We start from the raw sequence: 57,671 nt of genomic DNA, 5'->3' as shown, positions 1-57,671 counted from the left end.
CCGGTTGTTTATATTATCCAGGCATTCCGTTTCCGAAGTGGAAGAGAAGCGGCTGTGATGTGTAAAGCTGTGATATATGCCCTCGTGATTGAACAGATCGTTTGCCGTGAACCGTTCCGGATGTAGTAATATGCGTAAGGCTGCCGCGATGGAGGCTGGATTATACAGTGTCCCGAACGGGTTTATATCGACATTGAACCGGTTATCGGCCAGCTTTGCCCCGATATTTTCCGCAAAGCAGGAGCCGAGCAGGAGTATTTGTTCCTGCCAGGAAAAGCGGAAAGGCGGCTTGGGTATTTGGATTGAGGTGTATAGCTCCATACTATTCCTCCGGACTCTCTGTCAACGTATCTTGTGCGGGCGGCACTATCGTATGCCGGACGTAGAACGCCCGTTTTCCGCACCAATTTTTTTGTATCTGGTTGTCTTCCAGCAGTTGTTCGAGGTCCGCCTTTGCCTTTTGACGGGTACATTGGTTCAGGCTGGCGGCAACACTTTGGTTGATCGACCCGTAGTTTTTGATGTACCACAGGATACGCTTCTGACGGATGTCGGAATTGTAGGATTTCTTGTTGCTTGTTCCTTCCCGCCGTTCGATGCGTGCGTTGCGTAAACGTTTCTTCAACTCCGGATCGGCTCTGAACTCCACGTTCTTAAACTCGATGGATGCCGAACGGATATCTTTTTTGTTTACCACCTGCTGTTTGCATTTCAGCGTGACGGAAAACGTGCCGATGCCTTCCAGATGTACGCTTTGGCTGTTGCTGAGGAAAAAGCACAGTCGTTCGCCGATAGCCTTGATGGCACCTTTGATGTCGGCAACCGTAAACGTACTCATGCCCTCGATCGTCTCTGCCAGCTTATCGGTGTTGACGGTCTGGATATTGATCGCCCTGGCATGTAATGTCGGTTTCTCTTCCCCTTCCCGGAGGGGGTTGGTAAATAGATCATATTCAATACTCATACACTTCCCTTTGTTTAAGGTTCAACGTCATGATAATTAAGAAATTTCCTGCTTTATTCTTTTTATGAAATAAATTTATTACATAAAAAGAAGGCTATGTATACAAAAAGGAAAAGTATACTTTTCTTTTTTGTAACGTATACTTTTCGTATATAAAAGTCCGCAATAAAGGTAATAATTCTCCTGATATAAAAAAGAGCTTCTCCGGGACTTTTTTCTTGATTTTGCAGGGTTGCTTGTGAGGTGCTGTAAAGTGTTGATAGAAAGTAAGTATGACTATATATAAATAGGTACGCGCGTACATTGATAATATATAATACGGATAAGGTATAAAAATGAGGTGTAATGTGTTGCGGGATAGGAAGATAGTTTGAAAAAGATTGTGACGAATTTAATCGTCCCTTTTTTCTCGTCAACAAAAGTAAGCATTTGTTCGATACAAACCAGCCTTTTTAAGATATTTTTTATTCGTCTATCTGCTTTCTTATCAGTTGAATAGTAAATCCTGTACGAAATAGCGGTTTTCACAAACGAAAACGAACAAAATGACGAAATTAAAGGGACGATTAAACTCGCCATAGTTTGTTTGGTTGAAGTGTCCCTGCTTATGGATTGAACTTATTACACTTTAGTATTAATATTAAATTTTAAATTATGAACAAAAAGTTTTCTACACTTTTGGCCAGTCTCCTGCTGGCCGGTGCTGTGGTTGTTCCTGCAGACTTGTTTGCGAAAGTGGGGTATGCGAATGGTAAGACGTATGCAACTGTAGCAGCAGTTACAGATCTTCCTTCTAGCGGTAATAAAGATTATATCTTTGTTGTGAACGACGGTAGTGATGATTATGTTGTTGTGGTGGGTAGCTCTAATAACTTAGAGTTGAAAAAGTTTGCAGATGTAAGTGCTGCTGATGTTATTGTTAATATAGCAGAATCTGCTAGTAACTATACGATTAAAACCGGTGGTAATACATTGGGTTTTAACGATACTAATACTGACTTCGGTGCTAATACAACTGATATGACTGACGTGGTTTTAACTTCCGGAGCTATAAAGTTTGCTACTGCAACGGCATCAGTTAAATTGGAAGGTAGCGCTTTCAAAGTAGAAGCTAGCAATACTAACACATTTGCTGCTAAAGCCATTGCCAAAGGCGATTTGGTTGACGAAGCTGTAATGCCTACAGCTCCCGTTGCTGGTCAGTTAGCTGGTTACACTGCAAATAGTCGTTTGGTTGCTTATACGGCTGCTGACGGTCAACCTGTTTCTAATTTCTTGAAAGGTGCATTGGGTGCTAATGCCAGCTTTGCAGCTTATGACGAAAATGCAGTAGACGCTTTCTATTGGACATTCAAAAACGGTCGCTTAATCAGTGCTGCTGGTAAGACTTTGGCAGCCGCAAGTTCTGGTGAGGAAGAATTTGTAATGGTTCCGGTTAAAGGTACTCCATACTTCCAGTTGAAAGTTGCAAAAGGCGATAACAAGGATCAGTTTGTTGGAGCTAATTTGGCTTTAGTGGCAGAAGCAGCAGACGCTCTTCTTTTCGCTTCTGTAGAACCGAATTTCGGCACAGCAACTTCTGCTGATGACATGAATGATGTCTTAGGCAATGGTTTCGACCTGACTATCGCAAAAGCTTTAGGTAGCACTGCAACTGTTGAAAAAACAGGCGCATTCTCTGGTGTTTTGGAAGCTGTAGCTGAGGAAGGTAGCGAAGGCAACGCAGATAAATACTATCGTTTGAAGAAAGGTGACAAGTATGTTGCTTTGAATCTGACTGCAAAAGAAGGTTTGACAACAGACAAAAATGCAGAAGGTACGTTCGAACTTATTGCTGCAGATAAACTTGAAGATGCAAACTATTATACTTTCTTCCATATTTTAAAAGCCGATAATGGAGAAGCAGGCGTTAAAGTTGTTGTAGCTGATGACGAGGATGGCACAAACGAGTTCCGTCTGTATATCTCTTCATTGTTGAACACAAATGTTTTGAGTGCAGCTAGTGAAGCTGGAGATGCTACAACTTGGGCTTACGTGACATTAGGTGGTGAAAGCTCTGTTGACCTGAAGACTCTGTTGAAAGGTCAGTTCATCAAAGTAAATTACGTAAAAACTGGTAAAGAAGCAACTGCTGATAAATACAAAGTCGATGGTATTCTGTCTGTAAGAAACGATGCAAATACAGCAACTGGAAATGCTGCTGATTATGTAGCAAAATCAAGCGTAATCGCTGAAGCTCCTGAAGCTCAGTGGGCTCTTACTTATGCTGATGACAAGTTGACTTTGACAAACCGCGAAAATACAACTGTAAAATTAGTTGTAACAGGTTTGCGTACAACTGACAATGCAAATGTTTATGAAGTTGCAGCAGCTGGAACTGCAATTGATGGTGACTTGATTACAATTACATTTGTAGAAAATCATACAAAAACAGACGGTTACAAGGTTGTAGCTGAAAATGTATTGCGTAACCAAACATTCTATCTGGGTCAGTCTCGTCAGACAGCTGATGGCGATATGAACGCTTACTGGGCAGAAAACCACGGTACTCACCAGATCGGTGCTACTGTAGATGAAAACTTGGCTACCAAGTGGAATTTGAACTTGGTTAAGAAATCGGAACTTTTGAATAGCGGTAAGAATGCAACAGAAATTGACTCAGTTCTTGTTGTAAGTACGATGAACGTATGGGACGCAACTAAAGAAGAATTGACTGAAAAGAAAGATACATTGGTTATTCTTCCGTATGCATTCCAGAACAGAGAAAACAGCGAGTTCGTTAAAATGAATGATGATACTAAGTTGAAATATTACATTTGTGATGAAAACAACTTAGATAACAAAAATCGTGTTGCACAACGTTTCGCTCTGAAGAAAAAACCGAATGATACATATAACTATGTAACTTTGGTAACAAATACTTATAATGTAGCTAATATTGAGGAAGCAACTTCCGTTGGTACAAACAAAGTATATCAGGCAAACAGTACTGATAAAGGTACTTGGGCTGATATGTGGGCTTATGCAGGTGATGCTAATGCTTTGATGGTTGTTAAAGAAATCGGTGATCCTGAATATCGTAAGATTGATGTAGTATGGGGTGATACTATCAGCATCTATCGTCAGGAAAATGAAGCTCAGAAATTGTATGAAAAGGGTGATGCTAAATCAGTTGTTAATAACGATACATTGAGTTTCCTGAATATCGATAATGAATATCAGTTTAAGATGAATCCGGCTATCTTTGCCGATACTGCTTACATCAACCGTGGTACAGGTGACGATACAAATACTTGCTATCAGTATCTATTGGCTGTAGAACCTAGCTTCGGTTATCATACAGATGGTTGTGGTGTACCGGGTCATCCGCAAGAAGTGGGTGCTATCGATACTGTATACGGTCGTTTCTTGGTTAACTTGATCGACACAGCTAATATCTATGGTGCAACTCACCTGCACAACAATCCGTATATCAACAAGAATGAAGCTGGCGAAAATTGTGCTAAGTTATCATTCGTAGAAGGTTACCACGTACTTGCAGATCAGAAGTTGTACATCCCGCGTGAAGGCAACACTGATTTAGTATTTGATCTGAACTCTCCGGCATTCAACGTAGTTAAGTTCGCATTCCGTTATGTAGATAACGAAGAAGGTACATTCAAGATCCAGACTCAGTGGAAGGAATATGCTCCTGCGAAAGCTGCAGATAAGATTGCTACAAGCCAAGAAGGTTACCTGAAATGGATCAACGGTACAGTTGTTGTTACAAGTGGTTATGCAAACGGTGACGTATTTAACATGAACGAAGGCGTTAAACTTGATCCGGTTGCTAATGAAACTATTGATACTGCTTCTGCAATCTCTGTAGTAGCTATTGACGGTGCCGTTATCATCAAGGGTGCTGAAGGTAAGAAAGTTTCTATCAGCAACGTTCTTGGTCAGACAATCGCTAACACAGTTGTTACTTCTTCTGAAGCTACAATCTCTGCTCCTGCTGGTGTAGTTGTAGTAGCTGTTGAAGGTGAAGCTGCTGTTAAAGCAATCGTAAAATAAGAGTAATTTATAATCAAAAATAAAATTCTAAAATTTCCACGCGGTGGTGTAGAGACGTTATAACTAACGTCTCTACTATCCATCAATTACCCTGCGACAGGCGAAAAAGTGGTTATTAATATTAAGTAATAAAATAAAGTTCTTACTGTAATTACTTCCGTGAGGAAGGAATACAGAAAAAAACAGCCTCTGCGGTCTCGTATCGTAGGGGCTTTGTTGGTTGTAGCATTTTGTATAAGTAAAATAGATTGGAAATAAAAAAATGTAACTAATTTAGCTGCCGGGAAAAGGTGTTAATACTTAAAATCAATATGGGAAAACTGGAAAAACAACAAGAAATCTTTATCCTGTCTGCTTTGAAGCAAGACAGCAAAGAGGCTTTCTCCATCTTGTTCCAGACCTATTATGCCGACCTCGTGTTGTTTTGTGGTAACTTTATAAGAGACAAGGATTCGTGTGAGGATATTGTCCAATCGATCTTCCTGAAGCTTTGGAGTGACCGGAAAAACATACAGATTGAAACCTCTTTAAAATCTTATTTGCTGAAAGCTGTCCGTAACAGTTGTTTGGATGAATTTCGTCATTTGGAAATCATACGTCAGCACGAAGCTGAATATGAGAGTATCACATTGGATTCATACGATACGGATAATTATATATTGCATTCGGATCTGTCCGATCATTTGTATCGTGCGCTTGAGAAAGTACCCGAACTATATCGGGAAGCTTTTATGTTGAATCGTTTTGAAGGATTGAAATACAGAGAGATTGCAGAGCAGCTGAATGTCTCTGAACGTACTGTGGAAGTCCGCGTCAGTAAGACGCTGGATCTATTGCGAAAATATTTGAAGGATTTCTTTCTATTTCTTATATCAATCGGTATTCCCTAAAAAAAGTTATAAACTATGTGGGAAATGATTTCCCAGACGTCTTAACACCATAAAAGAGAAGAAATGACAGACAAAGATCAAATACAACTTATTATATCAGCTTATCTATCCGGAAAAGCAACCGTGAAGGAATGCCGTGAACTGGAAGAATGGGTGAAGCAATCGCCTGATAATAACCGCTATTTCCAGGAAATGCGTAATATCTGGCAGGTGATGCATCCTGCTTTTAACCCCTCTGAGATTGACGTATCTGAAGCTGAAAAAAATATTCTGGCAAATATCGCAGCCACGAAGAGGAATATAGTCCGTACTATATTGGTCTATTGGCAGCGTGTAGCCGCTATCCTTCTTCTGCCTTTGTTGATTCTTTGTACTTATTTATACCTGAATAAAGAGAGTGACCTGTATGATACGATAGAATATCAGGAGGTGAAATCTCCTCATGGGACTTTTTCCGAGGTGCGTTTGCCCGATGGAACCAATGTTTGGCTGAATGGCGGAAGCTCTCTGAAATATCCTTTGGCTTTCCGGAAAGGTGAACGGGATGTCTTCTTAAACGGTGAAGGATATTTTGAAGTACATTCCGATAAAGAAAACCCTTTTATCGTCAAAACCGATCAGATAACCCTGCGAGCTACGGGTACGGCTTTTAATATAGAAGCCTATAACACCGATTCGATTACGGCTGTTACGATGGTCAATGGCAAGATCGACGTTGCTTTCGGAAACTCTTCTCCGGTCGCTATGGTTCCGGGAGAACGTGCTTCCTTTAATAGTCAGACCAAGCAATGCCTTATCGCAAAGACCGATCCGTATAAATGGTATGCCTGGAAAGATGGATTAATGATATTCCGGGATGATCCGTTGTCATATGTATTTAAACGCCTCGGACTTACCTTTAATGTCAATATAGATTTGAAAGATCCTTCTTTGGCAAATGCTCCGTATCGTGCAACGTTTGAATATGAATCATTGGATGAAATATTACGATTGCTGGAAATGAGTGCCCCTCTGCACTTCAAACAAAATAAGAGGGTGAAGGATAAGAACAATACTTATGAGAAGCAAACAATAGAAGTTTATAAAAGAAAAAGGTGACATAGATCACCTTTTTTTCTCTTTGTTTTGACGTAAAAAAGAAAATCCTGTTTTTATGAAAAAAAGTGACTTTTCGATTGTGGTAAAAAATAACTGAGCCGTCTTAGTAATATATGGGAGAAATTAGAATTAGTTGTTCACCATAAAATCTATGCCTATGAAGTAATATTATCAATTAAGATCAATGAAACGGCTTGAAATAAAAAGGAAAGGTGTGCGAGACCTTTCCTTTGGATCGTTTAGCTGTTTAAAAGTTTTTAGTCAACCTTATTTTTCTAACTAAACAAACAAATGTATGAATTCCATTTCGGATAAAAAAATCGAAAGGCAATGTTTTGCCATTAAAATTTTTCGAGTTATGAGATTATGCTTGTTATTTGTAGCTTTAAGTCTAACACAAGTATTTGCTTCGATATCTTATTCACAGTCAGTGTCTGTGAGCCTCCAAATGAAGAATGTATCGATAGAAGAGGTATTGAACGCAATAGAACAAAAGACGGAGTATCGCTTTTTGTATAATAAAGATGTTGTCAATGTCGGGCAAAAAGTGAATGTCTCTGCCAATGAGAGTGATATATCAGATTTATTGAATAGTATATTGAAAAATACTGATATACATTATACCATTAGTGATCGTCAGATCGTATTAAGTAAAAGTGGTTTGTTATCTCAGTCTTTAAATGCAGATGAACGAATTATAACGGGAGTCGTGACAGACGAAAATGGAGAACCTATCATTGGTGCCAACGTGATTGTCAAGAATAACCCGACACTGGGTGGAATTACCGATGTAGACGGTAAATTTAGTATTACGATACCTTCCAAAGCTACTTTGGTTGTTTCTTATATTGGATATGATTCTGAAGAGATGACCGTAACGAATCAAACAGTATTGAAAGTTGTTTTGAGGGAAAGCCACAGCCAGTTGGATGAAGTGATTGTAGTTGGTTATGGTTCAACATCTACTCGGAAAACAGTAAGTTCTGTTACCAGTGTGAAGACCGATAAAATCGATGAGTTGCCGTATACCAGCACATCTGCCGCCTTGCAGGGACGTGCTGCCGGTGTGATTGTTCAACAGACCGGAGGTGAACCGGGAGGTACAGTTCCTACGATCTCTATCCGTGGTGGAGGTACTCCGCTTTATATTATTGATGGTATTATACGCGAACCTCTTGATTTTAATGCCTTGACTTCTTCGGATATAGAGTCTATATCCGTTTTGAAGGATGCAAGTGCAACGGCTGTATATGGTGCTCAGGCAGGTAATGGTATTGTACTTGTAACAACCAAAAGAGGTAATAGTGAAAAGATCAATATTGATTATACGGCAGGTTTTGATTGGAGCAGACCGACTGTTATTCCGGATCGGGTAAATGCAATTGAATATGTTACTTCTGCTAATAAAGCAGCCGAATATGACGGACGTGGTGCTTATGCTATGTATTCGGAAGATGTGGTAAATAAAGTATTGAATCATTCTGATCCAGCTAACTACCCGGATAATGACTGGCTGAAAATGGCGATTAATAATTTTGCACCTCAAATGAGGCATAATCTATCTATGTCGGGTAAATCAAAAAACGGTGTGAAGTATTATACGTCTTTGGGCTATCTGAATCAGGAGTCTTTGTTTAAACAGTCTCATAATAATACGTTTAAACGTTATAACATCAGGAGTAATGTTTCTTCGAGTTTTGATAATATTGGTTTGGAAGTCGGTTTGAATCTGGATGCAATTCTGGAAAAAAGAAATCCGAATCCGTACGGACAATCATTGATTTGGAGAAACTTGCTGGCTTATAATAAACCAATTGATGTCGCTTATAATCCGGATGGAACCTATAGTGCTCTTTCTGTTCATCCTCTGGCTTGGTTAGATAAGGAATCGGGTTATGATCGGGTGTCGGATAATATATTGAATGCGCAATTATATGCTACCTGGGCATTGCCGTGGGATAAAGGTTTGAAATTTAAAATTTTAGCAAACTCCCGTTACTCAAACTATAATAGAAAGTATTTCCAATCCAGTGCTCCTCAATATTCTCCTGCAGGGGAATTGAAAGAGGCTTCACCTTCAGATATGTCATTGACAAACAGCTGGTGGCGTAATAATACATTGGAAGCGAGCGTGGAATATAGTAGGGCGATTGATCGTCATTTCTTTGAAGTACAAGGAGTGTATAGCTATTATAATACAACGAATGAAGAGTTCAGTGCGTCGAGAAATGGTTTTATTTCAAATGATTTCGACCAACTGTTCGCAGGAGATGCAACTACACAGCAAAATACAGGAACTGCACAGGAAGGTGCACGTATCGGTTATGTCGGACGTTTGCGATACAATTATGCTGATAAATATTTGGTAGAAGGAAACTTCCGCTATGATGGGTCTGATAATTTTGCAAGAGATCAGCGTTGGGGATTTTTCCCTTCAGGTGCTTTGGCGTGGGTTGTTTCTGAAGAAGGCTTTATGCGTAGTTTGAAAGACAAACAGATTATCGATTTCTTCAAGATCAGGGCTTCTTACGGACAGGTCGGTTTGGAAACCGGTGTTACTCGTTTCGGTTATATTCCTACATATTCTTATAATTCTCAGTCGGCAGTTGTCGGTGGTCAGTTCGTTGCCGGATTTACAGAAGGTAATTTGGTTTCAAATGCGTTGAGTTGGTATACAAAAGATGTTTTTGATATCGGTTTTGATATGGCTTTCCTGAACAATCATTTGAATTTTACTTTCGATTACTATTATTATAAGACAAAGGGTTATTTGATTTCTCCACAGAACCGTTATACGACTACGTTGGGTAAAGATTTGCCACAGGTGAAATCAAAGAGTGTTCATCGTCGGGCCGGCTATGAAGCTATGGTGAGATACAAGAACAAAGTGGGTGATTTGAATTATGATTTGGGCTTTAACTTTACCACTTATGATGAATTATGGGAAGTGAATGAGAGTGAATCGGAAGCCACTTTGAAGAATCCGAAGAAACGTTCGACTCATCAGAAGAATTATTTTGGAAATGCATATCATTCTGGCGGCATTTATCAGAATGTAGGGGATGTATTGGATAATCCTCGTTTCCTGAGTGCTACGGAATTGAAACCGGGTGACCTGTCTTATATCGATGTGAATGGAGATGGTAAAATCGATTCGGAAGATCAGGTGAGAATAGGAAAACCTTTCTTCCCTTCTTTCAACTATGGTTTTGATTTCAATTTGGAATATAAAGGCTTCTTCCTGTATGGCTTGTTCCAGGGAACGGGACCACGTTATGTAGAGTTGGGAGGTCTGATGAAAGGTGGAAATACAATGGAAATGAACTATAAGTATCAGTTGGATTTCTGGGCTCCGGATAATACGGATGCAGCCTATCCGCGTGCCTCTTCTTATCAGAATATCAATAGCTCCAATAATACACAATCATCGGATTTCTGGATTAAAAATGCCAGTTATTTCCGTATGAAGAGTTTACAGTTTGGCTATGACTTCAAGAATATCTTACTTAAAAATGTAAGTGCGATTAGTAAATTGAAACTGTCAGTGATGGGAACTAACCTCTTTACTATATCTGGAGTGAAAGATTATTTCGATCCGGAAGTTGTGGATGGTAGCGGACAGGGCTATCCGGTTCAGCAGACATTCTCAGTTGCATTAAATGTTGGATTTTAAAAAGAAACAGATATGAAATATATAGCAATTTTATCGACTTTTATTCTTTTGTTTGTCTCATGTGCAGACGATCTGGATAAATCTCCGCTGGATAAGTTCTCAGAAGATAAAGTCTGGAAGTCTGCAGAAGGTGCACAGACTTTTGTGAATGGGACTCTGTATGTAGCTAAATTATTGACGGAAAATGCTGATGACTGGAGCGATAATTCAGTTGTCAATACGGAAATGAGTGCTGCAGTAAGAACGGTTCGTGAATTGATGACGAATGCAAATGACTATGGATGGAATAAATTCGGGGAAATTCGCCGATGCAATCTGATTATTGAAAAGGTTACTGCTTCCGAAGATATTAAGGAGGCGGACAAAGTTCCTTTGATAGCCCAGGCTAAAATGCTTCGTGGCATTATTTATTACACCCGTGCCAGGTTATTCGGTCGGTTGATGATTGTCGATCGTGTGCTCACTCCTGATGACGATCTGATGTTTGCACGCTCTGCAACCATAAAAGATACTTATGATTTTATCATCAATGATTTGACTGATGCCGCTGAAGGGTTACCGGTGACAGCTTCTGCCGGAGCTCTGACAAAAGGTGCCGCTTACGCTTTAAAAGCTGCTGTTTGTCTGCAAGGTGCTGCCTATTTGACTGATACGAACGATAAAAAGGATTATTATCAGCAAGCCAGGAAAGCTTGCGAGGACTTGTTCTCTTTGGGTGTTTATTCCTTGGAGGGAGATTATGGAAAGCTGTTTAACGACTATACTACTGGTTTGAATTCGAAGGAAGTGATTCTGGCTACTTATTATTTGTCGGAAACAACAAGGATGTCCGGAACCTGGATGCAGTCGATCGTTCCTAATCAAGGTGCTGGTAAAATTCCGGATGAAGTGGCTGCTGTATGGCCGGTAGAAAATTTTGAGGGTTGGCATGATAAGTCTCCGTCTCAGGATTTGGTAAGTGCTTATGAGGTGGTTGATACGGATGGAAATGCTAAAATGTGGAATGAGACTTCCTATTATAAAAACTTTAAGCCGAATGTTGATTATGTAAGTAATGCGATTTATAAAAATCGTGATGCCCGTTTTTATTCAACGATTGCCTATGATTCTACCAAGTATTTTAATTCGATCATAACAATGCGTGTCGGAGGTAATCTTTATTATTTGAATAATAAGGAGAAGGATCGTCATATGACGAAAACCGGCTATCTGTATATTAAGAATCTGTATCAGGATAAGTCGGTTATTGCAGGTGTTCCGACGGACTGGCATTTGATACATTTGCGTTTAGGAAGAACCTATTTGGATTATGCGGAAGCCTTATTGAGATTAGGGGAAACAGCTACAGCAATTGAATACATCAACAAAACCAGAATGGCTCATGGGCAGTTGCCTGCTTTGTCAACGTCCCTTTCTAAAGAGGAAGCCTGGAAATGTTATAAGCAGGAGCGTCGTGTGGAGTTAGTTCAGGAAGAAGACAGATACTGGTCTTTGTTGCGTTGGGGAAAAGAAGATGGTGTTGATGAAATTGATGAGTTGAACACACCGCCGACAGCTATTGAGATTGCTGAAGACGGAAAGAGTTTTGAGATTATTCCGGTTCCGGTTGTCGGACCGTCCAACGACAGGAAGTTTACGTCCAGAAGATATTTTATGCCGATTCCGAAAAATGAGACTATTCTGAATGAGAAGCTGTCAAATGATCAGAATCCGGGCTGGGAATAAATAATAATATGTAATAATTGAATTTTATAGAATATGAAACGATTGATATTTATTAAGTACTTGTTGATGTCTTTACTGTGTACCTGTTTGTCATCGTGTTTAACTGCCGGGTTAGATGATGACCTGCCGGTTTATACTGAAGCAGAAGTAACTGCATTTAATTTTGAATATCGCTGGGCTATACAGGAAGGTATCAGTGAAAAGATGCAGGTAAAAACATTGACTACGAAAACTCTGATCAATAATGAAGAGGGGCTCATCGAATGCACCATTACAGTGCCTAAAGCTTCCGGAACATTTACGGACGAGGTTCGGAATCAGGTTTCTCTATCCAACATTGTTGGCTATGCTACAATTTCGACTGCTGCTTCCATCGCTCCGATAGGTTCCACTCCGGTATTGGGAAAGGTTGGTGATTTTTCCCAATCAGATCTGGTTTATGAAGTGACGGCAGCAGATAATAAGAATAAAAAGCAATGGAGATTGGTTATTACAGGATTGAGTAAGTAATAGTTACTATATGTAAAAAGCACTCTCAAAGAATAATCTTTAGGTTTTTCTCAGAGGGTGCTTTTTTGTATATCATTCCGTGTGAAAAGTAATATAAATTGATTTGAAAATGAAAAGATTAATATGTGTTTTGATATTACTGCTTCATTCTGTAGTGTTTTTTCATTGTTATGCGGAGACAGGAGAGCGGGTGGATGTGTCATCCTTTGGGGCTGTTCCAAATGACGGCCTGGACGATTCGGAGGCTATTCGTAAGGCTTGCGATTATTGCAGGCACCGTAAAGGAGCTGTTTTATTTTTCCCTCCCGGCTTATATAATTATAGGGATTCTTTAGCTCTAAAGATTGAGAGAGACGCAATTAGCGGTACATATGGAGAAAATGTTCAGGGCACTTTGTTTAAGCCGGATGCTCCTTATGTAAAGGCTTTGGATTTAGCTGGTGCAGAGGATCTTGTTATTGACGCAGGCGGTGCAACGTTGTTGTTGGATGGTTGGTATGAAGTTATATCAATAGTAGGGGCACGAAATGTAACGGTTAAAGGATTGAGTATTACTTACCGACGTCCTCCCAATACGGTAGGAAAGATAATGAAGCTCAATGAAAAAAGCTTCGATATGCAGATTGATCCTGAACGTTATTATTATTTGGATGAGGTAGTGACGGGAAGGATACATTATGTTGGTGCAGTGAAAAAAACATTGTATACGGGAGGAAGATGTTTCGGTAAAGAATTGTTGTCAAAAGATATGATCCGCATTTACACGGATTTTAAACCTTCTATAGGTGATTATTGTGTATTGCGTCATTCCGGGCATTATCGTCCGGCAATTATGATAAAAGAGTCGTCTGAAGTTTTTATTGAAGACGTTAAGATACATAGTCAGCCAGGTATGGGAATTGTCGGACATTTGTCGGAAAATATAACCATGAATAATCTTCAGGTAATCCCGGAGGCAGGTGCTGTTATTTCTACAAATACAGATGCAACTCATTTTACCAGTTGTAAAGGGCGAATTACGATAGAAAATTGTAAATTTGGAGGTCAGGGAGACGATTGTACGAATATTCATAATTATTATTATACGATTGTCCCTCAAACAAAACGGTCTGTTGAAATTAAAATACAAAATGCAGATCTTCATGCTTTATCTCTGGATTATCCGGATGTGGATGATACTTTGCTGGTTGTAAATAAGAGCAATTTGATAGAGAGAGAACGTTTTGTTGTTCAACAGGTTGATACTTCTGTTGCAGATTGGAAGGTTTGTGTAACATTGGATAAAGATTGGCTTATAGGTTCTCCCGATCTTTTTTATATGACTAATATTACACGTCGGCCATCTGTCCGGATCACGAATAATACGGTGAAGAGTCACCTGGCCAGAGCATTTCTGATAAAGAGCAAGAATGTTCTTATAAATAAAAATGTGATACAGAATAGTACCGGGACAGCTATTCAGTTAGGGGCAGAAGCTGGTTGGCGGGAAAGTGGTCCGGTGGAAAATGTGTTGATTGAAAATAATTGGATTTCTGGTTGTGGCTATGCGCAAGGAACTCAGGGGTCTTCATCCGGCATTAGTGTTGCTGTTTCTGGCGTAAAGGAGAAAACCGGATTATTGAATAAGAATATTCTTATTCGGAACAACGTCATTGAAGCTGTGAATGAACATGCCATAGCAATAGAAGATGCGGAAGATGTTCAAATTGTAAATAATGATATATCGGGATGTCTACAGCCTGTTTATATGAATAATACTCAATCTGTAGTTGTAAAGAATATTCGTTATTTGGAGTGATTGTGGTATTATAAGTGAGTAGTAACAATATGTGAGTAACCATTTTATATAATAGAATATCATGAAAAAGTTATTTTTATTTGTGTTTTTATGTTGGACCTTTGTTTGTAGTGGCTACCTTTCTGCTCAGAACCGCTGGTCCATCAATCCCAACGGGAGTATCTCATGGGAGGTGAAGGGGCACATTCCTCATTACGATCATATCGAAATGAGCGGTTTGAAAGTGTCTGCTGTTTTGCGTTACGGGGTGAATGCCGACGGTTCTTTTGAGTTGAATAAGAGTATGATTTGGCCGATGCTCCGGACGATACCGAATAATACACATGCCAGTTTGATGCGCCGGTTTGCTTGGAATGCGTCGGATATGGTATCGGTTAACGGACAATCGCTTTCCGGTGAAAAGGTAACTAAAATCACATTGGATGGAACAATGACGGTAGAAAGTATGGTCGCTTTGCCGCGTAAGGCACAAATAACCATGACCCGTGTTGTTTTCCCTTCTGTATCCAATCCTGCCGTATGTGAGAAATATATTCTCCGAAATACGGGAGAATCGGCTGTGAATGTGGAAATACCTGTTTCCCGTTCAGTTATAGACACCGATCCGGCTATTGGAGTGGATGGTAGTTATAAGCTGGTTTCCGAGATTATAGGATCGACAAGTAAGCAACTGCAACCGAAAGAAGAACTTGTCTTTTATGCTTCAATCAGCGGTTATAAGCAGGGCGAGACAGAACAAAAGATGGATATCGAAAAAGAACTGCAGGCTAGAAAGGACCTGATCGCAGGCTTTTGGAATAACCTGATACTGGAAACCCCCGATCCCGTTGTAAATACGATGTTTGCCTTTGCCAAGATACGTGGAGCAGAAAGTATCTATGACACGAAAGGAGGATTAATGCATGGTCCCGGCGGTGAGTCTTATTATGCCGCAATCTGGGCTAACGACCAGGCAGAATATATCAATCCCTTCTTCCCTTATCTGGGATACGAAGTCGGAAATGGTTCTGCTCTTAACTCATTCAAACATTTTGCCCGTTTCATGAACCCTGAATACGAAAAGATACCCAGTTCCATCATTGCAGAAGGACTGGACGTTTGGGGAGGAGCCGGTGACCGTGGTGATGCCGCAATGGTCGCTTACGGAGCCGCCCGTTATGCTTTGGCAAGAGGAGACAAAGGTGAAGCTGAAGAGTTATGGCCGCTTATCGAATGGTGCCTGGAATACTGTCGTCGAAACCTGAACGACAAAGGCGTTGTAGCCTCCGACTCCGACGAACTGGAAGGACGTTTTCCGGCAGGGAAAGCCAACCTTTGTACCTCTTCATTATATTACGATGCTTTACGTTCAGCCGTGTATTTAGGAAAAGATTTGAAGAAGCCTTTTTCGGAGTTGTCGGATTATGAGAGACAGGCTAAAGATCTTCGTAAAAGTATGGAAGACTATTTCGGGGCTAAAGTAGAAGGGGTCGATACTTATCAATATTATGAAGGAAACGACATCCTTCGTTCCTGGATTTGTATTCCGCTGACAGTCGGCATCTATGATCGTAAAGAAGGGACGATCAATGCCTTGTTCTCTCCCCGTTTGTGGACAGAAAACGGTTTGTTGACCCAGGCCGGAAGCGAGACTTTCTGGGATCGTTCCACCCTGTATGCTTTGAGAGGCGTATATGCCTGCGGAGCAACAGAAAAAGCAACCGAATACTTAAAATTCTATTCCAATCATCGCCTGTTGGGTGACCATGTCCCTTATGCCATTGAGGCATGGCCGGAAGGAAGCCAGCGCCATCTTTCTGCCGAGAGCGGATTATACTGCCGTATCATCACAGAAGGAATGTTCGGTCTTCGCCCTACCGGTTTGAAGTCTTTCACGTTTACTCCGCGTTTACCGGCTGAGTGGGATAAAATGAGTTTGCGTAAAATAAAGGCATTCGATTCCTCCTTCGACATTGAAGTGATCCGTGAAAACGGAAAACTGATTGTTACTGTCAAATCAGAAGGGAAAACGCTACTTCATAAAGCAATAAAAGAAGGAGAGGTAATCTCTATGAAGCTTGGCTGATTATTAGTTTATTACAGTTTCCTCGTAGTTCCATGCTTAGGAAACTGTAGTTCCCTCCTAGGGAAACTATAGTTTCCTGCCTGGGGAATTGTAATTTCCTCCCGAGGGAACTCCGGTTTCCTTAGGAGGAAATTGTATTTTATACCCCGTTCGACCCATTACGGATTTACACATCAGTTATACAACTATCCTTTCAGCGTAGTCTTTCGCCGAAGTAGCGAAGCCGGTGTAGCCTTGATTTTTTGTTTACTTTTCTATCAAGAGAAAAGTAAGACTCTCTACCTGTTGATAACTTTTTTGTACTTTTCTCTTATATTTCTTGGAAGGTAATTTGATAAATGCTTAATTTTACCCTCTAATAAAGTAACGTGCCTGTTTACAGCGAAGTAAGGTGCTTTTGTTTAAGGGAAAGTTTAACGTGTAAGACATAAAATGGAAGAGAAAAAGCAGAGTTATCATGTGCCGGTGATGCTTGATGAAAGCGTGAAAGGTCTGAATATTCAAGAAGGGGGCATCTACGTGGATGTGACTTTTGGAGGAGGAGGACATTCGCGTGAAATCCTGAAACGGATGGATAGCGACAGTGAACTTTACGGATTTGACCAGGATGCCGATGCCGAACATAATATCCCCGACGATCCCCGTTTTGTGTTTGTCCGCAGTAATTTCCGTTATTTGTATAATTTTATGCGCTATCATGGTGTGGACGGTGAAGTCGACGGACTGTTGGCGGATTTGGGGGTTTCTTCCCATCATTTCGATGATAAAGACCGCGGTTTCTCTTTCCGTTTCGACGGGGCATTGGATATGCGCATGAACACCCGTGCCGGTCAGACGGCTGCCGATATCGTCAATACCTATACGGAAGAGGAGCTGGCAGATATCTTTTACCTGTACGGCGAACTGAAAGTGGCTCGTAAGCTAGCGTCGTTGATCGTCCGGACACGTGAAAATAAGAAAATAGAAACGATCGGTGACTTCCTGGAGCTGGTTAAGCCTTTCACGGGAAAAGACAAAGAGAAAAAGTTTTTGGCACAGGCATTCCAGGCACTTCGCATCGAAGTGAACGACGAAATGCGTGCCCTGAAAGAAATGCTGCAACAAACCCTGCAGGTCTTAAAGCCCGGCGGACGTTTGGTTGTAATCACTTACCATTCGCTGGAAGACAGGTTGGTGAAAAACTTCCTGAAAACAGGAAACTTTGAAGGAAAAAGCGAGCAAGACTTTTTCGGAAATGTACAGACGCCATTTCGCATGGTAAACAATAAAGTGATTGTGCCTTCCGACGAGGAGATCGAAAGAAACCCCCGTTCGAGAAGTGCCAAATTGAGAATAGCAGAGAAGAAGTAGCGAGGTGCAGTTGCTGGTCGACTGCCAATTAACATAGGGGTTATGGAGGAAAAACAACAACGTAAAAAGTCGAAGAAAAAAGAGAAACGTCTTTCTCTTTTGTATGTGCTGGGCGGTGGTATCCTGAATGAGGATTTTATCGTTAAACACACACGGATGATCGTGCTTGTTGTGATAATGATATTCTTCTTTATCGGAAACCGCTACACCTGCATGCAAAAACTACGTGAGATCGACCGCCTGCAACAACGTTTGCGCGACATACGTTTTGAGGCATTGTCCATCTCATCGGAACTGACGGGGAACAGCCGCCAGTCGCAAGTAGAATTATTGATTGAAGAACAAGGTATAGAACTGGAAGGAGCCAAAACTCCGCCGTATGAATTATACAAATAAATATGGCTGAAGAGATCGAACCAATAGAAACCGCCCCGAAAAGTAACCGGATATTATTCTGTTACTTTATTGTCGTGCTGCTGTTGGGGCTTATAGCGGTTGGTATATTGCTACGCACGTTTGATACAGCTTTCGTGGAAAAGGAAAAATGGGAAAAAGTGGCAGAAAGCCAGAAACGCCCGAATCGTCTGATATTACCCGGACGTGGTAACATCTATTCTTCCGATGGAAAGCTGATGGCTACCAGTGTGCCCCGTTACTACACCTATATAGACTTCCGTGCCGATGGTTTTTCTGTCGATACGTTCCTGAGTTCAAAGGTGAACGGAGTCGATTCTTTGTCGGTCTATTTATCCCGGAAATTCAAGAACCGGACTCCTGCCGGATATAAGGCCCATCTGCTTCGGGGACTGAAAAGTAAAAGTCGTCAGTATCCCGTCTATGAGGGTCGTGCTTCTTATACCGACTTGAAAGAGATGAAGAAATATCCGTTCCTTCGTCTGAGCCGATACAAGAGCGGATTCTATACAAAGGAAATGGTACAGCGCCAGAAACCGTTCGGTACACTGGCTTCCCGTACGATCGGAGATATCTACGGTGAAATCGAAGCCGGAGGTATGACCAAAGGAAAGAACGGCCTGGAGTTGCAGTACGATTCGTTGCTTCGGGGAGAAGCCGGATTGAGTTCCGTACGTCGCGTAGGCGGCGGCTGGACAAATGTCGTCGAGGTGGAACCTGTGGACGGTATGGATATCCGTACGACGATAGATATCAATATCCAGGATATTACCGAGAAGTCGTTGGTCGATATGCTGAAGAAGATCGATGCCGAATCGGGAACAGCCGTTGTGATGGAAGTTGCTACGGGTGAGATAAAAGCAATAACGAACATGGGGCGTATCCGTGAAGGCGCTTATGCCGAAACGAAGAACCATGCTGTGGCGGATGAAATAGAACCGGGCTCTACCTTCAAGGTTGCTTCTATGATGGTGGCGTTGGAAGACGGCATTTGTCAGCCGGGTGATACGGTGGATGTCGGTAAAGGTATTTATATGTATAAAGGAGCCCGTATGACCGACCATAATATGAACAAAGGCGGTTACGGTCGTATCTCGGCAGAACAGGCGATTTGGTATTCGTCGAATATCGGCGTTGCCAAGATTATTCTGAAAGGATACGAAAAGAACCCGACCAAATATGTGGAAGGGCTGTATAAATTAGGTCTGACTATCCCGTTGAATCTGGAAATACCGGGAGCCGGACGTGCTAAGATACGTATGCCGAATGATACCACTTTATACTGGTCGAAGACTACGTTGCCCTGGATGTCCTTCGGATATGAAACGCAGATACCTCCGATCTATACGTTGACATTCTTCAATGCCATAGCGAACGGTGGTAAGATGGTCCGCCCGATGTTTACCAAGGAGATTATGCACAACGGTAAGACGGTGCAGAGTTTCTCGACGGAGGTTCTGAAATCGTCGATTTGTTCCGACAATACACTGGCTATTATCAAGGATATGTTGTTGGGTGTGGTTGAGAAAGGAACAGGTAAAGCCGTACATTCGGATATTATCCGTATTGCAGGAAAGACAGGTACGGCACAGATAGCAACAGGCGGTGTTTACCGTACGAGCGGTCACCAGGTCGCTTTTTGCGGATATTTCCCTGCCGACGAACCGAAGTATTCCTGTATCGTTGTGATCCGTCGTCCGCGTATCGGTTATCCTTCAGGGGGCACGATGTCCGGAGGCGTAGTGAAAGCCATTGCCGAGAAAGTTTATGCCAGTCATATGTCGTTCGACGTACGTGATATGGAACGCGATTCGTTGGCTGTTATGCTGCCGGCGGCAAAGAACGGTAATCTGGATGCATTGGAAAATGTATTGGGCAAATTCGATATTGATGTCGATACGGACAGTTTGGAAACAAAGTGGGTTGCTGCAGCTCGGAGAGACAGTAGTGAGGTGCTCCGTTTGCACGATCTGACAATCCGTGAAGGACTGGTTCCGAGTGTGATCGGCATGGGGGCGAAAGATGCTGTTTACTTGCTTGAAAGTGCAGGTTTACGAGTTGTATTGGATGGAATGGGGCGGGTTTCTGCTCAGTCGATGGGGCCGGGAACGCGGATTGCCAAAGGACAATCCATCCGCTTAACATTAAAATAAATAGAAGGGCAGGTTTTCTGACCTGTCTGCAAACAGATAAAATATGGAACTGAAGAAATTGATTCATACGTTGGATGTACTGGAAACAGTGGGTGCTGATGATGTAAAAATCGCAGGTATCCAGTCTGACTCCCGTAAGGTGGAAGATGGCTTTTTGTTCGTGGCGGTAAGAGGTACGGCAGTTGACGGACATGCTTATATCGACGGAGCTATTGCCCAAGGAGCCGTAGCGATCATCTGCGAGGAACTGCCGCTTCTTTCGGAAGAAAAGATAGCTTCTTTCGAAAGAAAACTATGTTTCATCCGGGTGAAAGATTCGGCGGACGCATTGGGTAAGGTTGTTTCGACCTGGTATGACAATCCTTCGGACAAGCTGACGCTGGTGGGCGTTACCGGGACGAACGGCAAGACCACCATCGCTACCTTATTGTATGAAATGTTCCGTAAGATGGGACATAAGGTAGGCTTGATCTCCACCGTATGCAATTATATCGACGGTGAAGCGATCCCGACAGAACATACAACTCCCGATCCGATCACCCTCCACAGTCTGATGGCCCGGATGGTGGAAGCCGGATGCGAATATGCCTTTATGGAAGTCAGTTCCCATTCAATCGATCAGAAACGTATCAGTGGTTTGTCGTTCAACGGTGGTATCTTTACCAACTTGACGCGCGACCATTTGGATTATCATAAAACGGTAGAGAACTACTTGAAAGCAAAGAAGAAATTCTTTGACGACCTGCCTGCGGATGCTTTTGCACTGACCAATGCCGACGATAAATCAGGCCTTGTCATGCTCCAGAATACAGCGGCAAAGAAGTTGACCTATTCACTCCGTACCCTGGCCGATTTCAAAGGTAAGATTTTGGAGTCGCATTTTGAAGGAACAGAAATGATTATTAACGGTCGTGAAGTTATCGTTCATTTTGTGGGACGTTTCAATGCTTACAACCTCCTGGCTGTTTACGGTGCGGCTGTTTCACTGGGAAAAGATCCGGAAGAGACGCTGATCGTATTGAGCACGCTGCACTCGGTATCCGGCCGTTTCGAAACGATACAATCTCCGCTCGGTTATACGGCGATTGTCGATTACGCCCATACGCCGGATGCTTTGACAAACGTACTGAACGGTATCCAGGAAGTGCTCGATGGAAGAGGCCGAATCATCACCGTTGTGGGTGCCGGCGGAAACCGCGATAAAGGGAAACGCCCGTTGATGGCGAAAGAGGCAGCGAAGTTGAGTGACCAGGTAATCCTGACTTCCGACAATCCCCGTTTTGAAGAACCGGACGAGATCATTCAGGATATGGTAGCCGGGCTGAGCAAGGCGGATATGGAACGTACACTTTGCATCACCGACCGTACACAGGCTATCAAAACGGCCACTATGCTGGCTAAGAAAGGCGATGTGATCCTTGTGGCTGGTAAAGGCCATGAAGATTACCAGGATGTGAAAGGCGTGAAACATCATTTTGACGACCGTGAGAAGTTACGGGAAATATTTGCAACACAACAACAATAAAACGACATGCTTTATTATCTTTTTAATTATCTGGATCAATTGGATTTACCTGGAGCGGGGATGTTTAAATACGTATCATTCCGTTCCGGATTGGCACTGATCCTTTCCTTGTTTATCTCGACAGCTATCGGCCGCCGTATTATCGATCGTTTGCAGATGTTGCAGATCGGCGAGACGGTACGTAACCTCGGACTGGAAGGGCAGATGAGTAAGAAAGGTACACCGACAATGGGAGGTATTATTATCATTATTGCCATCCTGATTCCGACTTTACTTTGTGCCAAGCTGAATAATATTTATGTGATCCTGATGATGGTCACCACCGTTTGGCTGGGCGCTCTTGGTTTTGCCGACGACTATATCAAAGTGTTCCGTAAGAATAAAGAAGGGATGCACGGTAAATTCAAGATCATCGGACAGGTCGGCCTGGGGCTGATTGTCGGTTTGGTGTTGTTTATGAGCCCGGATGTCGTGATTAAGGAGAATATGGAGGTACGGCATGATAATGTGATCGAAGAAGTCCACTATCATACGGTAGAAACGAAGTCTACCAAAACGACCATCCCTTTCATGAAGAATAACAATTTCGATTATGCCCAACTGGTTAGCTGGGCAGGCGATTATAAAGAAGAAGCGGCGTGGCTGGTCTTTGTTTTAATGACCATATTCGTGGTGACAGCCGTATCTAACGGGGCAAACCTGACGGACGGACTAGACGGTCTGGCTGCCGGAACCTCTGCAATCATAGGCGTTGCGTTAGGTATTTTGGCGTATATGTCCGCCCACTTCGAGTTCGCTTCCTTCCTGAATATCATGTTTATCCCCGGAGCGGAAGAGTTGGTGGTATTTGCCGCCGCTTTTATCGGGGCGACAGTCGGTTTCCTTTGGTATAACTCATACCCTGCGCAGGTATTTATGGGTGATACGGGAAGTCTGACACTGGGTGGTATAATCGCGGTATTTGCTATAATTATACGTAAAGAGTTGCTAATACCAATTCTTTGTGGTATTTTTCTCGCTGAAAGTATTTCGGTTATGGCGCAGGTTGCCTACTTCAAATATACAAAAAAGAAGTATGGCGAAGGTCGTCGTATATTTAAGATGACGCCATTGCACCATCATTTCCAGAAAGCGGGAAATGCAGGAATACAAGCATTGTTGCAAAAACCGTTCAACGTGGTGCCTGAATCGAAGATAGTGGTACGTTTTTGGTTGATCGGTATTATTTTGGCGGTTATAACGATCGTCACATTGAAGATGAGATAAAGATAATTGAAAATTGAAAATGGAAAATTGAAAATTAGTAATAGCAAGTAAGGCTAATTTTCAATTTTCAATTCTCCATTTTCAATTGTAAAAACAAAGTTTTTATGAACAACCGGATTGTTGTATTAGGGGGAGGAGAAAGCGGTGCAGGTGCAGCCGTGTTGGCGAAGGCAAAAGGATTTGACGTGTTCGTTTCCGACTTTTCGTCTATCAAACCCAAGTATAAGGATATGCTCGACGCCCACGGAATTCGTTGGGAAGAAGGACAGCATACCGAAGCCGACATTCTGAATGCCGACGAGATCATCAAAAGCCCCGGAATACCCGACAAGGCTCCGATGATCCAGAAACTGAAAGCGCAGGGGACGCATATCATCTCCGAAATAGAATTTGCCGGACGATACACCGACTCGAAAATGATCTGTATCACCGGAAGTAATGGTAAGACAACGACTACCATGCTTACGTACCATATCCTGAAAGAAGCCGGAGTGGATGTCGGCCTGGCAGGAAACGTAGGAAACAGCCTGGCATTGCAGGTTGCCGAAGACCCGCACGCGGTCTACGTGATCGAACTGAGCAGTTTTCAGTTGGACAACATGTACGACTTCAAAGCGGATATAGCTATCTTGTTGAATATAACACCCGATCATCTGGACCGTTATAACTACGAGATGCAGAATTATGTGAACGCCAAGTTCCGCATAATCCAGAACCAAACGTCGGAAGATGCGTTCATCTTCTGGAACGACGACCCGATCATTGCCCGTGAGATCGCTAAACGCCATCCTGCGGCAACTCTTTACCCATTCGCCGAAACGCATGAAGACGGCGTGAAGGGATATACGGATAATAAGCAAATAGTAATTGAAACCTCAAACGGAACATTTACAATGGATCAGGACTTATTAGCATTAACGGGTACACATAACCTGTACAATTCGCTGGCATCGGGCATCGCATCCAAGGTGGTCGATATCCACGATGAAAATATACGGGCTTCACTGAGTGACTTTACCGGGGTGGAACACCGCCTGGAGAAAGTGGCCCGTGTACGCGGAGTAGACTATATCAACGACTCGAAAGCGACGAATGTAAACTCTTGCTGGTATGCCTTGCAAAGTATGACGACCAAACTGGTACTGATACTGGGCGGAACAGACAAGGGTAACGACTATTCCGAGATTGAAGAACTTGTAAAACAAAAAGTACGTGCCTTGATTTTCCTGGGTGTCGACAATAACAAACTGCATACTTTCTTCGACGGAAAGGTGTCGCAGATTGAAGATGCCCGCTCGATGGAAGAAGCGGTAAGCAAGGCTTATAAACTGGCAGAAAAGGGAGACACCGTTTTGTTATCACCCTGCTGCGCCAGCTTCGATCTCTTCAAGAGTTACGAAGACCGCGGCGACCAGTTCAAGGCTTGTGTACGTAACTTGTAAAATGAATTAGAATGGATCTGGCAAGTAAATTATTTAAGGGCGACCGGGTGATATGGATCATCTTTATGTTCCTGTGCTTGATTTCGGTGATTGAGGTGTTCAGTGCTACGAGCACGATTGCCTATAAGAACGCGAATCATTGGGCACCGATCGTCCGGCATGCCACTTTCCTGCTGGGGGGATTTGTGCTTGTCTTGTTGCTGCACAATGTCCCGTGCCGGTTCTTTCCGGCGTTTATTCTGTTGCTTCCTGTGTCGGTGCTGATGTTGATCGTCACGCCTTTTGTGGGAATCAATGCCAATGATGCGCACCGCTGGCTGGAGATATTCGGGATACAGTTCCAGCCCTCCGAGTTTGCGAAGCTCGCATCCATTGTGTTCATCGCTTTCCTGCTCAGTAAGCGGAGTAAATTTACGGACGACCAGATATTCAAGTATATATTGATCGGGGTGGGGACGACATGTGTCCTAATCCTTCCCGAGAACTTCTCGACTGCTTTTATGTTGTTTGGCGTTTGCTTCCTGATGATGTTTATCGGGCAGTTGCCGCTGATGAAACTGGGAAAACTGGCGGGTGTCCTGATATTGGCACTTATCCTGTTTATCGTGTTGTTGCGGTTTACGCCGGCAGGAGTCACTCAGTATCTGCCGGATCGTTTTGCCACATGGCAGGGACGTTTGGAGCGTTTCTTCGACGGGCATGAATCGGATACCGATGAAAATGGTGTATATAAGATAACCGATGATAATTACCAGGTCTCCCATGCAAAGATCGCGATTGCACACGGAGGTTTGTTCGGACAGTTGCCTGGTCATGGCCAGCAGAGGGATTTTCTTCCGCAGGCTTATTCCGACTTTATTTATGCGATCATTATAGAAGAGTTGGGCGTCGTCGGGGGCGTATTCGTATTAATGCTGTATATCATGCTGTTGGTGCGAGTCGGGATGATTGCCCGGAAATGCGATAAAGCCTTTCCGAAATACCTTGTATTGGGGTGCGGCCTGCTGATCGTGGTGCAGGCACTTGCGAATATGGCAGTGGCAGTCAACCTGATACCGGTGACCGGTCAGCCGATGCCGTTGGTCAGCCGTGGTGGTACCTCTACGGTGATATCCTGTATCTATTTCGGGATCATCCTGAGTGTGAGCCGTTTCGGAGCCAATATGGGTAACGAAGAAGATGAGCTTCCGGAAGAGGAAACCGAAGGTGCTGGTGCGGCTCCGGCTATTACGGAAGAAGAAATATCCAACTGGGTGCCTGATACGCTACCCGAAACGGAAGAAGAAGTAACAGAAACAAAATAGAAAATGAAACAGTACCGTATAATAATAAGTGGCGGCGGAACCGGCGGGCATATCTTCCCGGCCATCTCCATCGCCAATACCATCAGGAAACGTTTTCCTGATGCGGAAATCTTATTTGTAGGTGCGGAAGACCGGATGGAAATGGAGAAGGTTCCGGCCGCCGGCTATCAGATAGTAGGCTTACCGGTGAGTGGTTTCGACCGTGCTCACCTGTTCAATAATATAAAGGTGCTTAACCGACTACGTAAAAGTCTCGGACTGGCGAAGAAGACGATCCGCGAGTTCCGTCCCGATATCGCAGTAGGCGTGGGAGGCTATGCCAGTGGTCCGACCCTGTGGATGGCTGCTTCGCAAGGTATCCCGACACTGATTCAGGAGCAGAACTCCTATGCCGGAGTGACCAATAAGTTACTCGCGAAGAAAGCATCGAAAATATGTGTCGCTTACGACGGAATGGAGAAGTTCTTCCCTGCAGACAAGATTGTGGTAACCGGAAACCCTGTCCGTCAGGATTTGGAGGAAGCCCTCGGTAAGAAAGAAGAAGCATTGGCTTTCTTCGGTCTGTCGCCTGAGAAGAAAACGATCCTGGTGGTAGGAGGCAGCCTGGGGGCACGAACGATCAACCGAAGTATTCAAGGTGACCTCGACAAGCTGTTCGGCTCTGATGTACAGGTGATCTGGCAGACTGGACGTTATTATTACAACGAAGCCACCAAGCATCTGAAAGCCTATCGCGGCATGCCGATCTGGTGTTCCGACTTTATCACCCGTATGGATTATGCCTATTCAGCAGCCGATCTGATCATATCCCGTGCCGGTGCAAGTTCGATCTCCGAACTCTGTCTGTTGAAGAAACCGGTCATCCTGGTCCCTTCCCCCAACGTGGCGGAAGATCATCAGACAAAAAATGCGCTCGCTTTGGTAAACAAAGACGCGGCGATCATGGTTGCAGATAAAGATGCGGAGCAGGAACTGGTCACGAAAGCGCTCGAAGTCGTTCATGACGACGAACGGCTGGCACAGATGAGTCGTAACATCGAAAAACTGGCACATCATCACAGTGCAGACCAAATTGTCGACGAAATAATGAAGATAATAAAATAAAACGATATGAATATAAATACGATAACGGCCGTTTACTTTGTCGGAGCCGGAGGAATCGGAATGAGTGCCCTGATCCGTTACTTTCTTTCCAGGGGAAAGCAGGTAGCCGGATATGATAAAACACCCTCCGACCTGACCGCCCAGCTGAACCGCGAAGGTGCCGTTATTCATTACGAAGATAACACCTCCCTGATACCGGATGCTTTCAAGGATCCGGCACAAACCTTGGTTGTCTATACGCCGGCGGTTCCCGAATCGCATACGGAACTGACCTATTTCCGTCAGAACGGTTTCGAGGTTATGAAGCGTGCCCGTGTATTAGGTGAAATAACCAACTGTTCGCGCGGGCTTTGTATTGCCGGGACACACGGAAAGACAACGACCTCTTCCATGCTTGCCCACCTGCTGAAACAATCGCATGTCGATTGCAATGCTTTCCTGGGGGGTATCCTGAAGAACTACGGCAGCAACCTGATGCTTTCCGATAAAAGCGACCTGACCGTTATCGAAGCTGACGAGTTCGACCGTTCTTTCCACTGGCTGACTCCCTATATGGCTGTGATCACTGCCGCCGATCCGGATCATTTGGATATTTATGGTACGGCAGAAGCCTACCGCGAAAGTTTCGAGCATTTCACATCACTGATCCGTCCCGATGGCTGCCTGGTCATGAAGAAAGGCATTGATGTGGCACCCCGCCTGAAAGAGGGCGTGAAGCTCTATACCTACACTGGAGCTGAAGATCTGTCAACTGTCAACTGTCAACTGTCAACTGACAAGCCCGACTTTTATGCTGAAAACGTCCGTATCGGCAACGGTGAGATCTGGTTCGATTTTGTAGGTCCTGATATCCGCATTGCCGATATCCAGTTGGGTGTTCCTGTGAAAGTAAACATAGAGAATGGTGTTGCCGCCATCGCTTTGGCATGGATGAACGGCGCAACGCCCGAAGAAATAAAGAAAGGTATGGCTTCTTTCGGAGGTCCGAAACGCCGTTTCGATTTCCACCTGAAGAAAGACAATATCGTCCTGATCGACGATTATGCCCACCATCCTGCCGAACTGGCAGCCAGCATTCAGTCCGTAAAGGAACTCTATGCCGGACGCAAAGTGACGGGAATCTTCCAGCCGCACCTATACACCCGCACACGCGACTTTGCGCCTGACTTTGCCGCCAGCCTGTCGCTGCTGGACGAACTGATCCTGCTGGATATTTATCCTGCGCGGGAAGAACCTATTCCGGGGGTTACTTCGGAAATCATATTCGATGCTGTCACTATTCCCGCCAAAAAGCTGATCCGCAAAAGCGAACTGCTCGATCTGGTGGAGAAAGAGGCGGATACGTTTGAAGTGGTATTGATGGTCGGTGCCGGTGATATCGACCGGTTGATCGAACCTGTAAAACAAATATTGGATAAGAAATTGTGATTCGTATAGTTTCCATAGTAGTAGCTACACTGTTGTCTTGTTACATCGTGTTTGTCGCCTTCTTCTTTCAGGATATGAAGCAGGACAAGGTATGCCAGGACCTCCAGGTCGTGGTAAAGGACAGTCTTGACAAGCATTTCGTGAGTGAGAGCGACCTGGTGTCGATTCTCAAAAAGGCGGATCTGAACCCGATCAAAAAGCCTATGGATGCGATCAACACCGATAAGATAGAAACGGAACTGAAAAAGAACGAAATGATCGCCCGTATCGAAGCCTATAAGACACCTTCGGGCATTATTAAGCTTGAAGTTGAGCAGAAAATTCCTATCTTGCGTGTGATTAGCTCCAGAGGGAACTTCTACGTGGATAACCTCGGCACCACGATGCCGGTCAGTTTCCGTTATGTTGCCGACGTTCCTTTAGTAAGCGGATATGTCGAAAAAGAGCTGGCGGTAACCGACTTATACAAATTTGCATTATTTTTGCAGGAGAATGAGTTCTGGAATAATCAGATCGAACAGATTTATGTTCATCCTGATAACGAAGTGGAACTGATTCCCCGGGTGGGAAACCACCGTATTGTACTGGGCTCTTTCGCCGATTTCGAAGAAAAGCTGGATAACCTCCGCCTCTTCTACGATAAGGTCATACCTAAAACCGGCTGGGAGAAATACAGTATAATTAATTTAAAATACAAAGATCAGATTGTTTGTACTAAAAGATAGATGATATGGCATACACAGACTTTATAGCAGCCATCGACCTTGGCTCTTCTCACATGGTCGGTATGGTAGGAACGAAGGGCCCGACGGGGGCTCTCTCGATTATTGCCTACGAAGTTGAGAACTCCGCTACCTGTATACGAAGAGGATGTGTATATAATGTGGAAGAAACGGCGAATAAGATCAAACGGCTTATCCTGAAGCTCGAAAATAAACTGAACGGCGCGAAGGTCGGAAAAGTGTATGTCGGCATCGGGGGGCAGTCGCTGCGTTCTATCGACCATACGGTTCCACGTATTTTGGGGACCGACGGCGTAGTGACGGAAGAAATTATCAAAGGTCTGTATGAAGAATGCTGCAATTACCGTCCGGACATGCTGGATGTGCTGGCGGCAGTTTCTCCCACCTATGTTTTAGACGACAAACCTGAACCCAATCCGGTAGGTATTCCCTGTACCCGGATTGAGGCACGCTATAAGCTGATTGTCGGACGGCCTTCGTTGAAACGTTATGTGGTCAACAGTATTGCCGACCGTGCCAAAATAGAAATTGCCGATATCGTTGTCTCCCCGCTGGCTCTGGCCGATGTGGTGCTGACCGACAACGAGAAGGACCTGGGCTGTGCCCTGATCGGTTTCGGTGCCGGGGTGACTACACTGACGGTTTATAAAGGCGGACAGCTGGTCAACCTATCCGTCATTCCTTTCGGCGGTAACCTGATCACCCGCGATATCACCAGCCTCCATCTGGTGGAAGCTGAGGCTGAACGCGTGAAACTGACTTACGGCAGTGCCCTGATGGAGAAAGACAACGATCTGAGCATCCAGGTAAGTTCTGCCGACGGCATGGGATTGCGTGAGGTTAAACTGGCGGATCTCAATAATGTGATCGAAGCCCGTATGAAAGAAATCCTCGAAAACGTATATGCCCGTCTCGAAGCGACCGGCTTGATGAATTCGCTGGGTGCCGGTATCATTATCACTGGTGGCGGTGCTGCCTTGAAGAACCTGCCTGAAGTGATCCGTGAACGCCTGAAAATGGATGTTCGCTATTCTGCCGTACGCAAAGGCATCGTGGAAAGCGGTGAGATGATCGCCAACAATCCCGAATACGCCGTAGCTGTCGGTTTGCTGGCAAGAGGAACGGAAAACTGTGCTCTTTATATCCCGCCTAAAGTAGAACCGATACCGGAGAAGAAGGAAGAAGAGCCTGTCATGGAAGAACCTAAGAGAGTTCCCGAACCACCCAAGAAGAAACCGGAAAAGAAAAAAGGTCCCGGTCTGTTCGGACGGCTGACCAAGGGAATAGATACGTTTGGCAAGAGCCTGTTTGACGACGAAGACGATATAAAGTAAATCAGCGAATGGATTAAAACCGGAAGACAATGGACGACACAATATTAAGTTTCAATTATCCGACAGATACTCCTAAGATCATCAAAGTAATTGGTGTAGGAGGCGGTGGTGGTAACGCGGTTACCCACATGTACAAAGAAGGTATACATGATGTTACATTCGTTCTGTGTAACACAGACAACCAGGCGCTGAACCGTTCGGACGTGCCGGTCAAAGTGCCGCTGGGCCGTAATATCACCCAGGGACTGGGAGCCGGAAACAAGCCCGAGCGGGCCATGATGGCTGCCGAAGAAAGTATGGAAGATATCCGCAAGATGCTGAGCGACGGAACCAAGATGGTCTTTATCACTGCCGGAATGGGTGGCGGTACGGGAACGGGAGCTGCTCCGGTCATTGCCCGCATCGCCAAGGATATGGGAATTCTGACCGTCGGTATCGTCACCATACCTTTCGTCTTTGAAGGCGAACGCAAGATCATTCAGGCCCTGAACGGGGTGGAAGAGATCAGCAAGAATGTGGATGCCCTGCTGGTGATCAACAACGAACGCCTGCGTGCCATCTATTCCGACTTGACCATGACGAATGCCTTCGGGAAAGCGGATGATACGCTGACGATTGCCGCCAAGAGTATTGCCGAGATCATCACCCTTCCGGGTATTATCAACCTCGACTTTGCCGATGTCAATACCACTATGAAAGACGGTGGCGTTGCCTTGATGAGTAACGGTTTCGGTGAAGGTGAAGGCCGTGTGCGCCAGGCGATCGAAGATGCGTTGAACTCTCCGTTGCTGAACAATAATGACGTTTTCAACGCTAAGAAGATATTGTTCAACGTTTCGTTCGGCGAAGAAGCGGAACTGCGTATGGAAGAAATGAACGATGTGCACGATTTCATGTCGCGCTTCGGACGCGATATCGAAGTGATTTGGGGTACGGCTGTCGATACGACATTGGGATCGAAAGTGAAGATGACGATCCTGGCTACCGGTTTCGGAATGGAAGACATTCCGCAGATCGCCGAAAAACGTCAGATCGAACAGGGCCGCATGACCGAGGAAGAGCTTCGCCTGGAAGAGGAACGCCTGAACAAGGAACGTGCCGAAAAAGACCTGATCGACAAATATTACGGTGCTTCCGGCCAGCGTATGCGTCGTGTGGCTGCCCGTGCCAAAGCGGTCGTACTGACGCAGGATGAACTGGACGACGATGCATTGATCGCCTTGATCGAAGATAATCCTACTTATAACCGTGACCCGAAAGTGATCGCCCGTGCCCGTTCGAAAGTACAGGGCAGTGATATTCCGGTATCATCGGCCACTGCAACGGCTCCGTCGGCTTCGCGTCCGGAAGGAAAGAAACCGGATACCGGAGGTAAGCAGGTGATAAGTTTTCGATAATTTTTAATAAGCAATTAATATATGGATTTGTTTGAAAGAGTCAGCGAAGACATTAAAAACGCAATGAAGGCAAAAGATAAGGTTGCCCTCGAAACATTGAGAAATGTAAAGAAAGTCTTTCTGGAAGCTAAGACAGCTCCGGGAGCCAACGATACCCTGACAGATGCCGATGCTACGAAGATGATCCAGAAGCTGGTAAAACAGGGCAAGGATTCAGCTGAAATCTACACCCAGCAAAACCGTGCAGACCTGGCGGAAGCTGAACTGGCGCAGGTAAAGGTGCTTGAAGCTTATCTTCCGAAACAGATGACTGCCGAAGAACTGGAAACAGAAATAAAAGCGATCATCGCCCAGGTAGGTGCCGCTGGCCCGAAAGACATGGGTAAAGTAATGGGCGTTGCTTCCAAAGCTCTTGCCGGTAAGGCGGAAGGACGTGCTATTTCAGAAACGGTAAAACGTTTACTGAATAGCTAAATAACTCGGCTATTACAGGTTCATTTGCCGTCAGTTGAAGTTGACGGCAAATGAACCTGTATTTGTAAATCCTTTTTGATAACAGGATAACTCACCCTGATAGAACTTACCACCATGATAACCTTTATCTGTTGCCTTGCAGCTCTTATTGCAGGCTATTTCATCTACGGTTCTTTTATAGAACGCATCTTCGGGATTGACCCATCCCGTAAAACTCCGGCTTACACGCATCAGGACGGAGTCGATTATATCCCGATGTCCTCCTGGAAAGTCTTTATGATCCAGTTTCTGAATATTGCCGGACTGGGTCCGATCTTCGGTGCCATTATGGGGGCGAAGTTCGGTACAGCCTCTTTTCTGTGGATCGTGTTGGGTACTATTTTTGCCGGAGCCGTCCACGACTATCTGGCGGGAATGCTTTCACTGCGTAACAACGGGGAGAGCCTGCCGGAGATCATCGGTCGTTATCTCGGTCATAATTTCAAACAGTTCATGCGTGGCTTTACCGTGATTCTGATGATCCTGGTTGGAGCCGTCTTTGTGGCAGGACCGGCTGGTTTGCTGGCAAAACTTACACCTGAATATCTCGATGCTACCTTCTGGATATTTGTGGTCTTTATCTATTATATCCTGGCAACGTTGTTGCCGGTCGATAAAATTATCGGAAAGATTTATCCGTTGTTTGCCGCTGCCCTGTTGTTTATGGCTGTCGGTATCCTGGTGATGTTGTTTGTGAATCATCCGCCGTTGCCGGAATTGACCGACGGACTGACTAACAAACATCCGGCAAATCTGCCTATTTTCCCGATTATGTTCGTCAGCATTGCCTGTGGTGCGATTTCCGGATTCCATGCCACGCAAAGTCCGCTGATGGCCCGTTGTATCAAGAATGAAAATATGGGACGTCCGGTTTTCTTTGGTGCCATGATAACCGAAGGTATCGTTGCCCTGATCTGGGCTGCCGCTGCAACTTATTTCTATCATGAGAATGGGATGGGAGAGAGCAATGCGGCTGTTATTGTAGACAGTATAACAAAAGAGTGGCTGGGAACGGTCGGTGGTGTACTGGCTGTCCTGGGAGTTATTGCTGCACCGATCACTTCCGGTGATACGGCATTCCGCTCTGCCCGTTTGATTGTGGCAGATTTCCTGCATAAAGAGCAGAAAAGCATGTCGAGCCGTCTGATGATCTGTATTCCCCTGTTTATCGTGGCAATCGGTATATTGCTTTACAGCCTGAAAGATAAAGACGGGTTCGATATGATCTGGCGCTATTTTGCCTGGACAAATCAGACGTTGGCAGTGTTTACCCTTTGGGCATTGACAGTCTTTTTGGCGCGCTCTAAAAAGCTTTATATCGTTACACTGATCCCGGCATTGTTTATGACTGCCGTTTGCTCCACTTATATCTTTGTCGCTCCGGAAGGATTGGGCATGGGTGTTGCTGTTTCGCAGGCGATTGGCATCGTGATTACGGTGATCACATTGGTTGCTTTTCTTTGGTGGAAGAAGAAACAATCTGTTTAAAAACGAAACCCCGGCGGAAAAACCGTCGGGGCTTGTTTTTATTAGAGGGGATCTATCCCTTAGAGAACCTGGATACCTTCTTCGCGGGCCTGTTCTTCTCCGGAAGGAGTGATCAGTTTGTAACCCTTACCGTGGATGTTGATGATTTCGATACCCGGATCATCTTTCAACAGTTTACGAAGTTTGGTGATATACACGTCCATACTACGGGCATTGAAGTAGTTATCGTCTACCCAGATAGTTTTCAGTGCATAGTTACGTTCCAGAATTTCGTTGGCATGAGCACACAACAGGCTCAGCAGTTCGCATTCTTTCGTTGTCAGCTTTGTTACCTTGTCACCGATAGCCAGTGTTTGTTTCTGAGTATCGAACAAGAAATTACCCAGCTTGTAGAAAGGAATGTCTTTCATCTTCTTACCTTTCACACGGCGCAGGATCGCTTCGATACGAAGCAACAGTTCTTCCATGCTGAACGGTTTTGTCAGATAATCGTCGGCACCGATCTTGAAGCCTTCCAGGATATCTTCCTTCATTGTCTTGGCAGTAAGGAAGATGATTGGAATGTCAGGATTTATAGAACGGATTTCCTGCGCAAGAGTGAAACCGTCTTTTTTCGGCATCATTACGTCTAATACGCAAAGATCATATTTGCCTTTGGTGAAACCTTTGTAACCAGCTTCTCCGTCAGAGAAGAGATCAGTTACATAACCTTTTGCCTGTAAGTATTCTCTTAATAGCATACCCAGGTTTTCGTCGTCTTCACAAAAGAAGATTTTCAGTTTTTCTTCCATAACTAACTTTTTATAAGAGGTAAAGTAATAATAAATTTTGTTCCTACATTTCCCGGACCCAACTCGGCACGGATCGTACCTTTATGGTCCTCGATAATTTTACGGACGTAAGCAAGTCCCAGGCCGAAACCTTTTACGTCGTGTACATTCCCTGTCGGCACGCGGAAGAAGCGGTCGAATACTTTTTTGAGGTATTCTTTCTTGATTCCGATACCATTGTCTTCAACAGCGATCAGCAGTTTGCCGTTGTTGTCGTTCCAGGTTCTTACCATCAATGTAAGGGGCACTTCCGGACGACGGTATTTCACAGCGTTGTCCATCAGGTTGAACAGTACATTGGTGATGTGCATTTCATCCACATAGATGGCCGAATCGACTGCCTGCAAGTCTACGTCGAGCGTACCATCGTACTTTTCGACTTTCAGGGCGAAGGTGTTCGCTACGCTGATCACCAGGTCGTTTGCATCCACTTCCTTCAGTTTGAGGGCTGCTTTCTGCCGTTCAAACAGCGACATTTGGAGCACTTTCTCAACCAGGAAGCCCAATCGCTTCGTCTCATCATTGATCACGCCCGATATATGTCTGAATACATCAGGGCTTTTTGTTATATCTGAGTCTTTCAACATCTGTGCCGCCAGAGAGATGGTGGAAACCGGAGTTTTCAGCTCGTGCGTCATGTTGTTGATAAAGTCATTCTTCATTTCTGACAGTCTCTTCTGGCGGAATACGATATAGATGGTAAAGATAAACGTTATCAAAAGTATCAGCGAGAAGAGTACTGACGGTACAATAAATGTTACAGAACTTGAAATATAGTCACCCTTTGTCGGGAAATATACTTTCACATAATTCTGCTTTGAAGGAGGATCGTTCGGGAACAATACGTACGTAATTATATCAGACGCAATAGGTTCCTTCTTTATTTCTCCACTTTGGTACACTTTTTTGCCATCTTTGTTAATAACAAAAAAGATGAACGGCAGGTTCAAACCATTGTTAACAAATTCAGTTTTTAAGTAATTATTCAGCTTCTTAAAGTCGACACGCTCCTGGATCGGTTTCTGGTTGGGAGTGTTCAACAGGTTCAGCAGAACCAGCTGCATCAGGTCACCCTGGTATTTCAGACGATACTTCAGCGATTGCTGCAGGTCGTGGGAAGTACCGACGATATTATTGGCTGCCTGTTTTTTGTCGAGCGATGAGAGCGGCCGAAACTTTTGGCTAAAACTATGCAGATGTTCTATTTGCATAATATTACCGTCAGCATCTTTTATATTCAGCTTTTGCTGGCTGATTGCCTGCGTGATCTCTTCCGGATTCTGGCTGTTACGCAGATAATTGTTATCTTCCCGCCTGAGATCTTCCTCCAGATATTCACGCGTTTCATCTAGCTCCAGGTTTTTTGAGACTTGGTGCAGGCTTCTTTTGACTGTTTCATTGAATTGCTCGCTGCTCTTTTTGAGTATGATGCTCACGTACTTAACCTGTAGGAAAAGTAAACCGGCAAACGCAAAAGCCATTACAACAGCAAGTAACCAAATCGTAGATTTCCTCATTCCAAATACTTTCTCTTTTTAACAGAACAAATAACGCTCATTTTAGTTTAATATTCACACAAAAAAGGTAAAAATCGCACTCTATTTTCCTTAAAAATAGTTTAGTTGCTAATTCGGTGCTATCTTTATTTCCTTTGAAAACAACGGTTTATATTGATAATTACCACTTCTTACATGCGTTTGTTAATTCGCTCCTGTGTATAAAAACATAATTATTGATTATTTTGTTTCAACTTATGCAAAAAATATGAATTTTGCAGGAGACCAATTTGCACGCAGGTGTAGAATAATATATATGTATAACGAATGCTGATGTCCGATTATTTTATATAAGGGCAAACAACATGCTGGTTAAGTACTTGAAACTTCTTAAAAACTTATGCCGAATGTATTCAAATTTAATTATTAGCTATATCTTTGCTGCTGACAAGAGTTATGCAAGATGGCACAAGAAGGTATTACACAAATTGATGTAAAACAGGTACTGCAACAGAAAGCGCCCTCAGTGGCGGGAAAGATACCGGGTTTTATTGTCAATTATCTGATCCGTACCATTCATCAGGATGAACTGAATGATATTTTAACCCGTTATCATGATAAGGATGGGGTTGATTTTATGCAGGAGCTGATCGGTTATTTTGACCTGACCCTGGAATTGGTAAACGAGGAGAACATTCCGGCGGAAGGCCGCTATATCTTTGCTTCCAATCATCCGTTGGGAGGGCTGGACGGTATCTGTCTCTCGGCAGTGATCGGTCAGCATTATGACGGCAAAATACGTTACCTTGTGAACGACCTGCTTCTCTATTTGTCAAATCTGAGATCTATCTTTGTTCCTATCAATAAACATGGTTCGCAGGGCAAGAACAATGCCCGGCTGATTGACGAGGCATATGCTTCCGACAATCAGATCGTGACATTCCCCGCCGGACTTTGTTCGCGTAAGATGAATGGAAAAATACAGGACACTGAATGGAAGAAGTCCTTTATTCAGAAAGCTGTCGAATATAAACGGGATATTGTTCCGGTGTATTTCGAGGGAAGAAACTCCAATTTCTTCTACCGGCTGGCGAATCTGCGTAAGAAATTAGGTATAAAGATGAACTATGAAATGATTTATCTGCCGGACGAGATGTTCCGGTCAAAACATAAAAAGTTCCGTATCCATTTCGGCAAGCCTGTTCCGTGGCAGACTTTCGACAATAGCAAGAAGCCGGCTGAGTGGGCCGAATGGGTGAAAGAACTAGCTTATAATCTCAAGAAAACATAGACTCTATTTATATGCAAGACATTATTAAGCCGATTGACCGTGCCCTTTTGAAGTCGGAGTTGACAAAAGAAAAGAAACTCCGAAGCACGAACAAGTCAAACAATGAGATATACATTATTACAGCCCATGATGCTCCTAATGTGATGCAGGAGATCGGACGTTTGCGGGAGATTGCCTTTCGTTACTACGGCGGGGGAACAGGTTTTCCGGTAGATATTGACGAGTTCGATACGATGGAGGATGCTTATCGGCAATTGATCGTCTGGAGTCCGGAAGATGAACAGATTTTGGGCGGTTACCGCTTTCTGTGCGGTTCGGATGTCAAGTTCGATAAGAATGGGAAGCCGATGCTGGCTACATCTCACCTGTTTAATTTCTCCGAGAAGTTTAATAAGGAGTTTCTTCCTTATACAGTCGAGCTGGGACGTTCTTTCGTAACACTGGAATATCAGTCTACACGTGCAGGTGCCAAAGGATTGTTTGTACTGGATAACCTATGGGACGGACTGGGGGCTTTGTCGGTGGTCGATCCGAGCCTGCAGTATTACTTCGGGAAAGTGACGATGTATAATACTTATAATACGGAAGCACGCAACATGATCCTTTATTTCCTGGGAATGCATTTCCCGGATACGGACAAGCTGGTCACTCCGATGTACCCGCTGGAAACAGATACGGACATCGAGAAGATGAAAGAGTTGTTCCGCTATGATAACTTCAAGGACAATTATAAGGTATTGAACCAGGAGGTTCGCAAATTCGGTATCAATGTACCACCGTTGGTTAATGCTTACATGAGCCTTTCACCGAAGATGCGCGTATTTGGAACGGCCATAAACCATGAGTTCGGTGATGTGGAAGAGACAGGTATCCTGATTGCCATCAATGAAATCCTGGAAGATAAGAAAAAACGCCATATCGAAACGTATCTGAAAGAGGAAGCCCAAACGGCTGACCTGATACGGAAAACGGAATAATGTGCCAATTTAGAAAAATGTGAAACATTTTTCAGTTGACAGATGACAGTTGACAAGTGACAGTTGGGCTTCGCGTTCGGTAAATAAATCGGCTGAAAGCCGACATAACTGTCAACTGTCACTTGTCAACTGTCAACTTTTGAAATGGCTCACTTTTGATAAGAGTTGAATTATTCTTCCCTCTCTTGTTCTTTTTGTTTCCTCCATTCTTCAGCAACCTCCACCAGCGATTCATACCATTCGGCACCGAACTTGCGGGTGAGCGGTTCTTTCAGAAACTTATATAAAGGGAGTTTTTCCTTTTGTCCTAATACCTCTGCTGCTTTACATATTTTCCAACGGTCGTAGTTTACGGCGCGGAAGTCCTTGTATTGGGTGACGCGCACCGGATACAGGTGGCAGGATACCGGCTTGTAGAAAGACAGTTTGCCTTCGCGATATGCTTTCTCGATGGCACATTTGCAGGTCCCGTCAGTATCGTAGCAGGTAAATACACAGTCCTTTCCGTTGACGATGGAAGTGACGATGTCGCCTTCGCAGTCGATATACGCAACGCCTTGCTTCTTAATGATGGCCTGTGCTTCGGGAGAAAGGTCGTCCCAGATGACCGGAAGTGCCTTTTCCAGTTCGGCTATCTCGCTTTTATCCAGCGGAGCACCGGAGTCACCTTCTACGCAACAGATACCTTTACATTGGGCAAGGTCGCAAATGAAATTGGCTTCAATCAGGTCTAAGCTGACCAGCGTGTCGTCTATTTGAATCATTGCATTTCAGTTGACAATTTAGTTGACAGTTGATAGTTGACAAGTGACAGATAAGAAATGACAGTTAACAATTATCCCCTCCTCTTTGTGGAGTAATAACTGTCAACTGTCACTTGTCAACTGTCAACTAATAAAAGTTGTTATTTAATCAAAGATTTACCAGTCATTTCTTTCGGCTGCTTCAATCCCATGATGTGAAGGATAGAGGGAGCAACGTCTGCCAGGATACCGTCTTCTACTTTGGCCTCTTTGTTTTCTGTTACGTAAACGAAAGGAACAGGGTTCAGCGAGTGAGCCGTGTTCGGTGTACCGTCTTCGTTCAGAGCGTGGTCGGCATTACCGTGGTCGGCGATGATGATCACTTCGTAGTCGTTAGCCTTAGCAGCTTCAACGGTGTCGTTCAGACAAGCGTCGATGGTTACGACTGCTTTCTCGATAGCTGAATAGATACCGGTGTGGCCTACCATGTCGCCGTTTGCATAGTTACAAACGATGTAGTCGTATTTCTTTGTATTGATAGCTTCTACCAGTTTGTCTTTCACTTCGAATGCACTCATTTCCGGTTTCAGGTCGTAAGTAGCTACTTTCGGAGATGGAACCAGGATACGGTCTTCGCCATCGAACGGAGTTTCGCGTCCGCCGTTGAAGAAGAAGGTAACGTGAGCATATTTCTCTGTTTCGGCAATGTGCAACTGTGTTTTGCCAACGGATGCCAAGAATTCGCCCAGTGTATTTTCTACGTTGTCTTTGTCGAACAGGATATGGACACCCTTGAAGCTCGCATCGTACGGAGTCATACAGAAATACTGCAAGTTAGGAATAGTCTTCATTCCTGCTTCCGGCATATCCTGCTGAGTCAGAACGACAGTCAGTTCTTTGGCACGGTCGTTACGGTAGTTGAAGAAGATAACGACGTCGCCTTCTTCGATAGTAGCTACCGGCTTACCGTTTTCTACGTGTACGATCGGTTTGATGAATTCGTCCGTTACGCCTTCTGCGTATGATTCTTCCATGGCTTTTACCATGTCTTCGGCAGGTTTACCAGTTCCGTTCACGATCAGGTCGTACGCTTCTTTCACGCGTTCCCAACGTTTGTCACGGTCCATTGCATAGTAACGGCCGATGATGGAAGCGATCTTACCGCCTGTTGTTTTCAGATGGTTTTCCAGTTGTTCGATGAAACCTTTACCGCTTTTCGGGTCAGTGTCGCGACCGTCCATGAAGCAATGAACGTATGCTTTGTCCACTCCGTATTCTTTCGCGATATCAGCCAGTTTGAACAGGTGTTCCAGTGAGCTGTGTACACCACCGTCGGAAACCAGTCCCATGAAATGGATCTGTTTGCCGTTTTCTTTGGCGTAGCTATAAGCACGTTTGATTTCCGGATTGTCGAGGATTGTATTCTGACGACAGGCGATATTGATCTTCACCAGGTCCTGGTAAACGATACGGCCTGCACCGATGTTCAGGTGACCTACTTCCGAGTTACCCATCTGTCCGTCGGGTAAACCTACGTTTTCGCCGGAAGCCTGCAACTGAGAGTTAGGGTATGTTTTCAACAGATAATCCCAGTACGGAGTGGGAGTGTTGTAGATTACATCATCTTTACCACGGTCGCCGATTCCCCAGCCATCGCAGATCAATAAAAGTGCTTTCTTGCTCATGATTGCCTTATTTATATAGTTTATACTTATTAAATATCTAATACCGGGCGCAAAGATAAGCATTTCTACCGTAATATTATTTCCCTTTAAAGTATTACTTTTGTGGTAAATATGGAAAAGAAGATATACTACAACGATCTGGGAACCATCCTTCTCCGTACTACCCCGCGAGCAACCCGTTATACGCTGAAAATATCAAAGGGAATGATCACCGCCACCATGCCGGAAGGCGGGGATGAAGGACGGATGCTGTCTTTTATCGAAGAGAACAGGCAGAAGCTTCTCTCGGCTTTGAAAAAGCATCCGGCACGCCCGTTGCTGGACGAGACGACGCAGTTGCAGGCAACTACTTTTCGCGTAGAAATATTCCGTACAGACCGTAACAATTATTATATGACCTTGAAGGAAGGGATACTTCGTATTGCTTGTCCGGCAGCAACCTGCTTCGAGTCCGATAAAGTTCAGGAGATTTTGAAGGATTTGTTGGAGAAAGCGCTTCGCCACGAGGCTAAACGATTACTTCCCGACCGCTTGATGGCACTCGCTGCCCGATATAAATTTACCTGTACAGGCGTACGGATCATGAACAGTAAGACCCGGTGGGGAAGTTGCAGCACGCGCAAAACAATCAATCTCTCCTTATCCCTGATGTTGCTCCCCTGGCATCTGATCGATTATGTCCTCCTTCACGAACTCTGCCATACGGTAGAGATGAACCATAGCGACCGCTTCTGGAAACTCCTGAACGGGATAACCGACAATAAGGCGCTCGCCTTACGGAAGGAGTTGAAAGAATACCACATGCTGTGATCTGTCGTATCAGTCTACTATGTGACTAATCCTTTGTGCCGAACTATATGTTTTGCCACAGTGATGGCAGAGCCTTGCCATGCAAGTGGCAATCTTCTGCCATCACTGTGGCAATACTCTGTCATCGTCATGGCAAGACTGTCATAACGGTGACAAAGCTTTGTCGGTTTACTGCGCCAGGGAGAAGCGGAGGGCAACACCGTAGTTGGAGTTGCTTGTCGGATAAGCAGCGTTGGAGATCAGCGGCTCATTGATCTGCAGATCGTAGAATGCACGAAGTGTCAATGCACGGCTCAGTCCGTAATCGGCAGAGAACTGGATTGTCTTGGCAACGTTACCGCTGGTGGCCTGTGTGAAGCTGTCTTCGATCTTACGGATCAATGACTGCATCTTGTTGTACGAGAAGTCCAGGCGCACGGTCAGGTCATTGCTAAAGTCACGTGTCTTCTTCATCTTCAGAATCTTGTTGAACTCGGCAAACTTGTAACCCAATCCGATCGTGTACTTGTTGGACAATGCCTCTACGATCTGATAAGACGATATGTTCAGGTTCAGATTGCGTGTAGTCGTATAGTCCGCACGGATCGTTATATTGTTCAACATCGTTGCATCCACTCCCAGCAGCGGACTGAAGCTTTCGGTCAGGCTGACAGAAGAGATGGAATAGGGTGAAGAAGGGATCGGCTTTTCGGAAGCATTCTGTATGAATCCGAGATTGTCACCCAAACCGGCATCGACCCAGGTAGAATAGGTTTCGTAAGCACCTACGTTATATGTACAACGATATTGATGGCTCAGCATAACCGTCTTGAAGTATTTCTTGATGGCAGGAATACGGATCAGACCGTCGTATGTGATACGCCAGTTCGGCAACATGCTGCGCAGAGCCGGGAACGGTGAATGTGAAATCTTGTTCGGGTCTTTCCCTGTATAAGCAGCCAGGAAAGCCGGGATCAATACGTCGCCGGAGTTGCGGCTGACGCCCTGTTCGTTGTTGCTTCCCGGATTGTAAGGTTGTCCTCCGTATCCGTTCTGCCCCAGGAATCCTCCGGACGGATAGTTTGTTCCGGCATACCGGTTTTCCAGTCGTTGGGCTATGATCTCACGGTTCTCGATGAACTTGTCGAACGATTTGGAAGAATAGTTGTTTTCAGCATTGCCGATACCTTTGAAGAAACTGCCCAATGCGATAGTCGTCATCGTGAAGTTACCTCCGGTCAGTTCCGGCATGCCGGAATACATATATTGTATATCGGTGCTGCGGGTGTCGACACGGTTGGCATTCAGGTCGATCTTCAGTCCGGTGATCGGTTCCAGGTTCGCCCGTATGTTCAGGTTCTTGGCACTGGTCATGACTGCCGGATTGATGTTATTGGTGTTTTCGATCAGCCAGCCACGGTCTTTGGCATCGTAAAGGAAGTCGCGGTTGACGGCTCCGAAGGCAAAACCAAGACCCGGAGTCAGACCGAACGGTGAACGTCCCTGTCCGAAGATATCGCCGATCATCGGGGAGAAGCCCGGCACCGACATACCGGCAGTAGTCGCATACTGGATGTTGACGCGGCGCACCATCATCAGGAAGCGGCTGGCATGTTCGGCTGCTTTGTAGAGGAAGTCCTCCGTCGCTTTCGGACCCGGCTTGATCGTCAGTTTCAGATGTGCCGTATCCTGGTTCAGGATCATCACCTGTGCATAGTTGATCGGCTTGTATTTGATGGCATAGACCTTGCCGTCGGCTCCGCGGGCAGTGATGCGTACCTTCTTGGTAAACATACCGTGCTGGACGACTGTTCCGCTATCCATATTCAACTGGATATCTTTCTCCAGCTTGATCTCTTTCTTTTCTTTCTTCTTGGCAGCAGTACGGGTGGCGGAGAACTTCTGATTCACTTTCTTCAGGAATTTGTTCTTGTTGTAAAGTGACTGGAAGTTGAGGCTTCCCTGCCAGTCTATCTGGCGTTGGTTGGTAATCGTGTTACCGAGTTCATACTCCGTATCGGTGACGGCTCCACGATCCCAGTTGTACTGTGCGTTGTAAGTGATGGAACTGTTTACCCAATCCATCACCGGGATATATTGCAAAGGCATATTCCAGGTAACATTGAATGTCTGGTCATATTTCAGCGGTGTACCCAGGTCGGCAATGCTCTGCTTTACGGAATCCTTCCAGACCTGATATCGGTCGGGAGCCAGTTCCTTGTTGACCTGTACATACGGCTCCTCGATCCGGGCGTTCGTTCCGGAGGTGAAGGTCATGTTCAGGTTATTCGTGAAGTCCCAGCGCAAACTGAAAGCACGGTCCCAGTAGAACTCGGAGCTGAAAGTTACTTCCGGTTTGTATCCGGTGTTCTCCAGGTCGCGCAGCTGCATCTCGTTATAATTGCGCATCATGGCAGTCTGGAAACTGATATTCGACGGCAGATAGTTCAAGCTGAACTGCTTGATATAACGGGTGTATCCGTTGTTCTTCTTTATCTTTTGGAACGGACGGAACGGCTTCGCATACGGTGTGTAGTTGTAAGCGAAGTTACCACGGTAATCCTTTGTCGTTTCATACTCCGTTTCCGAATTTTGTCTTTTCGTCTGACTGAATGAATAGCCTATCGAGAAGTTTGCCGGGTCGTAAGGCATCGGAGTTTTGCTACGGATGTCTGCCCTTACGTTGTTGAACGAGATGCTCTTGACAACGGTCTGGTCGATAGCGAAACTCTTGATGGAGTCTTTTTCGGCCTTTGTATCGACAGCATCCAGGGCATCGTTCAGTTTGATATCCTGGTCGAGCGGATTGTATTTGGCTTTCGTCTGATCTTTCGAGTATGCATAGTACATCGGTATGCTGACCTTCGCCTTTTCCGGGAAGAACTTACCCCATTCGATGTTAGCTGCCACGTTATACTGTGTAAAGTCGTCGATGCGGCGTTCGGCGAGTGACTGGTCGAGGGCACCGAAGCCGGCTGTTTCGATACGACCGCCGACATTCACGGTTGCCAGGTCGGATACGGCTACGTTGAGGTTGGCATTGGCTGCCCAGCCGCCTTCTTCGTTAAACTCGCTCAGACGTAACTCGTTCACCCAGATTTCACCACTTCTGACATCGTTGGAACCGTAGTTGCGGACACCGATCATGATCGTTTTTACTTCCGACAAGCTCGGGTTACCGATGATACTGACTTTATAGCCTTCACCGGTTTCTGAATACACCGTATTGAACGTAATTCCCTGCTCGCCTGCCCGTTTCTTTTTGTTACGGTTCAGTTTGAGATTGGTCAATAGTTCAAGAGGGAAGTCCAATGTGTTATAAGTAGGATTCCATACATCTTCAGCTGTATACGCAGCTTGGTTCGGCTGGGTTACTTTCTGCGGAACCTCATATTCGTAATAGTTATTTTTATAGTCGGAACCCAAACGAATGAATACAGACAGATCACCATCCGCCAGCGGTGTATATTTATCTGCGCTGTCAGGCAAAGCTTCAGCATGGGCAAACAACTGCAACCGTTTGTACTGGCGCAGGTCGTAAGAGGTCGTTTTATAAACGGCACGTGCATCCCGAGGGGCCAATTCCGTTACCTTCAAAGAGAGCGCCTGCTCATTTTCCCGACGCAGCTGAGGCTGGCTCGGGTCTGTCTGACGGCTGACTCCCGGAGGGGTTACATAAGGAATCGGTGTACGACGGCTGTTTTCCTCTATATTCACAGAAGAGACTTCGAGCGAACCGTTGACTCTTGGCGGCACTTTCGGATCGGATAGATCCTGTTCGTAAGAACGCCATTCACCGCGTACGAGTTCAAACGTTCCGAAACGCAGGATGGTCGGTTTACTGAAATTAGTCATATACATACGCATGAAGCGGATGCTCTTGAAATCGCTGATGGCTCCGACGGAGCGATTATATTTCTTTACCGGAATCTTGAAGAGATACCAGGTTGCCGGATCTTTCTTCTGTCCTCCGTCGTTATCCCCGTTGGGTATTTTAGGGTAAGTTATTTTCTTATCCACAATGAAGTTCTTTCCTACTTCCAGATCATCCGGATGAATAGATACTTTGTATTCAAAATACTTCTCGTTCTTGTTCATCGTGTTGTCCTGGTTCAGGTCTTCCACATCCGGATTCTTGGAAGCGGAGGTGTCGTAGCGTTCACCGGTAGTTCCATTCTCTGCAGAGTTGCCTTCGGTTCCGTTGTAACGCTTGTAACGTTCCAGAATGCTGACACTGTTATCATCTAACTCACGACCACGGAAATAGCGGTATTTATCTGTCCCCGGGTTCATTAACGGAGAATAGGGGTCTTTTTCCATTTCTCCAATGACTTCAGGTGTCAGCTTGCCTCTGAGCTTATCCATAAACTCCCGGTAAGCAGGATAGTCCCGTTCTTCCTCAGCCGACAAGCCGTTGAGTCCGACATCCTGCCGGGCACGTGCACCGGCGGTATTATCGAATGCATAGACTGTACTTTGCTGCTTCGGAACAAGTCCCCAGACCGTAGAGTCGATCCGGCTTCTGTCCCCGTCGATAGGCAAACCGTTTTCATAGAACTTCTTACCATCTTTCAACACATCTTCCGATATTTCACCCAGGTTGAAATACAAGTCACCGCCTTTGATTATTTCACCTTCCCGTTCTTCGTAGATATAAGGGTCGAGCATCCAAAATTCAATGTATTCTATGTTGGCAGTCTCGAAATCGCTTTGATCGATCTTCCGCATGATACCTCCCCAACGTTGTTCCGGATTCTGCAATGTACCGTCTGAATTGACCAGATCGGCATCGAGGTTATACGGACCACGTTCGTTCGGATAATAAGCGAGGTTAAGAGCCTGTATCGTACTCGTTTCATTGTAACCCTGGTCTCTGTCGGGGAACAATTCATCTACATATACGGCACGGACGTAATGGTTGGATAGTTGCTCTTTATCATTACGGATATGCTGAGGTGCCTGACTGGAGTTCCTACGCGTGAATAATCCGTCGACATAATACCACGCCAGCAAAGCACGGTTTTTACCATAAGTGATATCGTTTGTCCGGTCGGCTTCCGGGAAGAGAGCTTCGGGACTGTTGTCCCAGGGCACACTGGCGAGCTTCCACGGATACGGGTTCAACAGGTCGAAACCGCTCTGCGTAGACTCGAAATCGTCTAGATAAGAATAACCTCCGGTATATTTGTTTTCATAATGCCCGGCTATCAGGTGGGCAAATTCACCGGTGAATGCGATCTGGCTGGGCTTGGTCAGATTCAGTAGCGGCAGTTTGTCGAATGCGTTTGTCAGCCACTGGCTTTCTGTCTTGTAGGCAATATTGAATCCCCACAGTGTATTGTTGATGGACTCGTCGCCGAACGTTGTCTTTGTCGTCAGCGGCATTTCCGACATATGCATAATGGTGGCCCCCAACGAGAAGTCGGGATTGAACTGGTAGTTGAGGTCGAGCCCCATCATCGTCTTTCGCTGCATATTATAAGCCGTCTGGTTTTCCAGCGAAACGCTTACAGGGGTTCCGGCGGCAATGATACTTTCGTTCAGGATCGTTACAGTTCCCGAAGTATAATCGACCGTATAATCCACATTTTCCGTCAGAGTGGCACCAGCAGCCGTAACGCGAACCGAACCACGTGCCACATTGCTGGCTCCCAGTTGTATCTCAGAGGCGGAAGAAGCCTTATATTCACCACGCATGATGAATTTATTCTTTTCAGCGATCTGGCGGGCGGCAGTCTGCGTTGTATCGTACAGTTCCTGGAATACGTACTTGTCTGCGACAGCCGGACTGACATATTTCACCAGCTTTTCTTTCAGGCTGGAACCGAAAGGCTCGATAGAGGGGAAGATAACCCTACCGGTAGCCGGTTGTACGGTGTATCCTTCCACAAAGTCGAAATAGCCGTCCGGATGCTTTTCGTTCTGTTTATTCAGGCGGTCTGCTCCCATCAGACGTATCCAGACCTGTTTGTTGTTTGCACTTTCCGGCAGATAGTTGATGTAAGTACCGGTCGTATCGCTTTGATAAAGAACGTCGAGGCGGAATTTGTCCTTTTGAACGGAATAAGCTCCCAGCGAATAGATGTTTTTCATCATCAAGTCCCAGTATTTCATAGGAGGAGACATGTTGACACCCTTCAGCAACTTCACGTAAAGACAGTTGCTGGGATTGGTCGGGTCGCTGTCAGAGAACTCGCCGACTCTTCCCGTTCGTTTGGTTCCGGTATTGTCCGTGTATTCATATTCGTAGGCAACAGCCAGTACCTGGCTTTCCTGTAGGCTCATATTCAAAGACAGATATCCCAGTTGTTTGTCGTAGGTATATTCGGAGTTCGGGTCCAGCAAACGGGCACTTTCCACTTCTTCGTATTCGGAACCTCCGGTGAAACCCTTCAATACGTTGTCCACCTGGCTGATCTGACGGGCACCGGCAAACTCTGTGATCATTCGGTTGTATAAAGAGTTGGCACCATTGGCAGGTAGTTCACTGTTAGGTATTGTTGCCGGAAATTCATTGTTGTTATAGATATATTCCCTTTTATTTTCACCTATATCCGTGAACGCAACGATATTACGTGCCTGGTCATAGTTACCTCTGTTGTTGGTAACCCATACTTCCAGACGTGTGATGTTCACCTTGGATGAAATCTGCGGCAGATTGGCAACGGAAGCGTCGTAGTTGTTACGGAAATAGTGCGCCAGGAAGAAGTGGCGGTTCTCATCATATTCGTCGATCTTCAATTCGAAGTCTTTTGTCTGTACGCCCCCTTTGGAATTTACCGTCTTGGATTCGGAGTTCTGTTGTGCAAACAACGCGTTAACCCTCAGTTTACCGAACTGAAGGTCTGCTTTCATACCGAACAGCGCCGCGCCGCCGTTGATCAGTGAATTGCTGGTCGTCATCGATACGTTACCGGCTTCCAGTGACTTGATGATTTCATCCTCTTCACCCGTATAAGCCAGTTTCAGCTTCTTGGAGTCGAAGTCGAAAGAAGTCTCCGTATTGTAATTCATATCGAAGTTTACTTTCGAACCGACGGAAGCCTGCACATTCAACTGCACGCTTTCGTCGAAGTTGAAGATGGTGTTGCTTCGGGCACGTTCAGGCAGTGAAGGGTCTTTGGTACTGTTACGCTTTAGCCCTAGCATAACTTCAGCCGATCCCTGTGTCCGTACGCGTACGCCGCCGGGACCGAATATCCGTTCTGCCGCACCGATACCGAACTGCATATCCGCCAGGTTGAATTTCTTGTCCGCTTCTTTCTGGAACTCTTCTTCGTTTTTCTGCCGATAGTAAGAACGGAGCGACTGCAGCATGCTGTATTCCTGATACTCTTCCGGGCTCAGGTTGATCGGCGTAGTCAGGTCCTTTTCACCCAAGCGGGTACGGACTACATATCGTCCGGTATTGATGTCATATTCGACAGCAGTCTTAACGTTCTCCGGATCACGTAAATCCATCGGTGACCGTTTGGACAGGTCCTCAAAGTTTTCCGGTACGGTTTTGGATACCGGATAGCGGGTTTCCGGTACTGTATCTTTCCCATCGGGCATATCCTGCCCTTCGAGTAACTGAATATCCGGCAACTCAGCCGTATAAGTCAGGTAATCGGCATTCAGAGAGAACATACTTGCCCCGAATAGCAGTATAACACATCCAATAATATATGTAAATGTTTTCCTTGTCTTCATTCTTACTAATTGTCAACTGTCAACTGTCAATTGTCAACTATCAAAGCATTCTGAGTGCACTTTTTATCACTTGTTCTACAGCCAGCATCGGCGAGCTTTTCAGTATTGAACTGACTACCTTTTGCGAAGCAGCCTTCTGGAATCCCAACATCACAAGGGCGGCAACCGCTTCTTCGGCAACCGCACCGTTTCCACCCGCGACAGGAGCTCCTGCACCTGCAATCGTATCTCCAGCCTTTACCTTGTTTTTCAAGTCGACGAGAATGCGTTGTGCCGTTTTCTGCCCGATTCCTTTTACCGAGGTCAATGCTGTTTCATTCTTGTTGGCAATTACCTGGATCAATTCGGCGGGAGGAAGAGAAGACAAGATCATACGTGCCGTATTAGGACCGACACCGGATACCGATGTCAGCAATAAAAACAACTCGCGTTCAGCCTTTTGGGCGAAACCAAACAAAAGATGGGCATCTTCACGTATCACTTCATATACGTAAATTTTCCCGGTAGGTTTCCCGCTGAAAGCGCTGTATGTAGTCAGAGATATGTTAAGTCCGTAGCCAATCCCTGCACATTCGATGATCATCTGTGTGGGAGTAAGCTCTACGATATCCCCCTTAATATATTCTATCATTTTGCGTCTCTTCTAGTTATTCGTATCTATTATAACGTAAATATACTTAAAAGCGTATATCCGAAGGGAAATAAATTTCGACTTTATACGGGAGTTCTGACCGCCTTTTGCCGGGACGAGAATCGTTTCTCCGGCAGGAAACTGTAGTTTCTTCGGCAGAAAAACATAGTTTCTTCAGCAGGAAACCATAGTTTATCCGGCAGAAAACAAAAGTTCCGTCGGCTAAAACTACTCCCTGCCCGGGAACTCCGCCGTGAAAGTCTCGAAACATCCGCGGTCTTGCAGCGTGACGAAGCAACGGCGGTTGTCAGGACCTCCGAATGTGATGTTCGACGGTTTTTCTCCTTTCAGTTGTATTTCACGGATCAGTTCCCCTTTCGGATTTATAAAGGCTACCGTTCCTTTCTCGTAACGGCAGAGATACAGGTTCCCTTTTACGTCGCAACGGATTCCATCCATACCGAAGCCCTCGAACGTATGGAAAAGTGTCTTGTTACTGAGCGTTCCGTCCGGCTTGATGTCATACACCCATACTTTGAGCTGTGCAGATTCGTTCACATAAAGTTTCCGACCGTCGGGACTGACATCGATGCCGTTGGTCGTCCCCATATTACTTTCCAACAAGGTGACTTTGCCGTCGGGAGTGATCAGCCAGAGCTGTCCTTTCTTGTTCGGCCAGTCCGGATCGCTGGCATACAGGTTACCGTTGGGAGCCAGGGCGATATCGTTGGGCTGGTTCATCTTCGGTTCGTGGGCATAGACGCTTATCTTCTTGGTTTTCATGTCGACCTTCAGGATGTTGTGGCCGGTATAATCAGCCACCAGCATGTCACCGGCTTTGTTGAACCGGATGCCGTTGCCCGTAGAGCCTTCGGGAAGTGTCACGAAGCATTCGTGCGATCCGTCCGGACGTACAATGCCTATGGTGCCCTCTTTTCCATAGTTGACGGCATACAGGTTGCCGGCTTTGTCGGTGGCAGGACCTTCTATCCCGTTGGTGAAAGTACCTTCCGGCAACAAGTCGGTCGTTTCCCGCGCGGCGGGAGTCTGTGCCTGGGCTGTTATTCCGATAAACAGGCAACTCATGATTGTAAGAAGCATCGTACGTGTTTTCATATCTGCTATTTGTTTTATTGTTTCCAGAACCCCGGAACAAGTAATGTCAATACGGTGAATATTTCCAAACGTCCTGTCATCATCAGGAAAGAAAGGAACCATTTGGATACGACCGGAACTTCCGAGAAGTTATCGACCGGTCCCAACTTACCCAATGCCGGTCCCACGTTACTGATAGCGGAAACGGCCGCCCCGACCGATTCCTCGAATCCCAGCCCGTCGAGCATCAGCACGATGCAGCTGATCACGATCAGTGACATGTAGGCAAAAGCGAAAGCCAGTACGCGGTGAACAATATCTCCGGATACGATATGCGAATCCATCCGCACGGGAATGATCGCATGCGGGTGAGTCTGTTTCTTAAATTCATTGAACAGGTTTTTGGAAAGGATCACAAAGCGTCCCATCTTCAACCCTCCGCAGGTCGAGCCGGCACAACCGCAGATGAACATCAGTATCAAGGCGATCATCCAAAAGAACGGTCCCCAGGGGATATAGTTCTCAGTGGCAAATCCGCAGGTCGAAACCAGCGTCACCACCTGGAATGCCGCCTGCCGGAATGCTGTGGGGAAATCGGAAAAGAATCCCTGGTACATAATCCAGCCGGTCGTTACTCCTGTCATGATCAGGACAAACCAAAAGAACCAGCGGAACTCTTCATCGAACAGCAGCTTCTTCACATTTCCGTTCAGACAGAAATAAATCAGGGTGATATTGGTTGCCCCGATAAACATGAATATGGTTATAATATATTCTATATACGCTGAGTTCCAGTAAGCTATACTTGCATTTTTGGTGGAATAACCTCCGGTAGATATGGCTGTCAGTGCATGGTTCACAGCGTCGTATAAATTCATCGGCCCTGCCCATAATAAGCCAACCAACAGTATCGTCAGGAACATATAAACACCCCAAAGGCGCTTGGCCACCTGTGTCACACGCGGGCGGAACCGTTCATGCGTGATACCCGGAGTTTCGGCGTTGAACATCTGTGTCGCGCCGCCTCCCAGGATAGGCATCAAGGCGACGGTAAACACGATCATGCCGATACCTCCCTGCCATTGAGTCAGGCTGCGCCAGAACAGGATACCTTTCGGTAATGATTCGATATCGGTAAATATGGTCGATCCGGTGGTAGTAAAGCCGGACATCGTTTCGAAAAAGGCATCCGTCACGTTATCCGCATACCCTCCCAGATAAAAAGGCAGCATTCCCAGTAACGAGAGCAATATCCAGGTGAAAGTAACCGTCAGCATCCCTTCCCTGCGGCCTGCCGTGTATTCGTTGGCACGGAAGCCGATAGCGTAAAGCGATACGCCGACCCCGAACAAGATTCCGCTGGACAGGAGTAACGGATAGAAATCGCCCCCTTTATACAGGAAAGCAACCACTACCGCCATCAGCATAAACAGCGTTTCGAGGATGCACATCATCCCCAGCATCTTTATTATGAAACGTATATTCAGTAACATACTAATTAAAATAATCCTCCAGTTTACGCATGGCTGTTTCCAGACAGAATACAACCACGTGGTCGTATGCCTGAATCTGAGTGTCTCCCTTGATCATCATCGGTTCTCCGTCCCGTATCAATCCTCCCAGCGTCAGATCCTTCGGAAGATGTAAATCTTTCACCTGTTTGCGGGTAATCTTTGAATCGGGGCGGGCTACCAGCTCCGCCACATCGGCGTTGGCAAAGGTCAGGAACTTCACGTTCGACACATCGGCATCCAGCAGGAACTGATAGATATGGCTGGCAGCGATCAGCTTCTTGTTGATCACCGAACCGATATCCATATTCTCCGCCAGCGGAATATAGTCGATGTTCTCGATCTTGGCGACCGTCTTGAATACGCCGAAACGTTTGGCAGCCAGACAAGCCAGGATATTCGTACTTGAATTGTCCGTCAGGGCGACGAATGCCTGCGCATCCTTGATACCCTCCTGCATCAGCAGCTCCGTATCACGTCCGTCGCCGTTAATGATCAGGACGTTGCTCGGAACAACCTCGGCTATGCGGTGACTTTTCTCTTTGTTTGTCTCCAGTATCTTTACACGGATATTATTCGGCAGATACTGGCTGGTACGGATGGCAATGCGGCTGCCTCCCATGATAAAGACCTTTTTCACTTCGGGGTCCTTTTTACCGGCATGCATTTGCACGTCCTTGATATGCTCCTTGGTAGTCGTGAAAAAAACGATATCGCCGGGCTGGATAAAATCGGTACCGCGTGGGATAATCGTTTCATATTGCCGTTTGATGGCAACGATATGGTATAGTTTCTGTTCGTTCAGCAGTTCGACCAGCTGTTTGTTTACCAGCCGGGAGTTCTCGCGGACCTTTACGCCCAGCAGGATCAGGGCACCTCCGAACAGTTCCCAGTATTGACGGGTCCATGGTCGGCGTATTGCGCTGACAATCTCTTTGGCAGCCAGCATCTCCGGATAGATCATCGAGTGGATGCCCAGTTTTTCGAACAGTTCCTTGTTTTTGGGTAACAGATATTCGTAGTTATTGATACGTGCCAGAGTCTTGCGTGCACCGAGCTTGGAAGCCAGGATGCTGGCAGCGATATTCGTCGTTTCTTCGGGAGTAACGCTGACGAACAGGTCTGTCTTTTTTATACCGGCTTCTTCCAGGTCGCGGATCGAAGTCGGATTTCCAACCATCGGAAGTATCTCCATGTTGGAATTGGTGATATTCAATCGTTCCTCACTCGGGTCCATCAGGATGATATCCTGCTTTTCCTGAGATAACATCTTCGCGAGATGCGTACCCACTTCGCCTGCCCCGGCAATAATAATCTTCATTTTGTTAATTGTTACTCATTCCGTTTGCCGTGTCGCCCGGCAAAACGGCATTAATATTTAATCGTTCATCATCTTTCGTATCTCCCCGGCTATACTTCCGGCATCCAGGCCGCATAATTTATAAAGTTCGGGGATAGATCCGTGTTCAATGAATGTGTCGGATATACCGATGCGCTTCACCCGCGGAGTATATCCGTTGTCTGCCATAAATTCAAGAACGGCTGTTCCCAGTCCGCCCTTCACAACACCGTTCTCCACGGTGATGACACGCTTAAACTTCTTTCCGACCTCATGTAATAATTCTTCATCGATCGGTTTCAGATAAATCATGTCGTAATGGGCAACCGACAGTCCTTCGCCTGCCACTTCCTCTATTGCCTTTATCACTTCGTTTCCGATCGGTCCGATAGATAAAACAGCCAGGTCATTTCCTTCGTTCAGTTTTTTACCTTTTCCTATGGGGAGCACCTGCATTTCGTTGCGCCAGTCTTTTTTCTCTCCTTTTCCGCGTGGATAGCGGATCACGAAAGTACCTGCAGCCTCTTTATAGCCGGTGTACATCAGATTCCGCAGATCCAGTTCGTTGAGCGGCGAAGAGATTGTCAGGTTAGGGATCGGACGCAGGTAAGCCAGGTCGAATACCCCGTGATGCGTAGCTCCGTCTTCACCGACCAGTCCGGCACGGTCCAGGCAGATTACCATATGTAACTTCTGTAACGCCACATCGTGTATCAGGTTGTCGTACGCCCGTTGCATAAACGACGAATAGACATTGCAGAACGGGATCATCCCTTCCTTGGCAAGTCCGGCGGAGAACGTCACCGAATGTCCTTCGGCGATCCCTACGTCGAATGCCCGCTGCGGAAATGCCTTCATCATATAGATCATGGAACTTCCGGTAGGCATGGCGGGAGTAATACCCACGATCCGTTCATCTTTTTCTGCCAGTTCAACCAGGGTATGTCCGAAGACATCCTGATACAGTTGCGGCTCGTCCAGCTTGTGGACAATGATCCGCTCTCCCGTCTCTTTGTTGAACTTGCCCGGAGCATGCCATTCGGTGGCCGACTCCTCGGCAGGCTTGAATCCTTTGCCTTTCTTTGTTTTGATATGCAATAGTTTCGGACCTTGCAGATCTTTTATATCGTTCAGCACCTTGGTCATATAATTGATATCATGCCCGTCGATGGGACCGAAATAACGGATGCTGAATCCTTCGAAAAGGTTATGTTGTTGTGTAAGCAGCGCTTTCAGGCTGTTGTTGAAGCGCAGGATGTTTCCCCGGCGGTCGTTGTTGATCAGCTTCATCTTCCGCAGCCCCTTGTACACATCGTAACGCATTTTGTTGTAAGCCTGGCTGGTCGTGATGTCTACCAGGTACTGGCTCAATCCTCCCACGCAATTGTCGATAGCCATATCGTTGTCGTTGAGGATAATCAGCAGGTTGTTGGGGTTGGCAGAAGCATTGTTCAATCCCTCGAATGCCAGTCCGCCTGTCATGGCACCGTCGCCGATGACGGCAATGACGTGGCGGTTGTGCTCTTCTTTGAGTTCCGAGGCAACCGACATACCCATCGCAGCCGATATGGAGTTGGAGGCATGTCCGGCAATGAAAGCGTCATACTCACTTTCTCCCGGGTTAGGAAAGCCACTGATGCCTTTGAATTTCCGAAGCGTATGGAAAGCTTCCCGGCGTCCGGTCAGTATCTTGTGCCCGTAAGCCTGATGGCCGACGTCCCAGACAATCCGGTCGTATGGGGTATTGAATACATAATGCAGAGCAACGGTCAGTTCGACTGTCCCCAGGCTGGCTCCCAGGTGTCCGGGATTTTCAGAAAGTATATCTATAATGTATTGACGCAACTCTGCACATACCTGGCCCAATTTTTCAGGAGGCAACTTGCGCAAATCCTCCGGATAATTTATGACGTTCAATATATGTTCATCCTTGCAATCTATCATGTCCGCTAATTTTTGTGGCAAATGTAAAGAATTAACGGCATATAAAATAGTTTTGGCTGGGCATTTCTTAGTTTTCTTATTTTCGGGGGAACGGAAGCCGGGGAAATAGCTTTCTGAAACGGATCAGATAAGTCGTGACATTGCTTCCGGCAATGATCAGCGTTACTGCCAGGATGATCATTATAATTCCGCAACCCAGCCGGGGTGTCAGCACCTCACCGAAGATGGTTACTCCGAAGAATACGGCAGTCAGAGGTTCCAGCGCACCCAGGATGGCAGTCGGCGTAGAGCCGATATACTGGATCGCCTGCGTGGTGCACAGGAAGGATATGGCGGTGGGAAAGATTGCCAGGGCCAGTAAATTACCCCACAGGTACCAGTCCTCGACAATGCGCAGGCTTTTTCCGAAATCTACGCGGATCAGAAAGAGCAGCATTCCGAAAAGCAAGATGTAGAAAGTCAGTTTAAGTGTCGCTATATCCTTCAGTCTCGGACGGTTTACGCCGACAATGTAAATGGCGTAGGACAGTGCGGAACCCATGACCAGAAGTACCCCTGTCGTACTAAGCGTTGCACCGCTTCCCGTTTTGTAAAGTAAGCTGATACCGCCCAAAGCCAGCATAATACATAAGACCGTCTGCAGGGTCAGCTTCTCTTTAAAGAGCAACGACATAATGAGGGCTACCATGATCGGATAGACGAACAGCAAGGTCGACGCAATGCCGGCTTCCATGTAATTGTAACTCAGGAACAACGCCAATGAAGAAAAAGCGACCAGGAATCCCAGGACGATCAATGGCGGTATATCTTTCCGGCATAGCTTAAAATTCCTGCCTCTTGCTTTTAGCATGATTCCCAGCACGGGGATGGCAAACAGGTATCTGAAGAAAAGTACCGAGTCAGGATCCATTCCCGCCTTGTACAACGGAAGAGCAAAAAGGGGATTCATACCGTAAGTGGCTGCTGCGATCGCCCCCAGCATGTACCCTTTAACCTTTGCATTCATATAGGTAGATATTAGCTAATTTATATATCAGTAATGGCGGGCAAAAGTATATTGTCCTTTTTACATATACAATACTCTTCTGTCTTTTTTGTTTTATCTAATACTATTTCTCGTACCTTTGCAACATTTCAGGCGATCAGATTCAAGATGGTAAATAAATATGAAGAACGTCTGGGGACCGAGCGCATGTTGCCTTTGGTCTTCAGAATGGCACTCCCGGCTGTAGCAGCCCAATTCGTCAACTTGCTTTACAGCATTGTCGACCGTATTTATATCGGACATATACCGGGCATTGGAACGGATGCATTGGCGGGCGTGGGAGTAACCATCTCCCTCGTCGTGCTGATCTCTTCTTTCTCGGCGATTGTCGGAGGAGGTGGTGCGCCGCTGGCCGCCATTGCCCTG

The 57,671-nt window shown here is 45.5% G+C and carries 39 protein-coding genes (2 of these 39 only partly in view); 26 read left to right on the top strand and 13 right to left on the bottom strand.

All coding sequences use genetic code 11. The features are described from left to right. Both P3L47_RS03515 and P3L47_RS03510 read right to left on the bottom strand, forming a co-directional pair. Positions 1–321, bottom strand: partial view of a GSCFA domain-containing protein gene (locus tag P3L47_RS03515; protein ID WP_277782697.1) — the beginning only. 666 nt of this gene lie to the left of the window's left edge; 321 of the gene's 987 nt are visible here — the first part of the coding sequence; its start codon is at positions 319–321; the stop codon falls past the left edge of the window. 1 nt (position 322) lies between these two features. Beyond that, positions 323–964: an HU family DNA-binding protein gene (locus P3L47_RS03510; protein WP_122361213.1), complete on the bottom strand. Its 642-nt coding sequence runs from the start codon at positions 962–964 to the stop codon at positions 323–325. Between the two features lie 654 nt (positions 965–1,618). On the opposite strand from P3L47_RS03510, the gene P3L47_RS03505 reads away from it, so the two are divergent. The 22 genes from P3L47_RS03505 to P3L47_RS03400 all read left to right on the top strand — a co-directional run bounded on the left by P3L47_RS03505 (position 1,619) and on the right by P3L47_RS03400 (position 34,237). Beyond that, positions 1,619–5,017 (top strand): DUF6383 domain-containing protein, encoded by a 3,399-nt coding sequence (locus P3L47_RS03505; protein WP_277782696.1) that lies wholly within the window; start codon positions 1,619–1,621, stop codon positions 5,015–5,017. A gap of 311 nt (positions 5,018–5,328) precedes the next feature. After that, positions 5,329–5,907 (top strand): RNA polymerase sigma-70 factor, encoded by a 579-nt coding sequence (locus P3L47_RS03500; protein WP_277782695.1) that lies wholly within the window; start codon positions 5,329–5,331, stop codon positions 5,905–5,907. A 63-nt stretch (positions 5,908–5,970) separates the two neighbouring features. Then, positions 5,971–7,005: a FecR domain-containing protein gene (locus P3L47_RS03495; protein WP_277782694.1), complete on the top strand. Its 1,035-nt coding sequence runs from the start codon at positions 5,971–5,973 to the stop codon at positions 7,003–7,005. Positions 7,006–7,453: 448 nt separating this feature from the next. Next, a complete protein-coding gene (locus tag P3L47_RS03490; protein WP_277782693.1) occupies positions 7,454–10,678 on the top strand; it encodes a TonB-dependent receptor in 3,225 nt (1,074 codons plus the stop codon). A gap of 12 nt (positions 10,679–10,690) precedes the next feature. Then, the gene (locus P3L47_RS03485) at positions 10,691–12,403 is read left to right on the top strand and encodes a RagB/SusD family nutrient uptake outer membrane protein (protein ID WP_122361208.1); all 1,713 of its coding nucleotides are present in this window, start codon (positions 10,691–10,693) and stop codon (positions 12,401–12,403) included. Between the two features lie 33 nt (positions 12,404–12,436). Then, entirely contained in the window at positions 12,437–12,913 is a 477-nt protein-coding gene (locus tag P3L47_RS03480) for a DUF5018-related domain-containing protein (protein WP_122361207.1), read from the top strand. Between the two features lie 109 nt (positions 12,914–13,022). After that, positions 13,023–14,711: a right-handed parallel beta-helix repeat-containing protein gene (locus tag P3L47_RS03475; protein WP_277782692.1), complete on the top strand. Its 1,689-nt coding sequence runs from the start codon at positions 13,023–13,025 to the stop codon at positions 14,709–14,711. A gap of 61 nt (positions 14,712–14,772) precedes the next feature. Beyond that, on the top strand, positions 14,773–16,776 hold the full coding sequence (locus P3L47_RS03470) for a glucosidase family protein (RefSeq protein WP_277782691.1): 2,004 nt from the start codon (positions 14,773–14,775) through the stop codon (positions 16,774–16,776). Between the two features lie 432 nt (positions 16,777–17,208). Beyond that, the gene (rsmH, locus tag P3L47_RS03465; protein WP_277782690.1) at positions 17,209–18,126 is read left to right on the top strand and encodes a 16S rRNA (cytosine(1402)-N(4))-methyltransferase RsmH; all 918 of its coding nucleotides are present in this window, start codon (positions 17,209–17,211) and stop codon (positions 18,124–18,126) included. Between the two features lie 42 nt (positions 18,127–18,168). Continuing rightward, positions 18,169–18,522: an FtsL-like putative cell division protein gene (locus tag P3L47_RS03460; protein WP_009859918.1), complete on the top strand. Its 354-nt coding sequence runs from the start codon at positions 18,169–18,171 to the stop codon at positions 18,520–18,522. A gap of 2 nt (positions 18,523–18,524) precedes the next feature. Next, positions 18,525–20,693, top strand: a complete 2,169-nt coding sequence (locus P3L47_RS03455; RefSeq protein ID WP_122361203.1) for a penicillin-binding protein — start codon at positions 18,525–18,527, stop codon at positions 20,691–20,693. A gap of 43 nt (positions 20,694–20,736) precedes the next feature. Next, a complete protein-coding gene (locus P3L47_RS03450; protein ID WP_277782689.1) occupies positions 20,737–22,218 on the top strand; it encodes a UDP-N-acetylmuramoyl-L-alanyl-D-glutamate--2,6-diaminopimelate ligase in 1,482 nt (493 codons plus the stop codon). Positions 22,219–22,224: 6 nt separating this feature from the next. Next, positions 22,225–23,484 carry a phospho-N-acetylmuramoyl-pentapeptide-transferase gene (mraY, locus tag P3L47_RS03445; protein ID WP_277782688.1) on the top strand — a complete coding sequence of 420 codons (1,260 nt, stop codon included), beginning with the start codon at positions 22,225–22,227 and terminating at the stop codon, positions 23,482–23,484. A 104-nt stretch (positions 23,485–23,588) separates the two neighbouring features. After that, positions 23,589–24,926, top strand: coding sequence for a UDP-N-acetylmuramoyl-L-alanine--D-glutamate ligase (gene murD, locus P3L47_RS03440; RefSeq protein WP_277782687.1), 1,338 nt, complete (start codon positions 23,589–23,591; stop codon positions 24,924–24,926). 11 nt (positions 24,927–24,937) lie between these two features. Continuing rightward, positions 24,938–26,230, top strand: a complete 1,293-nt coding sequence (locus P3L47_RS03435) for an FtsW/RodA/SpoVE family cell cycle protein (RefSeq protein ID WP_277782686.1) — start codon at positions 24,938–24,940, stop codon at positions 26,228–26,230. A gap of 3 nt (positions 26,231–26,233) precedes the next feature. Continuing rightward, entirely contained in the window at positions 26,234–27,334 is a 1,101-nt protein-coding gene (gene murG, locus P3L47_RS03430; protein WP_122361199.1) for an undecaprenyldiphospho-muramoylpentapeptide beta-N-acetylglucosaminyltransferase, read from the top strand. A gap of 6 nt (positions 27,335–27,340) precedes the next feature. Further along, positions 27,341–28,762 carry a UDP-N-acetylmuramate--L-alanine ligase gene (gene murC / locus P3L47_RS03425; protein ID WP_122361198.1) on the top strand — a complete coding sequence of 474 codons (1,422 nt, stop codon included), beginning with the start codon at positions 27,341–27,343 and terminating at the stop codon, positions 28,760–28,762. After that, a complete protein-coding gene (locus tag P3L47_RS03420; protein WP_122361197.1) occupies positions 28,759–29,487 on the top strand; it encodes a cell division protein FtsQ/DivIB in 729 nt (242 codons plus the stop codon). The genes murC and P3L47_RS03420 overlap by 4 nt, the downstream gene beginning before the upstream one ends. Before the next feature lie 5 nt (positions 29,488–29,492). Continuing rightward, positions 29,493–30,839: a cell division protein FtsA gene (ftsA, locus tag P3L47_RS03415; protein WP_277782685.1), complete on the top strand. Its 1,347-nt coding sequence runs from the start codon at positions 29,493–29,495 to the stop codon at positions 30,837–30,839. Between the two features lie 29 nt (positions 30,840–30,868). Further along, complete coding sequence (gene ftsZ, locus P3L47_RS03410) at positions 30,869–32,236, top strand: cell division protein FtsZ (RefSeq protein WP_277782684.1); 1,368 nt, start codon at positions 30,869–30,871, stop codon at positions 32,234–32,236. 21 nt (positions 32,237–32,257) lie between these two features. Beyond that, the gene (locus P3L47_RS03405; protein WP_122361194.1) at positions 32,258–32,710 is read left to right on the top strand and encodes a GatB/YqeY domain-containing protein; all 453 of its coding nucleotides are present in this window, start codon (positions 32,258–32,260) and stop codon (positions 32,708–32,710) included. Positions 32,711–32,824: 114 nt separating this feature from the next. After that, positions 32,825–34,237, top strand: a complete 1,413-nt coding sequence (locus tag P3L47_RS03400) for a carbon starvation CstA family protein (protein ID WP_122361193.1) — start codon at positions 32,825–32,827, stop codon at positions 34,235–34,237. 59 nt (positions 34,238–34,296) lie between these two features. Here P3L47_RS03400 and rprY read toward each other — a convergent pair whose 3' ends face one another. Both rprY and P3L47_RS03390 read right to left on the bottom strand, forming a co-directional pair. Then, positions 34,297–35,028: a response regulator transcription factor RprY gene (gene rprY, locus P3L47_RS03395; RefSeq protein ID WP_005861388.1), complete on the bottom strand. Its 732-nt coding sequence runs from the start codon at positions 35,026–35,028 to the stop codon at positions 34,297–34,299. Between the two features lie 2 nt (positions 35,029–35,030). Beyond that, positions 35,031–36,584, bottom strand: coding sequence for a sensor histidine kinase (locus P3L47_RS03390; protein ID WP_122361192.1), 1,554 nt, complete (start codon positions 36,582–36,584; stop codon positions 35,031–35,033). A 442-nt stretch (positions 36,585–37,026) separates the two neighbouring features. On the opposite strand from P3L47_RS03390, the gene glsA reads away from it, so the two are divergent. Both glsA and glsB read left to right on the top strand, forming a co-directional pair. Beyond that, positions 37,027–37,854, top strand: a complete 828-nt coding sequence (gene glsA / locus P3L47_RS03385) for a lyso-glycine lipid O-acyltransferase GlsA (protein ID WP_277782683.1) — start codon at positions 37,027–37,029, stop codon at positions 37,852–37,854. Between the two features lie 11 nt (positions 37,855–37,865). Further along, complete coding sequence (glsB, locus tag P3L47_RS03380; protein WP_277782682.1) at positions 37,866–38,831, top strand: glycine N(alpha)-acyltransferase GlsB; 966 nt, start codon at positions 37,866–37,868, stop codon at positions 38,829–38,831. 170 nt (positions 38,832–39,001) lie between these two features. Here glsB and P3L47_RS03375 read toward each other — a convergent pair whose 3' ends face one another. Both P3L47_RS03375 and gpmI read right to left on the bottom strand, forming a co-directional pair. Continuing rightward, positions 39,002–39,595: a DUF3109 family protein gene (locus P3L47_RS03375; RefSeq protein ID WP_277782681.1), complete on the bottom strand. Its 594-nt coding sequence runs from the start codon at positions 39,593–39,595 to the stop codon at positions 39,002–39,004. A 140-nt stretch (positions 39,596–39,735) separates the two neighbouring features. Next, positions 39,736–41,259, bottom strand: a complete 1,524-nt coding sequence (gpmI, locus tag P3L47_RS03370; RefSeq protein WP_122361188.1) for a 2,3-bisphosphoglycerate-independent phosphoglycerate mutase — start codon at positions 41,257–41,259, stop codon at positions 39,736–39,738. Positions 41,260–41,370: 111 nt separating this feature from the next. Between gpmI and P3L47_RS03365 the strand changes: the two genes are divergently transcribed. Next, positions 41,371–42,069 (top strand): M48 family metallopeptidase, encoded by a 699-nt coding sequence (locus P3L47_RS03365; RefSeq protein ID WP_277782680.1) that lies wholly within the window; start codon positions 41,371–41,373, stop codon positions 42,067–42,069. A gap of 168 nt (positions 42,070–42,237) precedes the next feature. On the opposite strand, the gene sov is transcribed toward P3L47_RS03365, so the two are convergent. The 7 genes from sov to P3L47_RS03330 form a co-directional block, all read right to left on the bottom strand. Next, positions 42,238–49,740 carry a T9SS outer membrane translocon Sov/SprA gene (gene sov / locus P3L47_RS03360; RefSeq protein ID WP_277782679.1) on the bottom strand — a complete coding sequence of 2,501 codons (7,503 nt, stop codon included), beginning with the start codon at positions 49,738–49,740 and terminating at the stop codon, positions 42,238–42,240. 40 nt (positions 49,741–49,780) lie between these two features. Further along, the gene (gene ruvA, locus P3L47_RS03355; protein ID WP_122361184.1) at positions 49,781–50,371 is read right to left on the bottom strand and encodes a Holliday junction branch migration protein RuvA; all 591 of its coding nucleotides are present in this window, start codon (positions 50,369–50,371) and stop codon (positions 49,781–49,783) included. A 228-nt stretch (positions 50,372–50,599) separates the two neighbouring features. Beyond that, positions 50,600–51,487, bottom strand: a complete 888-nt coding sequence (locus tag P3L47_RS03350; RefSeq protein WP_277782678.1) for an SMP-30/gluconolactonase/LRE family protein — start codon at positions 51,485–51,487, stop codon at positions 50,600–50,602. A 14-nt stretch (positions 51,488–51,501) separates the two neighbouring features. After that, a complete protein-coding gene (locus tag P3L47_RS03345) occupies positions 51,502–52,959 on the bottom strand; it encodes a TrkH family potassium uptake protein (RefSeq protein WP_277782677.1) in 1,458 nt (485 codons plus the stop codon). A gap of 1 nt (position 52,960) precedes the next feature. Continuing rightward, positions 52,961–54,298 carry a Trk system potassium transporter TrkA gene (trkA, locus tag P3L47_RS03340; protein ID WP_277782676.1) on the bottom strand — a complete coding sequence of 446 codons (1,338 nt, stop codon included), beginning with the start codon at positions 54,296–54,298 and terminating at the stop codon, positions 52,961–52,963. Positions 54,299–54,355: 57 nt separating this feature from the next. Then, positions 54,356–56,260 (bottom strand): 1-deoxy-D-xylulose-5-phosphate synthase, encoded by a 1,905-nt coding sequence (gene dxs / locus P3L47_RS03335; RefSeq protein ID WP_122361181.1) that lies wholly within the window; start codon positions 56,258–56,260, stop codon positions 54,356–54,358. 76 nt (positions 56,261–56,336) lie between these two features. Beyond that, positions 56,337–57,266: a DMT family transporter gene (locus P3L47_RS03330; RefSeq protein WP_277782675.1), complete on the bottom strand. Its 930-nt coding sequence runs from the start codon at positions 57,264–57,266 to the stop codon at positions 56,337–56,339. A gap of 147 nt (positions 57,267–57,413) precedes the next feature. Here P3L47_RS03330 and P3L47_RS03325 point away from each other — a divergent pair, with 147 nt between their 5' ends. Further along, a protein-coding gene (locus P3L47_RS03325) for an MATE family efflux transporter (RefSeq protein WP_277782674.1) crosses the window boundary here: on the top strand, positions 57,414–57,671 show its 5' end (the start). The gene runs 1,095 nt beyond the window's last position; 258 of the gene's 1,353 nt are visible here — the first part of the coding sequence; it begins with the start codon at positions 57,414–57,416; the stop codon falls past the right edge of the window.

Source organism: Parabacteroides chongii (genome assembly GCF_029581355.1).
In the GTDB taxonomy this organism is placed as follows: domain Bacteria; phylum Bacteroidota; class Bacteroidia; order Bacteroidales; family Tannerellaceae; genus Parabacteroides; species Parabacteroides chongii.
The sequence above is the reverse complement of the archived record's forward strand: the minus strand, read 5'-3'. Positions and strand labels throughout refer to the sequence as shown.

Bases quoted from the DNA above. Each gene is read 5' to 3' on its own strand.
- P3L47_RS03375 (WP_277782681.1), bottom strand. From the start codon at position 39,595: ATGATTCAAATAGACGACACGCTGGTCAGCTTAGACCTGATTGAAGCC.
- mraY (WP_277782688.1), top strand. From the start codon at position 22,225: ATGCTTTATTATCTTTTTAATTATCTGGATCAATTGGATTTACCTGGA.
- P3L47_RS03510 (WP_122361213.1), bottom strand. From the start codon at position 964: ATGAGTATTGAATATGATCTATTTACCAACCCCCTCCGGGAAGGGGAA.
- sov (WP_277782679.1), bottom strand. From the start codon at position 49,740: ATGAAGACAAGGAAAACATTTACATATATTATTGGATGTGTTATACTG.
- P3L47_RS03500 (WP_277782695.1), top strand. From the start codon at position 5,329: ATGGGAAAACTGGAAAAACAACAAGAAATCTTTATCCTGTCTGCTTTG.
- rsmH (WP_277782690.1), top strand. From the start codon at position 17,209: ATGGAAGAGAAAAAGCAGAGTTATCATGTGCCGGTGATGCTTGATGAA.
- P3L47_RS03405 (WP_122361194.1), top strand. From the start codon at position 32,258: ATGGATTTGTTTGAAAGAGTCAGCGAAGACATTAAAAACGCAATGAAG.
- P3L47_RS03475 (WP_277782692.1), top strand. From the start codon at position 13,023: ATGAAAAGATTAATATGTGTTTTGATATTACTGCTTCATTCTGTAGTG.
- P3L47_RS03345 (WP_277782677.1), bottom strand. From the start codon at position 52,959: ATGTTACTGAATATACGTTTCATAATAAAGATGCTGGGGATGATGTGC.
- P3L47_RS03450 (WP_277782689.1), top strand. From the start codon at position 20,737: ATGGAACTGAAGAAATTGATTCATACGTTGGATGTACTGGAAACAGTG.
- P3L47_RS03350 (WP_277782678.1), bottom strand. From the start codon at position 51,487: ATGAAAACACGTACGATGCTTCTTACAATCATGAGTTGCCTGTTTATC.
- dxs (WP_122361181.1), bottom strand. From the start codon at position 56,260: ATGATAGATTGCAAGGATGAACATATATTGAACGTCATAAATTATCCG.
- murG (WP_122361199.1), top strand. From the start codon at position 26,234: ATGAAACAGTACCGTATAATAATAAGTGGCGGCGGAACCGGCGGGCAT.
- P3L47_RS03485 (WP_122361208.1), top strand. From the start codon at position 10,691: ATGAAATATATAGCAATTTTATCGACTTTTATTCTTTTGTTTGTCTCA.
- P3L47_RS03460 (WP_009859918.1), top strand. From the start codon at position 18,169: ATGGAGGAAAAACAACAACGTAAAAAGTCGAAGAAAAAAGAGAAACGT.
- P3L47_RS03365 (WP_277782680.1), top strand. From the start codon at position 41,371: ATGGAAAAGAAGATATACTACAACGATCTGGGAACCATCCTTCTCCGT.
- P3L47_RS03400 (WP_122361193.1), top strand. From the start codon at position 32,825: ATGATAACCTTTATCTGTTGCCTTGCAGCTCTTATTGCAGGCTATTTC.
- murC (WP_122361198.1), top strand. From the start codon at position 27,341: ATGAATATAAATACGATAACGGCCGTTTACTTTGTCGGAGCCGGAGGA.
- ftsZ (WP_277782684.1), top strand. From the start codon at position 30,869: ATGGACGACACAATATTAAGTTTCAATTATCCGACAGATACTCCTAAG.
- P3L47_RS03330 (WP_277782675.1), bottom strand. From the start codon at position 57,266: ATGAATGCAAAGGTTAAAGGGTACATGCTGGGGGCGATCGCAGCAGCC.
- P3L47_RS03470 (WP_277782691.1), top strand. From the start codon at position 14,773: ATGAAAAAGTTATTTTTATTTGTGTTTTTATGTTGGACCTTTGTTTGT.
- glsB (WP_277782682.1), top strand. From the start codon at position 37,866: ATGCAAGACATTATTAAGCCGATTGACCGTGCCCTTTTGAAGTCGGAG.
- P3L47_RS03490 (WP_277782693.1), top strand. From the start codon at position 7,454: ATGAAGAATGTATCGATAGAAGAGGTATTGAACGCAATAGAACAAAAG.
- P3L47_RS03435 (WP_277782686.1), top strand. From the start codon at position 24,938: ATGGATCTGGCAAGTAAATTATTTAAGGGCGACCGGGTGATATGGATC.
- P3L47_RS03505 (WP_277782696.1), top strand. From the start codon at position 1,619: ATGAACAAAAAGTTTTCTACACTTTTGGCCAGTCTCCTGCTGGCCGGT.
- ftsA (WP_277782685.1), top strand. From the start codon at position 29,493: ATGGCATACACAGACTTTATAGCAGCCATCGACCTTGGCTCTTCTCAC.
- ruvA (WP_122361184.1), bottom strand. From the start codon at position 50,371: ATGATAGAATATATTAAGGGGGATATCGTAGAGCTTACTCCCACACAG.
- gpmI (WP_122361188.1), bottom strand. From the start codon at position 41,259: ATGAGCAAGAAAGCACTTTTATTGATCTGCGATGGCTGGGGAATCGGC.
- rprY (WP_005861388.1), bottom strand. From the start codon at position 35,028: ATGGAAGAAAAACTGAAAATCTTCTTTTGTGAAGACGACGAAAACCTG.
- trkA (WP_277782676.1), bottom strand. From the start codon at position 54,298: ATGAAGATTATTATTGCCGGGGCAGGCGAAGTGGGTACGCATCTCGCG.
- P3L47_RS03480 (WP_122361207.1), top strand. From the start codon at position 12,437: ATGAAACGATTGATATTTATTAAGTACTTGTTGATGTCTTTACTGTGT.
- P3L47_RS03495 (WP_277782694.1), top strand. From the start codon at position 5,971: ATGACAGACAAAGATCAAATACAACTTATTATATCAGCTTATCTATCC.
- murD (WP_277782687.1), top strand. From the start codon at position 23,589: ATGAACAACCGGATTGTTGTATTAGGGGGAGGAGAAAGCGGTGCAGGT.
- P3L47_RS03455 (WP_122361203.1), top strand. From the start codon at position 18,525: ATGGCTGAAGAGATCGAACCAATAGAAACCGCCCCGAAAAGTAACCGG.
- glsA (WP_277782683.1), top strand. From the start codon at position 37,027: ATGGCACAAGAAGGTATTACACAAATTGATGTAAAACAGGTACTGCAA.
- P3L47_RS03390 (WP_122361192.1), bottom strand. From the start codon at position 36,584: ATGAGGAAATCTACGATTTGGTTACTTGCTGTTGTAATGGCTTTTGCG.